The 56,043-nt window shown below is 68.2% G+C and carries 55 protein-coding genes, 4 tRNA genes and 1 pseudogene (2 of these 60 cut by a window edge); 31 read left to right on the top strand and 29 right to left on the bottom strand.

What is annotated here, in order from left to right:
- The 5 genes from ABZ848_RS13995 to ABZ848_RS13975 all read left to right on the top strand — a co-directional run.
- Positions 1-822 carry the 3' portion of an NADH-quinone oxidoreductase subunit M gene (locus ABZ848_RS13995; RefSeq protein ID WP_360830382.1) on the top strand. The gene continues 753 nt to the left of window position 1, outside the view, so only the last 822 of its 1,575 coding nucleotides appear in the window; the start codon falls outside the window, past its left edge; its stop codon occupies positions 820-822.
- Positions 819-2,336: an NADH-quinone oxidoreductase subunit N gene (locus tag ABZ848_RS13990; protein WP_360830379.1), complete on the top strand. Its 1,518-nt coding sequence runs from the start codon at positions 819-821 to the stop codon at positions 2,334-2,336. Before ABZ848_RS13995 ends, ABZ848_RS13990 begins: the two co-directional genes overlap by 4 nt.
- A 194-nt stretch (positions 2,337-2,530) precedes the next feature.
- Positions 2,531-3,394: a zinc metalloprotease HtpX gene (gene htpX, locus ABZ848_RS13985; protein ID WP_360830376.1), complete on the top strand. Its 864-nt coding sequence runs from the start codon at positions 2,531-2,533 to the stop codon at positions 3,392-3,394.
- On the top strand, positions 3,391-3,783 hold the full coding sequence (locus ABZ848_RS13980; RefSeq protein WP_360830373.1) for a YccF domain-containing protein: 393 nt from the start codon (positions 3,391-3,393) through the stop codon (positions 3,781-3,783). The genes htpX and ABZ848_RS13980 overlap by 4 nt, the downstream gene beginning before the upstream one ends.
- A 78-nt stretch (positions 3,784-3,861) precedes the next feature.
- On the top strand, positions 3,862-4,428 hold the full coding sequence (locus ABZ848_RS13975; RefSeq protein ID WP_360830370.1) for an SMI1/KNR4 family protein: 567 nt from the start codon (positions 3,862-3,864) through the stop codon (positions 4,426-4,428).
- Positions 4,429-4,600: 172 nt separating this feature from the next.
- On the opposite strand, the gene ABZ848_RS13970 is transcribed toward ABZ848_RS13975, so the two are convergent.
- Positions 4,601-5,860 carry an APC family permease gene (locus ABZ848_RS13970; RefSeq protein WP_360830367.1) on the bottom strand — a complete coding sequence of 420 codons (1,260 nt, stop codon included), beginning with the start codon at positions 5,858-5,860 and terminating at the stop codon, positions 4,601-4,603.
- Positions 5,861-6,091: 231 nt separating this feature from the next.
- On the opposite strand from ABZ848_RS13970, the gene ABZ848_RS13965 reads away from it, so the two are divergent.
- Complete coding sequence (locus ABZ848_RS13965; RefSeq protein WP_360830365.1) at positions 6,092-6,358, top strand: GlsB/YeaQ/YmgE family stress response membrane protein; 267 nt, start codon at positions 6,092-6,094, stop codon at positions 6,356-6,358.
- Between the two features lie 105 nt (positions 6,359-6,463).
- Here ABZ848_RS13965 and ABZ848_RS13960 read toward each other — a convergent pair whose 3' ends face one another.
- Positions 6,464-6,952 carry a YajQ family cyclic di-GMP-binding protein gene (locus ABZ848_RS13960; RefSeq protein WP_030945172.1) on the bottom strand — a complete coding sequence of 163 codons (489 nt, stop codon included), beginning with the start codon at positions 6,950-6,952 and terminating at the stop codon, positions 6,464-6,466.
- Between the two features lie 226 nt (positions 6,953-7,178).
- Between ABZ848_RS13960 and ABZ848_RS13955 the strand changes: the two genes are divergently transcribed.
- Positions 7,179-7,260, top strand: a tRNA-Tyr gene (locus ABZ848_RS13955).
- Between the two features lie 153 nt (positions 7,261-7,413).
- On the opposite strand, the gene ABZ848_RS13950 is transcribed toward ABZ848_RS13955, so the two are convergent.
- From ABZ848_RS13950 to ABZ848_RS13915, 8 genes are all read right to left on the bottom strand, one after another.
- The gene (locus ABZ848_RS13950; protein WP_360830361.1) at positions 7,414-8,781 is read right to left on the bottom strand and encodes a tyrosine-type recombinase/integrase; all 1,368 of its coding nucleotides are present in this window, start codon (positions 8,779-8,781) and stop codon (positions 7,414-7,416) included.
- Entirely contained in the window at positions 8,778-8,987 is a 210-nt protein-coding gene (locus ABZ848_RS13945; RefSeq protein WP_360830358.1) for a helix-turn-helix domain-containing protein, read from the bottom strand. Before ABZ848_RS13945 ends, ABZ848_RS13950 begins: the two co-directional genes overlap by 4 nt.
- Positions 8,988-9,196: 209 nt before the next feature.
- Entirely contained in the window at positions 9,197-10,450 is a 1,254-nt protein-coding gene (locus ABZ848_RS13940) for a DUF3631 domain-containing protein (RefSeq protein ID WP_360830355.1), read from the bottom strand.
- Between the two features lie 355 nt (positions 10,451-10,805).
- Positions 10,806-11,729, bottom strand: a complete 924-nt coding sequence (locus ABZ848_RS13935) for a bifunctional DNA primase/polymerase (RefSeq protein WP_360830353.1) — start codon at positions 11,727-11,729, stop codon at positions 10,806-10,808.
- An 89-nt stretch (positions 11,730-11,818) separates the two neighbouring features.
- A complete protein-coding gene (locus tag ABZ848_RS13930; RefSeq protein ID WP_360830350.1) occupies positions 11,819-13,096 on the bottom strand; it encodes a DNA cytosine methyltransferase in 1,278 nt (425 codons plus the stop codon).
- A 91-nt stretch (positions 13,097-13,187) separates the two neighbouring features.
- Entirely contained in the window at positions 13,188-13,622 is a 435-nt protein-coding gene (gene ssb / locus ABZ848_RS13925; RefSeq protein WP_360830347.1) for a single-stranded DNA-binding protein, read from the bottom strand.
- 5 nt (positions 13,623-13,627) lie between these two features.
- Positions 13,628-13,798 (bottom strand): hypothetical protein, encoded by a 171-nt coding sequence (locus ABZ848_RS13920; protein WP_360830344.1) that lies wholly within the window; start codon positions 13,796-13,798, stop codon positions 13,628-13,630.
- 14 nt (positions 13,799-13,812) lie between these two features.
- On the bottom strand, positions 13,813-14,118 hold the full coding sequence (locus ABZ848_RS13915; RefSeq protein ID WP_360830341.1) for a hypothetical protein: 306 nt from the start codon (positions 14,116-14,118) through the stop codon (positions 13,813-13,815).
- Positions 14,119-14,215: 97 nt separating this feature from the next.
- On the opposite strand from ABZ848_RS13915, the gene ABZ848_RS13910 reads away from it, so the two are divergent.
- On the top strand, positions 14,216-14,359 hold the full coding sequence (locus ABZ848_RS13910; protein WP_242772696.1) for a hypothetical protein: 144 nt from the start codon (positions 14,216-14,218) through the stop codon (positions 14,357-14,359).
- On the opposite strand, the gene ABZ848_RS13905 is transcribed toward ABZ848_RS13910, so the two are convergent.
- From ABZ848_RS13905 to ABZ848_RS13860, 10 genes are all read right to left on the bottom strand, one after another.
- Complete coding sequence (locus tag ABZ848_RS13905; RefSeq protein WP_360830337.1) at positions 14,356-15,750, bottom strand: transfer protein; 1,395 nt, start codon at positions 15,748-15,750, stop codon at positions 14,356-14,358. The genes ABZ848_RS13910 and ABZ848_RS13905 overlap by 4 nt on opposite strands.
- Positions 15,750-16,538 carry a hypothetical protein gene (locus ABZ848_RS13900; protein WP_360830334.1) on the bottom strand — a complete coding sequence of 263 codons (789 nt, stop codon included), beginning with the start codon at positions 16,536-16,538 and terminating at the stop codon, positions 15,750-15,752. The genes ABZ848_RS13905 and ABZ848_RS13900 overlap by 1 nt, the downstream gene beginning before the upstream one ends.
- A gap of 78 nt (positions 16,539-16,616) precedes the next feature.
- Positions 16,617-17,045: a hypothetical protein gene (locus tag ABZ848_RS13895; protein ID WP_360830331.1), complete on the bottom strand. Its 429-nt coding sequence runs from the start codon at positions 17,043-17,045 to the stop codon at positions 16,617-16,619.
- A gap of 5 nt (positions 17,046-17,050) precedes the next feature.
- On the bottom strand, positions 17,051-17,455 hold the full coding sequence (locus ABZ848_RS13890) for a hypothetical protein (RefSeq protein ID WP_360830328.1): 405 nt from the start codon (positions 17,453-17,455) through the stop codon (positions 17,051-17,053).
- Between the two features lie 1,588 nt (positions 17,456-19,043).
- Entirely contained in the window at positions 19,044-19,238 is a 195-nt protein-coding gene (locus ABZ848_RS13885; RefSeq protein ID WP_360830325.1) for a hypothetical protein, read from the bottom strand.
- A gap of 3 nt (positions 19,239-19,241) precedes the next feature.
- Complete coding sequence (locus ABZ848_RS13880; protein ID WP_360830322.1) at positions 19,242-19,739, bottom strand: hypothetical protein; 498 nt, start codon at positions 19,737-19,739, stop codon at positions 19,242-19,244.
- A gap of 198 nt (positions 19,740-19,937) precedes the next feature.
- Positions 19,938-20,993 carry a hypothetical protein gene (locus tag ABZ848_RS13875; protein ID WP_360830319.1) on the bottom strand — a complete coding sequence of 352 codons (1,056 nt, stop codon included), beginning with the start codon at positions 20,991-20,993 and terminating at the stop codon, positions 19,938-19,940.
- Between the two features lie 27 nt (positions 20,994-21,020).
- Positions 21,021-21,404, bottom strand: a complete 384-nt coding sequence (locus ABZ848_RS13870) for an RRQRL motif-containing zinc-binding protein (protein WP_360830316.1) — start codon at positions 21,402-21,404, stop codon at positions 21,021-21,023.
- Positions 21,404-21,733, bottom strand: a complete 330-nt coding sequence (locus ABZ848_RS13865) for a hypothetical protein (RefSeq protein ID WP_360830313.1) — start codon at positions 21,731-21,733, stop codon at positions 21,404-21,406. Before ABZ848_RS13865 ends, ABZ848_RS13870 begins: the two co-directional genes overlap by 1 nt.
- On the bottom strand, positions 21,730-22,023 hold the full coding sequence (locus ABZ848_RS13860; RefSeq protein ID WP_360830311.1) for a hypothetical protein: 294 nt from the start codon (positions 22,021-22,023) through the stop codon (positions 21,730-21,732). Before ABZ848_RS13860 ends, ABZ848_RS13865 begins: the two co-directional genes overlap by 4 nt.
- Before the next feature lie 920 nt (positions 22,024-22,943).
- Here ABZ848_RS13860 and ABZ848_RS13855 point away from each other — a divergent pair.
- Positions 22,944-23,954 carry an XRE family transcriptional regulator gene (locus tag ABZ848_RS13855; RefSeq protein ID WP_360830308.1) on the top strand — a complete coding sequence of 337 codons (1,011 nt, stop codon included), beginning with the start codon at positions 22,944-22,946 and terminating at the stop codon, positions 23,952-23,954.
- Here the strand turns inward: ABZ848_RS13855 and ABZ848_RS13850 are convergent.
- The gene (locus ABZ848_RS13850; RefSeq protein WP_360830305.1) at positions 23,938-24,726 is read right to left on the bottom strand and encodes an NUDIX domain-containing protein; all 789 of its coding nucleotides are present in this window, start codon (positions 24,724-24,726) and stop codon (positions 23,938-23,940) included. The genes ABZ848_RS13855 and ABZ848_RS13850 overlap by 17 nt on opposite strands.
- Before the next feature lie 1,238 nt (positions 24,727-25,964).
- Between ABZ848_RS13850 and ABZ848_RS13845 the strand changes: the two genes are divergently transcribed.
- Positions 25,965-29,087, top strand: a complete 3,123-nt coding sequence (locus ABZ848_RS13845) for a DEAD/DEAH box helicase (RefSeq protein WP_360830302.1) — start codon at positions 25,965-25,967, stop codon at positions 29,085-29,087.
- Positions 29,088-29,111: 24 nt separating this feature from the next.
- Here the strand turns inward: ABZ848_RS13845 and ABZ848_RS13840 are convergent, their stop codons facing one another.
- On the bottom strand, positions 29,112-29,879 hold the full coding sequence (locus tag ABZ848_RS13840) for a hypothetical protein (RefSeq protein ID WP_360830300.1): 768 nt from the start codon (positions 29,877-29,879) through the stop codon (positions 29,112-29,114).
- A gap of 596 nt (positions 29,880-30,475) precedes the next feature.
- Entirely contained in the window at positions 30,476-32,941 is a 2,466-nt protein-coding gene (locus ABZ848_RS13835; protein WP_360830297.1) for an MFS transporter, read from the bottom strand.
- A 188-nt stretch (positions 32,942-33,129) separates the two neighbouring features.
- Between ABZ848_RS13835 and ABZ848_RS13830 the strand changes: the two genes are divergently transcribed.
- Both ABZ848_RS13830 and ABZ848_RS13825 read left to right on the top strand, forming a co-directional pair.
- A complete protein-coding gene (locus tag ABZ848_RS13830; RefSeq protein ID WP_360830294.1) occupies positions 33,130-33,603 on the top strand; it encodes an NUDIX domain-containing protein in 474 nt (157 codons plus the stop codon).
- A gap of 85 nt (positions 33,604-33,688) precedes the next feature.
- A complete protein-coding gene (locus tag ABZ848_RS13825) occupies positions 33,689-33,901 on the top strand; it encodes a hypothetical protein (protein ID WP_360830291.1) in 213 nt (70 codons plus the stop codon).
- 64 nt (positions 33,902-33,965) lie between these two features.
- On the opposite strand, the gene ABZ848_RS13820 is transcribed toward ABZ848_RS13825, so the two are convergent.
- Both ABZ848_RS13820 and ABZ848_RS13815 read right to left on the bottom strand, forming a co-directional pair.
- The gene (locus ABZ848_RS13820; RefSeq protein ID WP_360830289.1) at positions 33,966-34,622 is read right to left on the bottom strand and encodes an SDR family oxidoreductase; all 657 of its coding nucleotides are present in this window, start codon (positions 34,620-34,622) and stop codon (positions 33,966-33,968) included.
- A gap of 741 nt (positions 34,623-35,363) precedes the next feature.
- Positions 35,364-36,707, bottom strand: coding sequence for a hydrolase (locus ABZ848_RS13815; RefSeq protein ID WP_360830286.1), 1,344 nt, complete (start codon positions 36,705-36,707; stop codon positions 35,364-35,366).
- Between the two features lie 306 nt (positions 36,708-37,013).
- On the opposite strand from ABZ848_RS13815, the gene ABZ848_RS13810 reads away from it, so the two are divergent.
- The 5 genes from ABZ848_RS13810 (at position 37,014) to ABZ848_RS13790 (ending at position 38,479) form a co-directional block, all read left to right on the top strand.
- Positions 37,014-37,086 (top strand) — tRNA-Thr (locus tag ABZ848_RS13810).
- 46 nt (positions 37,087-37,132) lie between these two features.
- Positions 37,133-37,205, top strand: a tRNA-Met gene (locus ABZ848_RS13805).
- Between the two features lie 89 nt (positions 37,206-37,294).
- The gene (gene rpmG, locus ABZ848_RS13800) at positions 37,295-37,459 is read left to right on the top strand and encodes a 50S ribosomal protein L33 (protein ID WP_003948671.1); all 165 of its coding nucleotides are present in this window, start codon (positions 37,295-37,297) and stop codon (positions 37,457-37,459) included.
- A gap of 130 nt (positions 37,460-37,589) precedes the next feature.
- A complete protein-coding gene (locus tag ABZ848_RS13795; protein WP_360830283.1) occupies positions 37,590-38,042 on the top strand; it encodes a MaoC family dehydratase N-terminal domain-containing protein in 453 nt (150 codons plus the stop codon).
- An 8-nt stretch (positions 38,043-38,050) separates the two neighbouring features.
- Positions 38,051-38,479 (top strand): MaoC family dehydratase, encoded by a 429-nt coding sequence (locus tag ABZ848_RS13790; protein ID WP_360830942.1) that lies wholly within the window; start codon positions 38,051-38,053, stop codon positions 38,477-38,479.
- A gap of 352 nt (positions 38,480-38,831) precedes the next feature.
- Here the strand turns inward: ABZ848_RS13790 and ABZ848_RS13785 are convergent, their stop codons facing one another.
- The gene (locus tag ABZ848_RS13785) at positions 38,832-39,047 is read right to left on the bottom strand and encodes a hypothetical protein (RefSeq protein WP_360830280.1); all 216 of its coding nucleotides are present in this window, start codon (positions 39,045-39,047) and stop codon (positions 38,832-38,834) included.
- Between the two features lie 276 nt (positions 39,048-39,323).
- On the opposite strand from ABZ848_RS13785, the gene ABZ848_RS13780 reads away from it, so the two are divergent.
- From ABZ848_RS13780 to ABZ848_RS13770, 3 genes and pseudogenes are all read left to right on the top strand, one after another.
- Positions 39,324-39,893 carry a TetR/AcrR family transcriptional regulator gene (locus ABZ848_RS13780; protein ID WP_360830277.1) on the top strand — a complete coding sequence of 190 codons (570 nt, stop codon included), beginning with the start codon at positions 39,324-39,326 and terminating at the stop codon, positions 39,891-39,893.
- 89 nt (positions 39,894-39,982) lie between these two features.
- Entirely contained in the window at positions 39,983-41,452 is a 1,470-nt protein-coding gene (locus ABZ848_RS13775) for a DHA2 family efflux MFS transporter permease subunit (protein ID WP_360830274.1), read from the top strand.
- A gap of 129 nt (positions 41,453-41,581) precedes the next feature.
- Positions 41,582-42,652: pseudogene (locus tag ABZ848_RS13770) on the top strand (UDP-N-acetylmuramate dehydrogenase); the annotation flags it as partial.
- A gap of 20 nt (positions 42,653-42,672) precedes the next feature.
- Here ABZ848_RS13770 and ABZ848_RS13765 read toward each other — a convergent pair.
- Positions 42,673-43,302, bottom strand: coding sequence for an NAD(P)-binding oxidoreductase (locus ABZ848_RS13765; RefSeq protein WP_360830271.1), 630 nt, complete (start codon positions 43,300-43,302; stop codon positions 42,673-42,675).
- A gap of 104 nt (positions 43,303-43,406) precedes the next feature.
- Here ABZ848_RS13765 and ABZ848_RS13760 point away from each other — a divergent pair, with 104 nt between their 5' ends.
- Positions 43,407-44,000 (top strand): TetR/AcrR family transcriptional regulator, encoded by a 594-nt coding sequence (locus tag ABZ848_RS13760; RefSeq protein ID WP_360830268.1) that lies wholly within the window; start codon positions 43,407-43,409, stop codon positions 43,998-44,000.
- Positions 44,001-44,017: 17 nt separating this feature from the next.
- On the opposite strand, the gene ABZ848_RS13755 is transcribed toward ABZ848_RS13760, so the two are convergent.
- Together ABZ848_RS13755 and ABZ848_RS13750 are read right to left on the bottom strand one after the other, a co-directional pair.
- Positions 44,018-45,046, bottom strand: coding sequence for an adenosine deaminase (locus ABZ848_RS13755; RefSeq protein ID WP_360830265.1), 1,029 nt, complete (start codon positions 45,044-45,046; stop codon positions 44,018-44,020).
- Between the two features lie 115 nt (positions 45,047-45,161).
- Positions 45,162-46,388, bottom strand: coding sequence for a pyridoxal phosphate-dependent aminotransferase (locus tag ABZ848_RS13750; RefSeq protein ID WP_360830262.1), 1,227 nt, complete (start codon positions 46,386-46,388; stop codon positions 45,162-45,164).
- A gap of 283 nt (positions 46,389-46,671) precedes the next feature.
- Here ABZ848_RS13750 and ABZ848_RS13745 point away from each other — a divergent pair.
- From ABZ848_RS13745 to rpoB, 10 genes are all read left to right on the top strand, one after another.
- Positions 46,672-46,744: transfer RNA gene (locus tag ABZ848_RS13745), tRNA-Trp, on the top strand.
- Between the two features lie 110 nt (positions 46,745-46,854).
- Complete coding sequence (gene secE / locus ABZ848_RS13740) at positions 46,855-47,142, top strand: preprotein translocase subunit SecE (protein WP_360830259.1); 288 nt, start codon at positions 46,855-46,857, stop codon at positions 47,140-47,142.
- A gap of 80 nt (positions 47,143-47,222) precedes the next feature.
- Positions 47,223-48,068 (top strand): transcription termination/antitermination protein NusG, encoded by an 846-nt coding sequence (gene nusG / locus ABZ848_RS13735; protein ID WP_360830256.1) that lies wholly within the window; start codon positions 47,223-47,225, stop codon positions 48,066-48,068.
- 168 nt (positions 48,069-48,236) lie between these two features.
- Positions 48,237-48,671, top strand: a complete 435-nt coding sequence (rplK, locus tag ABZ848_RS13730; protein ID WP_037858373.1) for a 50S ribosomal protein L11 — start codon at positions 48,237-48,239, stop codon at positions 48,669-48,671.
- An 82-nt stretch (positions 48,672-48,753) separates the two neighbouring features.
- Entirely contained in the window at positions 48,754-49,479 is a 726-nt protein-coding gene (gene rplA, locus ABZ848_RS13725; protein ID WP_360830253.1) for a 50S ribosomal protein L1, read from the top strand.
- A 142-nt stretch (positions 49,480-49,621) separates the two neighbouring features.
- Positions 49,622-50,521: a hypothetical protein gene (locus tag ABZ848_RS13720; protein ID WP_360830250.1), complete on the top strand. Its 900-nt coding sequence runs from the start codon at positions 49,622-49,624 to the stop codon at positions 50,519-50,521.
- 107 nt (positions 50,522-50,628) lie between these two features.
- Entirely contained in the window at positions 50,629-51,489 is an 861-nt protein-coding gene (locus ABZ848_RS13715) for a DUF1396 domain-containing protein (RefSeq protein ID WP_360830247.1), read from the top strand.
- A gap of 284 nt (positions 51,490-51,773) precedes the next feature.
- A complete protein-coding gene (gene rplJ, locus ABZ848_RS13710) occupies positions 51,774-52,304 on the top strand; it encodes a 50S ribosomal protein L10 (RefSeq protein WP_360830244.1) in 531 nt (176 codons plus the stop codon).
- Between the two features lie 122 nt (positions 52,305-52,426).
- Complete coding sequence (gene rplL, locus ABZ848_RS13705; protein ID WP_272112900.1) at positions 52,427-52,816, top strand: 50S ribosomal protein L7/L12; 390 nt, start codon at positions 52,427-52,429, stop codon at positions 52,814-52,816.
- Positions 52,817-53,365: 549 nt separating this feature from the next.
- Positions 53,366-56,043, top strand: the 5' portion of a protein-coding gene (gene rpoB, locus ABZ848_RS13700) for a DNA-directed RNA polymerase subunit beta (RefSeq protein WP_360830241.1). It continues 808 nt past the right edge of the window; the window shows 2,678 of its 3,486 coding nt (coding positions 1-2,678); the start codon lies at positions 53,366-53,368; its stop codon lies off the right edge, out of view.

Below are 56,043 nucleotides of genomic sequence, written 5' to 3'. Positions count from 1 at the left end.
GCCCACACCGCCGCGCCGACGGTCGGCTCGGTCCTGCTGGCCGGCGTCCTGCTCAAGATGGGTACGTACGGATTCGTCCGGATCCTCCTGCCCATCGCACCGGACGGCTTCCACACCTTCGCGCCGTACCTCGCCGCCTTCGCCGTCGTCGGGATCATCTACGGATCCCTCGCCTGCCTGGCCCTCGCCAAGCAGGGCGCGAAGGGCGACCTCAAGCGCCTCATCGCGTACTCCTCCGTCGGCCACATGGGCTTCGTCCTGCTCGGCATCGCCACGATGACCCCGACCGGCGTGAACGGCGCCCTGTTCGCCAACATCGCCCACGGCCTCATCACCGGCCTCCTGTTCTTCCTGGTCGGCGCGCTCAAGGACCGCACGGGCACGACCGACCTGGATACCCTGGCCGAGGAGACCGGCGCCGCCCTCTACGGCAAGGCCCCCCGCCTCGGCGGCCTCCTCGCCTTCGGCGCGGTCGCCTCGCTGGGCCTGCCGGGCCTGGCCGGGTTCTGGGGCGAGATGCTTGCGCTGTTCGGCGCGTTCAAACCGGCCGCCGACCTCAGCCGCCCAGCCTTCCTCACCTTCATGGCGATCGCGGCCTTCGGCACCCTCCTCACCGCCGCGTACATGCTCGTCGTGGTCCGCCGCGTCTGCATGGGCGCCGTACCGCAGGAGGCGCCGCAGCTCGCCGACGTGCACACGTACGAGTTCGCGGCCTGGACACCGCTCGTCGCCCTCACCGTCGTCGCCGGGCTGTGGCCCAAGGCCCTCCTCGGCCTGACCGACCCGGCCGTGCAGCAGCTCCTCGCAGGAGGCACCCGATGAGCTCCCTCGCCCAGGCGCCGGCCCTGTACCTCGTCCAGTCCGTCGACTGGCTCGCCATCGCGCCGCCCACCCTCGCCGCGGTCGTGGGGCTCGTCGTCCTCGTCGCCGACCTGTTCGTACCGGAGCCGCGCAAGCCCCTCCTCGGCTGGTTCTCCGTGGCCGGCCTGGCCGCCGCGGCGTTGCTGCTCCTGCCATTGCTGGACGGCGACCGCAGCACCTTCTGCGTGAGCACGCACGCGTGCAGCTACACCGCGGACCGCTTCACCCTGGTCATCCAGTTCCTGGTCCTCGGCGGCGCCCTCCTCGCCGCCCTCTTGTCGGTGACGGCCCTCAAGGACGAGAGCAGACAACTCCCCGAGGGGGAGTACTGGTTCCTCCTGCTCTCCTCCGCGGCCGGCGCGGCCCTCCTGCCCGCCTCCCGCGACCTCGCGACCCTGATCGTCGCCCTGGAGGTCGCCTCCCTGCCCGCCTTCGCCCTCGTCGGCCTCCGGTACGGCGACAGGAAGTCCTCCGAAGCCGCCCTGAAGTTCTTCCTGTCGTCGGTCACCGCGACCGCCGTCAGCCTCATGGGCATCAGCTTCGTGTACGCCTCCACCGGCACGCTCTACCTCACCCAGGTCGCCGACCGCATCCAGCACGTCGACGGACAACTGCACACCCTCGCCCAGACCGGTGTCGTCCTCACCCTCGTCGGCTTCGCCTTCAAGACGGCCGCTGTGCCCTTCCACTTCTGGGTGCCCGACACCTACGTGGGCGCGCCCCTCCCGATCGCCGCCTACTTGTCGGTCGTCGGCAAGGCGGTCGGATTCTCCGGCCTGATCCTCGTCACGGTCGTCGCCTTCCCCTCGTACGCCGACGTCTGGGGCCCCGCACTGGCGGCGCTGGCCGCGCTCACCATGACGGTCGGCAACGTCGGCGCCCTGCGCCAGCAGGCCACGCGCGCGTACAGCGCGGTCCGCCTGCTCGCCTGGTCCTCCGTGGGCCAGGCAGGCTACCTCCTCGTACCGATCGCCGCGGCCGCCTACTCCGACGACGCCGAGCACTCCGTCGGCTCCACGGTCGCTTACGCCCTCATGTACGGCGCCGTGAACCTCGGCGCGTTCGCGGTGGTCGCACTGGTGGGCCGTACGAAGGCCGCGAACCGCATCACCGACTACCGAGGCCTGTACGCGACGAACCCGCTCGCAGCTCTCCTGATGGCCTTCTTCCTGCTCTGCCTGGCCGGACTGCCACCGGGCATCATCGGCCTGTTCGCCAAGGTCACCGTCTTCTCGGCGGCCGTCGACGCGGGCCTCGGCTGGCTGGCCGTGGTCATGGCCGTCAATGTCGTGATCGCGCTCTTCTACTACCTCCAGTGGACCGCTCTGCTCTTCCGCGCCCCCGAGGGCGACGCCGTCCGGCACCGCCACCCGGCGCCTCTCACGGCGGCGATCACCCTCACCGGTGTCCTCGGCATCGCTCTCTCCGGAGCACCCCAGCTCGTCCTGCGCTTCGCCGACACCGGCCTCTTCTGAGCGTTCGCGCCGGTCTGTCACCCGGCCGGCCCATCCCTGTGGCCGTACGCACAAGGGAACTAGTGACCCTCGCCTGGCGTTGACCAGTACGGGAGGGTCCACTGGACGTGACACCACGGCACCGGTGGCACCGGAGAAAGCAAGCAAGATCGCAAGCAAAGGGTTCCCCTGCTGCACGATTTGGAGGGCGTACCGTGCACCGCCGGCACAACGGGCTAAGGACCGCAGTACTCCTCGGAGGACTGTCCGCCCTCATCATCGTCATCGGCAGCTTCTTCGGCCGCATGGGGCTCGTCGTAGCGGTTCTCGTCGCACTGGGCACGAACGCGTACGCGTACTGGAACAGCGACAAACTGGCGCTACGCGCGATGCGCGCGCGCCCGGTGAGCGAATTCGAGGCCCCGGCCCTCTATCGCATGGTCCGCGAGCTCTCCACCGAAGCCCGCCAGCCCATGCCCCGCCTCTACATCTCCCCGACGGAGGCCCCCAATGCCTTCGCCACGGGCCGCAATCCGCGCAACGCCGCCGTGTGCTGCACGGAAGGCATCCTGCGCATCCTGGACGAGCGCGAACTGCGCGGTGTCATCGGCCACGAGCTCAGTCACGTCTACAACCGTGACATCCTCATCTCGTCGGTGGCCGGCGCGCTCGCCTCCGTGATCATGTTCCTGGTCAACTTCGCCTGGCTGATCCCGATCGGCCGCTCCGACGACGATGACGGCCCCGGAATTCTGGGCATGCTGCTCATCATGATCCTGGGCCCGCTCGCGGCGACTCTCATCCAACTGGCCATCAGCCGCTCCAGAGAGTACGAGGCCGACGCGTCCGGCGCCCAGCTCACGGGCGACCCGCTCGCACTCGCCAGCGCGTTGCGCAAGCTCGAAGCGGGCACCAAGCAGCTTCCGTTGCCGCCCGAGCCGCGCATCGAGACGGCGAGCCACATGATGATCGCGAACCCCTTCCGTCCCGGCCAGGGACTCTCCAAGATGTTCTCGACGCACCCGCCGATGGCGGAACGCATCGCCCGGCTCGAGAAGATGGCAGGTCGCCCGCAGTGAAAACCATCCTGAACGTCATCTGGCTGATCCTGAGCGGCTTCTGGCTGTTCCTCGGGTACCTCGCCGCAGGCGTCATCCTCTGCATCACGATCATCGGTATCCCGTTCGGCATCGCGGCGTTCCGCATCGGCATCTACGCCCTGTGGCCCTTCGGATACACGACGGTCGAGCGCCGCGACGCCGGCGCCCCCTCCTGCATCGGCAACGTCCTGTGGCTTGTCCTCGCCGGCTGGTGGCTGGCCCTCGCGCACATCGTCACCGGCATCGTGCTGTGCATCACGATCATCGGTATCCCGTTCGGCATCGCCAACTTCAAGCTGATCCCGGTCTCGCTGCTGCCGCTCGGCCGCGAAATCGTGCCGACGGACCAGCCGTTCGCAACGCGCTGACCACCCCAGCGAGGGTTATCCACAGGTGGTTGTCCACAGGCTGCCCCGATTGTCAGTGGCGGCTTGCATCATGAACCCATGACCGAGAACGAGCAGTTGCTGGCACGGGTGGCCGCCAAGGCACGCAACACCCGCCCATGGGGCTGGACTTCCCTCCCCGAGCCCGTCGACGCGGCCACCCTGGCCCGCGCCGAGGCCGCCCTGGGATTCCCCCTGTCCCCGCTGCTCGCCGAGCTGTACCTGCGGATAGGCGACGGCGGATTCGGCCCGGAGTACGGCCTGTTGCCCCTGCTGGACAGCCCGCCCGCCGGCGAGCCCGCCGCAGTCGTCCAGTACCTCACCAACCGCGCCGACGCCCTCCAGGACCCCGACTGGCCCTGGCCCGAGGGAGTCCTGCCGATATCCCACTGGGGCTGCGCGATGTACGCGTGCGTGGACTGCCACGCCCCGGAAGCCCCCGTCCTGCTCTTCGAACCGAACGCGGGCGAGCCCGACCACGCCTGGTACATCGACGCCCCGAGCCTGACCGACTGGCTGAACACCTGGGTCGACGGCACGGGCTGGTACGAGGAGACGAACGAGGGCATGGACCTGCCGCCCTGGGACGACTTCCGCATACGCACGGCACGGGCCCAGGCGTCCTGACGGACACGGTCCATCTCGTACGGCTCGTACGGCTCGTACGGCTTGTACAGCGGTGCGGGCGGCGGCAGTTGTACGGCGTGGTGGCCGACCGCCCGTGCAGCCGGGCACGGCCGGACCGGCCCAGCAACTGCCAGGTCGGCCCGTGACCTACGGCGCCCCACGCCCGGGCGCCCTAAGCCCGCCGCCTTCCAGCCACCCACCGCCGCAAGCCGTACGCCGCCACACCCACCGCCAGCACCCCCGCACCCACGACAACCGAGACCCCCGGCAGCGAGAACGCCAGCACCAGGCACCCGACCAGCCCCAGCGCCGGCAGTGCTCGCGCCACCAGAGCCGAACTCAGCGTCCAGGCCGAGGCGTTGGCCACCGCGTAGTACGCCAGCACACCGAAGGAGGAGAATCCGATCGCGCCCCGGACGTCCACCGTGGCGGCCAGGGCGGCGACCACCGCACCCACGGCCAGTTCGGCCCGGTGCGGTACCTGGAAACGCGGATGCACGGCCGACAGCGCGCCGGGCAGATGCCGGTCGCGGGCCATGGCCAGCGTCGTGCGCGAGACGCCCAGGATCAGGGCGAGCAGCGAGCCCAGCGCGGCCACGGCAGCACCCACCCGCACCACCGGCACCAGCCCCGGCACCCCGGCCGCCCGCACCGCATCGGCCAGCGGAGCGCCCGCGCGCCCGAGACCGTCGGCCCCCAGCACGGAAAGGACGGCCACCGCCACACACACGTACACGGCCAACGCGATGCCCAGAGCCAGGGGGATCGCGCGAGGGATGGTGCGCGCCGGATCCCGTACCTCCTCGCCCAGGGTCGCGATACGGGCGTACCCGGCGAAGGCGAAGAACAGCAGGCCGGCCGCCTGAAGCACCCCGCCCACACCGCCCGAGGTCCCGACGTCCAGGCGCCCGGCGTCGGACGACCCGGACCCCAGACACACGACCACCACGGAAGCGAGGACAGCCAGGACCACCGCCACGATCGCCCGCGTCAGCCAGGCGGACTTCTGGATTCCGCCGTAGTTCACCGCGGTCAGCGCCACCACGGCCGCGACCGCCACGGCGTGCGCCTGCCCCGGCCAGACGTACGCGCCCACGGTGAGCGCCATCGCCGCACAGGAGGCCGTCTTCCCGACCACGAACGACCAGCCCGCGAGATACCCCCAGAACGCCCCGAGCCGTTCGCGCCCGTACACATACGTGCCGCCGGAGGCCGGATACAGCGCGGCCAGCCGGGCCGACGACGTGGCGTTGCAGTACGCGACCACGGCGGCGACCGCGAGGCCGAGCAGCAGCCCGGAGCCGGCCGCGCGCGCCGCGGGCCCCAGGGCGGCGAAGATCCCGGCCCCGATCATCGAGCCGAGCCCGATGACCACGGCGTCCCCGATCCCCAGGGTGCGGCGCAGTTCGGAGGCGGAACCGGGCTGTGTCATGGCCCGCACCCTACTGATCGCTGCAACCGAGGAGTGCCATCGTGACGTCCTGTCCATCAACAGAGCACGACAAGCGCGCGACGCACCGGCCGTACGAGCAACACAGGCACTGCGGGCCGGACGGCACGCGCTGCGCAACACGGGCGAACGTCGCGCGACGCACAGCCTGTCCGCACCGAAATCTCACCGTTCGGACAGTGCAAGCACAGCGTAGGAGGGCAGGTTCACGGCATGACGATCATCAGCTGGATCATCCTGGGGCTGTTGGCCGGGGCCATCGCCAAGTTCCTGCTGCCCGGGCGCGACCCGGGCGGTTTCATCGGCACGACGCTCATCGGTATCGCGGGCGCGTTCATCGGCGGCTGGATCTCGGCCCGCTGGCTGGACCATCCGATCACCAACAACTTCTACGACGGAGCGACGTGGGCCGCGGCGATCGGCGGCTCGCTCGTCCTCCTGGTCGCCTACCGCATCCTGTTCGGCAACTCGCGCAACTGAGCACGGCAGAGCACACCCCCGGACCGCAGCCAGCAGGCGAGAAGGGTGGGCACCGACGGGTGCCCACCCTTTCTCGTACGACCGTGCTGCCCGTCGGCAGGCGTCCTACCGGTAGTTCACGAACTGCAGCGCGAAGTCGAAGTCCTTGCCCTTCAGGAGGGCGATCACGGCCTGCAGGTCGTCCCGGCTCTTCGAGCTGACTCGCAGCTCGTCACCCTGCACCTGAGCCTTGATCCCCTTCGGCCCCTCGTCACGGATGATCTTCGCCACCTTCTTCGCGTTCTCCTGGGAGATGCCCTCCTCGATCGAAGCGAAGATCTTGTACTCCTTGCCGGACAGCTGCGGCTCACCGGCGTCGAGCGCCTTCAGCGAGATCCCACGCTTGATCAGCTTGGACTGGAAGACGTCGAGGACGGCCTTGACGCGGTCCTCGGAGTTCGCCTCCATCAGGATCTTGTCACCGGACCACGAGATCGAGGCACCCACGCCCTTGAAGTCGTAGCGCTGCGAGATCTCCTTGGCGGCCTGGTTGAGGGCGTTGTCGACCTCCTGCCGCTCGACCTTCGAGACGATGTCGAAACTGGAGTCGGCCATGTCCTGTGGCTCCTTGTATCGGGGTGCGTGTGGGGTGCGTATCGGCGGGCGTGGGGGTGGCCGCCGAGCCCGGCGTGGAACCCGGGCCGCATCCGGACAAGCCTAGCCACCCGTGGTCCCCCGAGCGCAGATCAATCGGGTGGCGAAGCACCCCTCGGCATCGGGTATTGTTTACGTCGTTGCCACGGAGCACCGCCGGAAAGCGGTTCGAACGGCAGCAAACCCCGGCGGTGTGCCCGAGCGGCCAAAGGGAGCAGACTGTAAATCTGCCGGCTCAGCCTTCCCAGGTTCGAATCCTGGCGCCGCCACACGGAAAACAAAGGCCCCCCGACCTGCTGTTTAAGCAGGTCGGGGGGCCTTTGTCGTGCGCCTTGACGGTCAAGGCACTGTCTCGTGCTGTCTCGCGTTCGAACGCCTCATCTCGAACTGTGTGGACCAGACGTGGACCAGATCTTGGCCCGTCAGCTCTGCTGTCCGAGACGAGCCGAGATTTTGGCGTTCGCGGCCTCGTCTCCGTCGCTGAGGAACTTGGCGTAGACCCGGAACAGGACGGCCACGCTGTGGCCGGCGCGCTCAGCCACGAGCTGAGGTTCGACTCCCGAACTGAGCCAGGTGGACACCGCCGCGTGGCGAAGGTCATACGGCCGCTTGGCCAACACCGACTCGAACTCCGCCGGGGTGAGAGCCCGCGAGCGAGCTTCAGCCCAGACTTCGCCGTACCCGGTGTCTTGGATCAGCCCGCCGCGCATCGTCTGGAAGACCCGCCCGTCGGTCGCCGCACCGTACGCGGTGAGGTGCCATCGGAGCAGCGCGACCAGCTCTGGGGGGATCGGCACGCGGCGCACTGCCTTGCGTGGGCGATGCTTCAGCCCTCTCTTCTCGTGTGCCTCCCCGCTGTCCGTCCAGGCAGTGCCGGAGCGTGGGCGGGTCTCACGGAGCCGGAGCAGGCCCCACCCGCGGCGGGGCAGGTCGCAGTCCCCGACTCGCAACCCGATAACTTCAGCCGGCCGTGCAGCCGCGTAGTACATGCAGCCGAAGAACGCCACGAGTCGGCGGCCACGCTTGCTCTGATCGTGCACAGCGGCCAAGAGCCTGGCCGCTTGGGCGGGGTTCGGCACGCACTCCGGGTCCACTTCCTCTACGACTTGCTCGGGTGCCGTCCATTTGATCCGGTCCAACGGGTTGTCGCTGATCAGTTCGGCGTCGACCGCGAATTCAAGGGAGTTGTAGAAGATCGCACGCTTTCGGCTGATCGTCCCCGCTGCTGCGGTCGTGCCGTCCAGCTTCTTCGAGAGGGCGCTCAGAGCAGCGCGTACGACAAGGCGGTCGGAGAGCGCGGACATGGGGAGCGACTTGCGCTTGAACCAATCCAGCGTCTTGACCACGTCGGCGGGGATCTCCTCATCCCACCGGTTCTTGTTGAACGCCCAGCTGTAGAGAGCGCGTCGGACGGCTCTCGTGTCCGGCATCCCGTTGGTGTCTTTCACGAACGCGGGCGTCACCGTTGCCATGGCCTCAGCCAGCGTTCGCCGCGTATTGCCGGGCGAGTCACCCCACTTCATCTCGATGTAGTTCCGGGCGTGCTCGTACCACGAGATGTCCCGGTCCTTGTCAACCATGGACTTCGGTAGACCGCTGTCCACGTCGAACGGCTCGCCCGCGCGCTGGGCTGTGATCAGCTGGGCTCGGCGGCTGTCTGCCAGGCCCGATGTCTGGTACGACTCCGAATGCGGACGGAAGCCCACCTTCCAACGGAGTTGATAGGGCTTCCGCCGGCCTTCACGCTTGCGGATGGTCCAGATCTTGACGTCGTAGGTCCACTCGGTCACGCGGCTTCCAATTCGTCCTTGAAGGCGTCCAGGGCACTTCGGCGCACACAGATGCGGCCGGACGGCGTGCGCTGCGCCTCCGGCCCGAAGCCACGGTTGCGCCACCGGTACCAGGTGGCGCGGGTGATGCCGATCTCTTCCAGTACGTCACTCAGCGGCAGGAGTTCGTCCTTGGGCGCGCGCCGGCGACGGGAAGGGCTGGCCATGTCGAGATCTCCTAAGACAGAAGGAGGAGCAGACAGCGGAGGGGCCGCGCCGCCCCTCCAGGGGCCGTCTGCGGCCCCTTCTGTGGATCCGCCACGTCCGCCACACCGCCACACCGCACGTCAGCGGCTTGTAATCGTGGCGGTGGGCGGTGATGTGGCGGATGGGTGCCGCCGCACGGTCGCGCGGCGGCACTGGACATCTGTGCTGGTCAGCCCACGCTCTTCAATCGGCGCGTGTCGGCTTCCGAGAGCGTGTGGCGGATGTCGGAAGGCGGATCCGCCACGCTCTCACCGCCGTTGACCTGCGGTGTGGCGGCCGTGGCGGATGTGGCGGACTCTCCGGGGGGAGGCGGGCAGTACCGCTCCCATGCGTCGTGCAGGTCTTCGGCGTAGTAGCCCTTGGGGAAGGTGCCGGACGTCGTACGGATGCCACGGGGCTTGATCGGTTTGTTCGCCGAAGTGACGTACTGGCCCAACAGCTTGGCCAGCGTGCGCGAGCTGATGGGCTTGTCGTCCAGATCGCCCCAGGGCGCGTCGTCCATGTTCAGCAGGCATTCCAGGATGACCGCGGTCGGCATGCGGTCCGCACCGCAGAACACCTTGTCGCGCAGGTCGGTCAGGAGCCGGATCCCGAGTGAGGCTTCTTCGCCTCCTCGCGTGGCGTGGACCAGTTCGAGGCAGGCGGCGCGGGCCCGTTCGGGCCAGTGCCCGCCTGCCGCATCGGCGACGGCCAGGAGAGGTTCCCATACGTCCGCCGGGCGGTCGGAGACTCCATCCGGCATCTCCGGCCACGCCTCGGCGACGGATTCGCGGACAGTGTCGGCCCACTCGGCGAGCCGGTCTCGTAGCGCGTGGCCCTGCTTCTCGTGGGTGCGGCGCCGGTATCCCTCGACCTTCTCGTTGGGGGCACGCTTGCGCATGCGGATGATGACCGAGCGGGTCAGGATCGTGTCGGGCAGGGAACCGAGTCCGGCCATGGCCACGGCGCAGAAGGACGAGAACCATCCCGCGGTCTGGTTGGCGCCGTCGCCGACGCAGCGGAGTGCCTGCCCGCCGCGCCGGTAGCCAGAGTTCAGGAATCCGCGTACCGGTTCGTTGTCGCCGGCCTTGGGGCCGAAGACGGTGTCGATCTCGTCGAAGAGCAGGGTGGGCGTGCCCTCTGTGGCGTCCACCAGCCGGAACAGCGCGTTGGCGGAGGCGTTGACCGTCATTGCGGCGTTCGGGGTGAGCGTCTCCACGATCTCCAGCGCTCGGGATTTGCCGGATCCGGGTTCGGGGGAGAGGAACGCGAGGCGGGCGGTGCCGTCAAACGCGTCGATCAGGTGCGCGTGGGCATCCCAGAGGGCTACGGCGACGTACGCGGCTTCGGTGGGGAAGACGTTGAAGCGGCGGTGGAACGCTTCGACCTCATCGAGCAGAGCCGCGCCGTCGATGGGCGGCGGAGGCGTGGTGGTGCTGGTCATGCGGCGTTCCTCCTTTCCTGGGTGGTGCGGAGCGGGCATTCACCGCGGTGGGCTTGGTGGTCAGCGATCAGGGCCAACACCTTGCGGTGGCCGACGGCGCTGCGGTCGCGGCCGCAAAGGCACGTCGACGTGGCCGTCGGGGTGGCGCCGTAGGGTGCGCAGATGTGCAGCCAGGCCACGAAGTAGCGGCCGTCACTGGCAGGCGGGCCGCTGGAGTTCTGGCCGGGGGGAAGGGCTGAAAGGACGGCCTGTCGGCCGTCGCTCTTCGTGCCACGGCCGCCGTCCGGGGCAGCCGGAGACAGGCGCGGACGCCCCGACTTGGGGTAGGGAGGCTTTTCAGGCCCCCGCTGGGGGCTCATACGGCCTCCCGTGGGCGGGCGGTGCGCAGGGACCAGTCCAGGGCGCTGCGGATGGTGGCCCGGCACTCGGCCGATGGCAGTCCGGCCGTCTCGCCGGCCGCCTGAAAAGCCTCCTCGACCGCGTCCCGGGTGATCTCGCCCCAAGCGACGAACCGTCCCAACGAGCGGGCGCCCGCCAAGAGCCGGTTGTTCCGGCCGCCCTCCGAAGTGCCGCGGACGGCGGCCGTCTCGCGTTCCAGGGCCGCCGTGGCGCGGCGGGTGGCCTGGCCCGGGATGAGGAGCGGGGCGGCTGTCGCGGTGGGTGCGGTCGGGGTCAGGAGGTGGTGCAGCAGCCAGGCGGGCACAACGGCCGCCGGTACGTCGCCGGTCACCGTGTAGGCGCCCTGCGGAGTGCTGCTGCCCGCGGCGACGACGTTGCCGCCCCACGCGCGGGTGTCCACGTTGGTGGCCACGGTGCGGGCAGTGCTGTGCAGGCGGACGTCGGACGGGGTGGCGAAGTACAGGTGCATGCCGCCGGAGGGCGTCCGCACCGTGTAGGTCGTCGGCCACGGCACTCCGGCGCGCTCACAGAGCGCCGCAAAGGACGTCGCGCCGTCAGGCGCGTCCGAACTGCCCTTTCCCTTCTCTGCTTTGGGCACGTCCAGGTCGATGACGACCAGGCCGGAGGGGCCCGGGGCGATGCCGACGTTGAACGCGCCCGCCATCCACGCGGCGCGGATGCGGTCAGGGTCGGTGGTGGCGCGCTGTTCCCACTTCACGTGGCCGGCGGCGCACTCGCCGGTGCGGGGGCAGGCGCGTTCCCCATGGAGGGCTGAGCCTTTGCCGCCGGGGCGGAGCGGGTGGATGCGCCAGCCGCGTGCGGCGGCTTCCAGGGCGGCGGCGAGCATGTGTGCTCGCCGCATGCCGGGGTGATGGGTCATGCTGGATGCCTCCAACAGGTCTGTTGTGGACTGGTTGGCCGGGGCGACCGCGTGTCTTTGGCGAGATCGGGCGGTCGCCCCGGGCGTTTTCAGGCGATGTCCAGGGCGAGTTGAGCCGGGACCGGGTCCGCGACGTGGGGCGCGTCGGCGGCGAGCAGGGCGCGGTAAGCGTGGATGGCCTGGTGGATGACGACGCCGTTGCCGAGGATCTTGAGCTGATCGGAGCGGGACAGGCCCAGCTCCGGCGAGGTGACCCAGCCGGGATCGGCGCCCATCATCCATTCCACGAATGCCGGGGATAGCCGCCGGTTGCCCCTGGTGCCCGCCTCGGTCGGTTCCGGCGCCTGGCGCCCGAGGACGGTCTCCCAACGCCGGATGGCGGGTCCGTAGTCGGTGCCGTTGGTGGCCACCCACCGCCCATCCAGGCGCACGGCCTGGCCGGGCAGGTAGTAGTTGCCGGCGCTGTCGCGCTGGTTGGGTCCGCCGTGCGGCCCGTCCGAGGCCTTGGGGGTGGGCAGGAGGTTGACGACCACCTCGTTCAGCGGGCGGGAGTTGGTGCCGATGAGGTTGGAGGCGCCGGACTTCCAGTCGCGGGCGGCGGGGGTGGGCAGCAGGGTGACGGCGGTGCGCAGGTTCATGCCGCCCTGGCGTTTGGGGGAGGTGCCGGGGCCTCCAGTGCCGTCGGCGGCGGCCGGGGTCGGCAGCAGCCTCAACGCTCGGTCGGGGGCAGCAAGAAGACCACTTCGTCCTCCAGCGTGGGCCCGTGCCCGCCCGCCTTGCGCTTGTCCGGGTGCTGGGGTCCGCCGTTGCGGCCGAGCTGTGAGGTGGGGGTCTTCAGCAGCGGGATACGCGACGGCGAACCAGCGGTCGCGGCGGTGGCAGGCTCCGACCTCGGGATCTCCAGCGCGTAGGCACATCCACCGCGCGTCGTACCCGATCGCGGCCAGGTCGGCGGCGACGACATCGAGTCCCCGGCTTCGGAGGGCGGCGACGTTTTCCAGGAAGACGAGTCGGGGTCGAAGTACGCGAATGGCTTGGGCGATGGTTTTCCAGAGTCCGGAGCGGTCACCGGCGATTCCTCCCCGAGGTCCGGCGTTGGAGATGTCCTGGCAAGGGAAGCCGGCGGTCAGCGACGTCGGACGTGGCGAGGCGGACAACAGGTCCACCCAGTCGACGGCGGTGATGTCCCCGATGTTGCGGGCGAGCGGCAGACGGGCGGCCAGGAGCCGGGAGGCGGCCGGGTCCTTCTCGCCGACCAGGACCGTGGGCAGGCCGGTAACGGCTTCCACGGCCAGATCCAGCGCGGCGGAGCCGGTGCACAGGCTGATGTTGCCGCCCTCCGACGGCACGGCGGGATGTGAGGGCATGCGGGATGTGCCTCCAACGGGTCTGTTGTGGACTGGTTGGCCGGGGCGACCGCGTGTCTTTGGCGAGATCGGGCGGTCGCCCCGGGCGGGTCTAGAAGGGCGGCTTGGGTGCGTTGCTGTCGGTCGACCACGGGTCATCCGAGGAAGCACCGCCGTTGTCGCGCTTGCCGTTGATCGTGACCGTGGTGAAGCGCAGGGAGGCGCCGATCTCGTCGACCTCGACGGCGAGCATCGAGCGGTTGTCGCCCTCCGGGGTCTTCCAGTCGTGCTGCCGGATCCGTCCGGACAGCACCACGCGCGAGCCCTTCGTCAGCGAGTCGGCGACGTGCTCGGCGAGCGCGCGCCAGGCGGCGCAGCGGAAGAACGTGGATGAGCCGTCCTTCCACTGGTTCGACTCGCGGTCGAACATGCGCGGGGTGGACGCGACGGTGAAGCGGGCCAGGGCCTGGCCGGACTCGGTCACCTTGACCTCGGGGTCGGCGGTGAGGTTGCCGATGATGGTGATCGGGGTCTCTCCGAACGACATGGTGATCACTCGCTTTCGGGGTTGGTGGATCGGTGAGCGGCGGTGAAGTACAGGCGGATGCGCCTGTCGTCGCGGGTGGGGTACTGGCGGGCCGGGCCGGTATCGAACGCGGCGGCCACGGTCTGGCCGATGCGGTCGACGTCGTCCGGCTCGCAGATCACGCGGATCTCGAACACAGGTCTCCTTGGGGCTACTTGGAGCGGGCGAGCTTGAGGGTGATCCCGCCGGCGCCGACGGGTCCGGCGGCGCCGGCGATGACGGTCGCGGTGTGTGAGGCCACGTCCATGAGCCAGCAGAGCGCGGCCACCACGCCCCACGCGCCGAGCGCGGCGGCGCCTGCGATGGCGAACGGGACAAGGAGTCGCACCCACGGGACGGCCGTGCGCTCCGTGCTGTGGACGACGATGACGACCGGCGTTCCGGTGGCTTCGGCGCGGCGGTAGGCGTCGGCGGGTATGTGCGGGGCGAGGATCCCGGGCGGGTCCGTCGGATGCATGACGCACTCCCATCTGGCTTGGCGGGAAAGGGCTGTTGGGGCTGCCTGCCGCTGGTCAGCGGTGGTTTAGTGGATGACTGGTCGGAAGGGGGAACCGGTGGCGCACCTGCACTTCGACTGCTGGCACTGCGGCGAAGAGAACGTCGTCCACGGCGACGGCTGCGACTGCTGCGATCTCGTTGAAGTGCCGGCGGAGTGGGACTGCTGGAACTGCGGTGCGACGAACGCGACCCCCGATTAGTCGGCGAGCGTGTGCATGCCGCCGACGGAGGTGATCCGGCCGTCTGCCTTCAGGTCTCCGAGCGCGTTGCGGACGGATCCGGGCTTGACGGCCTTACCGCCGTCGGTCTTTACGGCTTCCAGCACGCCGTATGTGTCCAGCGGGCCGTTTCGCAGCGCGCTGACGATCCGGTCGGGCAGGCGCAGCGCGTGGCCCGGTGCGGTGGCCCCGGAGGGCGTCGGTGTCGACGTCCCGTCGCCGTTCTCGTCGTCGTAGAGCGGCAGGATGACGCCCGTGCCGCGTACGGCGTACTGCTCGCCGGCCGGATCCACGGAAGCCGCTTCCAGGGCGGGTACGGGGCCGTCGCCGTACAGCTCCACGATCTCCGGGTCCAGGCCCGGGGTGGGGGCGATGGAGCCGACGCGGGAGAAACGCAGCATGGCCGTGGGGTGTTCGCCCGTGAGGTGGTAGGCCATGCCCTGCGTGCCGGGGCGGTCGTCATCGGCGTCCGCGTCCAGCCGCGAGCGCAGGGTGCGCACTCCGAGGTACTTCGGGATCGGCTGAAGCTGTTCGCCGGTCGGCAGCAGGCCGTCGGAGACGAGTTGCCGCATCATGCCCGACGACCAGCGCAGCAGGATCACTTCGCCTTCCTTGAGCATGCCGCGCAGGGTGTCGCTGCCGCCCATCTCTTCCAGGTGGGAGGCTTGCGCGGCCAGGCCGACGCCGACGCCGACCGAGCGGCCCGTACGCCCCAACTCCTTGACCAGGGCGGTGGCTTCTTCGCGGTACGGGGCGCCCTTCTCCAGCAAGCGGTTCGCTTCGTCGATCCAGACGAACAGCAGCGGGTCGGGGTCGTCCTTGAGGAACGCAGTGCGTCCCAGGGCGGCATAGCGGCGCATCCGCTCTTCGGCGACCGCGACGGCCGCCCGGAGCATGTGGATGGCCTCGTCCTGCGTGGTGGCGTGCCAGTCGACTTGCCCCTTGGCCTCCGGCACGGACTGACCGGACTTGAGGTCGGCGAGCCACGTGACGGCGCCGTTGCGCTTCAGCGCCGCGAGGATGAGCTGAAGGCTTCGGCTCTTGCCGGCGCCGGTCGTGCCGAACAGGGCGATGCGCTGGGCGCTGCCTGTGAGGATGTCGTACAGCCGCAGGTGGACCGGGCGGCCGTTGTGGTACCGGCCGATGATGATCCGGCCCTTGCGGTCCATCGTGAGGTCGTGGTCGGTCGGCGCGGGCGTGGCGGCGAGCGGGTTGGAGGGGTAGACGGTGACCAGGGCGCGACTCATGCCGTCCTGCTCGACGACGACCCGCGCGGGGTCGTCCACCCGTAGGGCCGCGCACAATGCCATGTGGTCGTAGCGGCCCAACCCGCCGTAGGGAGTGGCGATTTCGATCTCGTACAACTGGCCCATCAGGTCAGTTCCTTGTCCACGTCTATCGCGGTGACCTTGAGCAACTCCGTGCCGGGCAGCACCTGAGCGGCGATGTGTTCGGCCCATGCCGCATGCGGGTCGCTGGATGTCGGCGCCTGGCCGACGGTGAGCCGCTTGAGACCCGCCCCGCGGCCCGGCACGGTCGTGATGGAGATCAGCTCTTCGGGGACGTCCATGAGAGCGGACAGGTGCGCGAGCGAGATCGGCGGTACCGGCTGACCCTCCGGAGCGGCGATGACCGCTTGCAGCGAGTCGGGGCCGGTCTGCTTGGGGTCGATCAGGCGAGTTCCGGGGGCGATGCCGCCCTCGACGCCGACGCGCTCGGCCCACCACCGCGACAACGGGTGCGCCTCGACGACCACGGCGGGCGCCGTCGCCGCGACGGCCGGGGCGGGTTCCCTGCCGAGCAGGGAGCGGGCCAGGCGCGCGGGCCGGGTGAACCACACGCCGGCCGTCCACGCGGCCACCGCCAGGGCCTCGGCCCAATGGGTGCCGGGAACGATGCGTTCGGCCGCGAGGATGGCCAGCAGACCGGCGCCGGGAGTCACGTACAGGGTTCGCGCCGTGATCGTCACGAACCGGTGGGCGAGGCTGAAGGCGGTGGCGAAGAGCAGACCGGCGCCGGTCGCCGCGATGGTGGCGAGCGCGGTCGGTGCGGCAAAGTCGTCGGTGAACAGGCCGCAGGTCAGGGCCGCCGATCCGGCCAGGGTGGCGGCGCGGCCCGTGTAGTTGCGGGCGACGGCGATGTACGTGCGCAGGGGCAGCATGGCGGTCCTTCCGCGGGAGGGAAACAAGCGGAGGACGGCCCGATTGCTTCCGGGCCGTCCTCGTGCGCGCTGGTTGATCTAGCGGTTGCTGTAGTACTCGCGGTCGGCCACCTGGCCGTCCTTGGAGTTCATGGCGTCGGCCACCGGGCCGTAGTCGGCGCGGTGCGCGTCGGCCGTCTGCTGGAACATCACCGACAGGTCGGAGGCGGCTTCCGCCATCGCGTCGGCCTCTTCCAGAACCGAGCGCATGACGCTGGCCGCGTCGTAGTGAGCGGCCACCACGTCACCGTCCACATGCAGGGAGGCGGCTTTGTCGGCGAGCCGGTCGACGGAGGCGGCGCATCCCTCCACGTATCGGTAGGCCGATCGGACGGCCTCCGAGAGGAGACCCAACGCGGCGCCTGCGGCGGCGAGTTGGGTCAGTAGGACGGTGTAACGCACGGCCTCGCCGATGTATTCCGTGGTCGTGGCCAGGACGCCCCGTGGGCGGGGGACGAGTTCGGACATGGGCCCTACTCCTCGTGGTATTCGCGCTCGGCGGGGGCGACGTGCCCGGCGTCCTTCACGGCGTCGGCCACGTGCTTGTCCTCGGCCGCCGCCTTCTGCCCCGCGGCGGCGATGGCTTCGGAGGCGCGCGGCAGGGTCTCGGCGACGGCCTCGGCGCGGTTCTTGACCGTCTCGGCCTTCTCTATGAGCCGTACGACCATGCCCGCCAGGAGGCCGGGAACCTTCAGGTCCAGGATCTTGGAGTAGAGGGCTTCCAGGCGGTCCGACATCGCTTCGCACTTCTCGGCGGCGAGACGCGCGTGGTCGGCGCCGGCCAGGATCTCCTGTGCCATGTCGGCGTCGGATTCGATGACGTCATAGACCGTCAGGTCACTGTCGGTGTACTGCGTGCGCTTGACCGGTGCGGTCATGAGACCTCCCGTCGGTGCTGGACGCGGTGCCGGCGCCGTGGTGCCGGGCCGCCGGGTGTAGGGGGTGGGCGCCGCTGGAAGTGCCCGCTGGCCGGTCGTCACTGCGGCCGGAGTGCGCCCCGGCGTCGGCCGGTCGGCCCGCTCGACAGTGACCGTGTAGTCCACGACCCACCCCGGCGGCGGCTTCAGCCACTCGCCACCCGAGCGGGGTGCGCCGGAAGGGCCCGCGGTCGGCTGCTGCCGCGGGCGCCGGGTCCTCGTGCGCCGCGTCCTGGTCCGGGTTCCGGGCCGCTTGCGGCCTCCCCTGCGCTTGCGCCGGCGCTTGGAGCCGGTGGCCGTCGGGCCGGTCGTGGGGGCGCCGCGGCCCCGCCAGGGACGCGAGCCAGGAGCTCCGCCCGGCGTACGGACAGACGACGCGCCGCCCGCTCCCGGCTTGCCGGGCCGCTTGGCCGAACTGACCGCCGCAGGCCCCCGTTTGGCCGGTACCGCCGCGCCCGCTCCGGTCTTCGCCGTGGGCGTCTTGGCGGTGCTGATGACCGGCGGATCCAGGTTCCGGCGCCGTTTCCTGAGCCTGCGCCGGGCCTCCTTCGCGATGGCCTGTGGCAGCGTGCGACGGCCGGAGCCGGGCCGGGAGCCGCCCGAACCCGCAGGAGTCCGGCCCGCTGAATCGGCCCGGTGTGCGAGGCCGTTGCGGATCCGGTCGGCCGCGCGGTCGCGGACGGCTGCACGGATGCCGGGCCCCCGACGGTGCGCCGGGGCGAGCGCGTCCGGGCGGTGCCCTGCGCTGCGGAGGGCGTCCCTGCGGGCGTCCCGGGCCCGGCGGTGGTCCGCAGGGCTCGCGACGCCCTTACGGCTGCCAGCGGGAGCGTCCGCGGGCCGCCGGGCCGGTGTGCTGGACGACCGCAGGGCCGCCGGCACGCCCCGGGATGCGGGCGCCGCTCCCCTCGGAGCGGCAGCGGCCCGCGGCAACGCAGGCGGACGCCCGCTGTTCCCTCTCACCGACCGGCCGAATTCGGGGCCGGACAGTATCCGGGCCCGCCGGTTTTCCTTTCGGTCGTCCGGTCGCGCCTGTGCGGCGATTGCCTTGTGGTGGTCCGCGCGAGCCTTCAGGTATTCGGCGATGTGGAAGGCGCCCCGCAGAGCGGCCACAGCAATACCGGCGGCCATCACCATCGTCATGGCAGCCACATTCCGTACCGGACGATCCGACGGATCGACGACGGAATGCACCATCGCGGCGTGATCCACTTCCGAATCGTCCCCGTCGCCGTCCTCCCCGCCCGGAACTACCGGATCGGGCAGGGAGAGATGCGACGGCGGTACGGCGTCCGGTGTGGACGGAAGGACCGGGAAGGATCCCGCGCCCTGCGGGGTGCTGTGGCCGGGGTCCGGCGGGGTCGGCGACGGGGGATCGGCCAGGCGCACCAGTGGGAGGTCAATGACCCTCCCAGGGCCGTCTTCGTCGGCCATGTCCCCTCCTCTCTACGACTACTTGACGTGATGGGAGGTGATGCCTTACGCGCGCGTGACGCGCGCCTGTGGCCCCCGGACGGACCCGGAGGGCGGTGAGGATGATGAGCGCGGAGCGTTACCCCAGGACCGACGACAGCCGCTCGTGCAGCAGGCGGACCAAGTCGGCCCACAGCGGGTCATCGTCGCCGGCGTAGGCGCGGGCCATGTCCACCAGGACGATGGCCCGCTGACGGTTCGTCGTCGCCGCTTCCTGCCGCTGCTTCCAGCGCTCCGCCTTCAGTTGGCGACTGCGCAGCGAGCCCTCTGCCACCGCTCAGGCCTCCCTCGACAGGTAGTCCATGAACGACGGTCCGTCGGCTCCATCGCGGAGCGCCGGAGCCGAATTCGGCGCCATTCCCGGAGCCAAGTGGCGGACGTTGTCAGCCGAATTCACGGCCGCCTTACCACCCTGCGCCTTCAACTCCTTCGCACGCTTCTTCTCCAGGGCCTTTGCCTCGCGCTTCGCGGGCAGGGCCTCGTAGTTCTTCTCGTACCGCTTGTTGACGGTCACCAGGGACGTCAGCGCACTTTCCAGGCTGTCAACCGCCTGGAAAATGGGCCGAACCGTCGACCACGCCCGGATTCGGTCCTGATACGGCATGTCACCGAACAGGCGCCCGTCCTCCGCTAGGTCCGCCTGAAGCTCGCGGGCCAGGCGACGCAGGTCGTCGACGACCGGCTGAATCTGCTGCCGTCGCTGCTGAAGGTGGATCCGGCGCCCCTCGGAAGTACGGAGCATCTCCGGCGTCCACGCGTTGTTGTTGGTCCCCACGGGGGAGCCTCCTTGATTCTTGCCAGGCCAGGGCACCAGGGCCAGCTCACCGGGTCTGCACGCCGGGTCTGCGAGGGGGCCGCTCACCGGGGCTCACCGGGTCTGCTTCACTGGTGCGGTCGACTGCTTCCGGCAGTCGCGACGAAGGCCAGCCCAATTGCCCTGGGCTGGCCTTCATTGCGTCGTGCCGGACGACGGTCAGGCTTCGGATTCCTCGTGGGACATCAGCGAGCCCCACGCCTTGCGCACGCGCTGTTCCCCGCCCACGAACCCCGCCTCGCGGAACGCGGCGACGGCCTGGCGGTAGGAGAGCGGCGGGTCGTCGGTGTAGCGCAGGTGTCGGAGCACGACCACGAGTTGGACGTCGTCCAGCGGCTCCCCAGGCTGCGGGGTGGGCACGCCGGCCACGCCCGCGATCTCGGCCAGCGTCACGGGCGGCTTGGCCGGAGGCGTCACGGGCGTGACGGCCTGCGGCGGAACGGTTTCGAATTCGGCCGTGACCTGCGTTTCTTCGTCCGTCACGGGGGGTGTGACGCCCTCCTCGCCGGAGGCCTCGACGGCGGGTCGTTCGGGAGCGGCCGTCACGCTCGGAGCGGGGGCCGTGACGGGCAGGGCGAACATGCCCGCGAGCGCCGCGTCGGCGCCGTCGCTCATGCGCTCGCGCTGGACGTCGACCAGGCGCGCCCCGAGCAGGGCATCGCCGGTACCGACCTTCTTGGCCAACTTCCACGACGCGCGCTCGGAGTCCTCGCGGGCGCCCTGGTCGGGATGGTTGGCGGCGCGGGCCCGGTGGTAGGCGAGGCGCTGCACGACCGCGGCGTTGCGGCGCTGGGCCTCGACGTCCACGCCGGTGCGGTAGACCACGATGCGCCGTGCGAGCAGGCCCATGCCCTCCGCAGACACGCACATGGCCAGCGGGGTGACGGCGAACACCACGGCCTCCGTCACGGTGTTGGCGATGGCGGCGCCGGTCAGGGAGGCCACCGCGGGCAGCGTCCACAGCCCGAGCCGGACGGCCGCCGGGGCGGACTGCCCGAGCATGGTCAGGCCCACCAGGACCAGCGCGAGCACCAGGGTGGCGCCCTCCCCGGCGGCGACCACCCCGAGCGCGGTGGCGGAGCGGTGGAAGACGGAGGTGATGTTGCTGTAGGTACCGACCGCGCCCAAGCCGCCGAAGGCGACCATGGGCACCGCGGCGGCTCCCAACACGATGATCTGGCCCCAGCTCAGGGCCCGTTCTCGGGTGTCGTACATCGGAACTTCCTGTCGTCGAAGGGGAGTTCAGGCGGTGCGCTGTTCCTCGGCGGTGATGCACATGCCGCAGATGCCGTGCGAGCGCGGGATGCAGTAGCCGACATCGAGCAGGCAGCGGGGGCAGGTGCGCCGGGCGAGCATGGCCAGCGCGAGCGCACCCCACTTGCGCGACGTCATCGGGCGGACCGGCTTGGCGCGGTCGATGCGGTAGAGGTAGCCCACCCGCACCCCGCCGGCGCGCCGGTTGACCCGCATCACCTGTGCGGCGATCGGCTGCCCGCCGGGCCGTAAGCCCCGGGTGCGGAGCTGTCGGCGGGTGGCCAGGCCGTCGGGGGCCAGGCGCCAGGGGTAGGTAGGGATGCCGTGGCGGGCGCCGGTCGGGTCGAAGCACTTGCCGAACGCGCCCGACATCAGGCAGCCGCTCCGGCCACCGCCGGGGCGGGGATGTGGCCGTAGCCGACCAGTTCCAGCGTGGCGCCCGCGTACTCCGTCACCGTGCGCAGCACGCGCGTGCGGCCTCCGCTCTGGGTGCCGTAGGTCACCGCGTTCGGGGCGATGCCCAACGCGCCACGCCAGGCCTCGAAGCCGGCCAAGTCGTCGTGGAAGTCCAACTCCAGCCGGTCGGGCCAGATGGTGGTCACCCGCACCGCGGGGGCCGGCAAGTGCCCGAAGTCGACGGCGAGCAGGCGCAGCGCCCGCAGCGGCACGGACAAGTCGTCCAGCGTCAGACCGTCGCTCATGCCGCAACTCCCTTGCGCGCCGCGCGGCGGCGGGCGGGACGGGCCAGCGGAACCACGTCGAAAAGGTCCGGGCGATCGTCGACGACGCGCGTGGCCAGACGAATCAGCTCGTCGGGCAGGTTGCGGTACTCGGGATGAGCGAGGATGTCGCGCGCCGCGTCCAGCCGCGCCGCCCGTTCATCATCGGTCTCGCCCTCCACCCCGAGCCACAACTCAACAGGGGTGCCGAGCGCGAGTTCCGCGAACTCCGTCGCGGTGACGGCCTGATGACCGGCAACGATGCACTTCATGGAGGTCACTCCTCACAGTGAACGGCCCGTCAACGCCCCGGAGTTGCCTCGACGGAGCGCGTGCCTTGGGGAAGATCCGCACCGGATGCGGTGCGGGTAGGACCCTCGAAGTCCTCATCAAACGGGCAGGCCACCGACGTGACGCCAGCGCCCTGCCCGCATGACGAGCGGCAGCCCGGGTCATCACTCCCGTCTGCACTCGCAGGTGCGGCATTCCGACGAACCCCCTCCAGGTGTCCGTGTGCCGCCCTTGTTGCCACGTGGCGAGTTCGCCTCGGTCGTCGCGCCCGTCTGCCCTTACGGGTACGGGGATGAACCGCTCGCTTGGCCAGCCGCTCCGGTGTCACCCAGAAGCGGCCACCAGCCACGTTTTCGGGGATGTTCTGGCCTCCCCGAGCGCCGTTCCGATCTGCCCTGCTCGCCCCGGACCCGACCTAGCGGGTCCGCCGGCTCAGCCGCTGTCACCTTCCGCATCGTCTGCGGAGTCGTCACCAGCGGGACACAGCAGATCTTCGGTTGTCAAAGATCGAATTGCGCCTTGCACACACCACGCCCCGATGTGACTCGGAAATCTGGTGCGCACCAGTAGAGTGCAACTGGTGCGCACCAGAGTCAAGGGCTCTCGCCGATTCGAGAGGGCGATCACCCCTCGCGGTGCACTTCAAGGAGACCGTTCGAGACGGGGGATTCGGTAGCCAACAGGACTTAACTCCCGTCCTGTTAACCCCTGTTGACCTGCGGCAATGTGAGGCATCCTGAGGGAGTCAGTGGGTGGACCTATCGCCGGACGGTGGTCTGTGAGCACAGGACTTCGGAGTGCGCGAACGGCGCGCGGCTGGTCTCAGGAGCGACTGGTTCGCGAGATCGAGCAGTACGCCCGACGACATGTCACTGACGTGGCCTCAACGGCGAGTTTGCGGGTGTACGTGTCCGAGTGGGAGAACGGCAAGCGCACCATCTCGGATCGCTACGCGGAGATCCTGCGCCGACTCCTTGGCGTCACCGATGCCGAGTTGAGGGGCAGCGCGGACGCTGTCGCCCTGCCCGTGGCGGACGGGTACGACGAACTCTTGAGCAGGATCGATTCAGCCAGCAGCGTAGGCGAGTCCATGGTGCAGGCGTTCAACGCCCAGACCGAGCTACTGCGCACCATGGACCGGCAGTTGGGCGCGGCGGGCCTGGTAGACCAGATGACGGGCCACCTGGCCGCACTTGAGGACGCGCTGAACTTCGCGGTGCTGCCGAGCACACGTCGCCCCGTGGCCCTGGCGCTCGCGGGAGCGTCGACCCTGGCCGCGTGGCAGGCGATCGACTCGGGAGCCGTCGAACGAGCGTGGCGACACTACGAGTTGGCGAAGCGTGCGGCGCACGACGCTGAGGCTCCGATGTACCTGGCGCACGCCATGGCAGAGCAGGCGTACGTACTCTGCGAGGCTGGTCGGCCGGCACTCGGTGTGGAGCTGGTTCGCGATGCCCAACGCTCCCTTGGCCAGGACGGATCGCCCCGCCTCCGGGCATGGCTGTACGCCGCTGAAGCTGAGCTGTGCGCTCACGTCCCGGGAATGGCAGACGACTGCCGACGAGCGCTCGACATGGCCATGGCCACCATCCCGCCTGGTTCCGAGGACCGAGACCCGGACATGTTGAGCATCTTCCTGAACGGCGCTCACTTGACGCGGTGGCAGGGCAACGTCCTGGCCCTATTGGGGGACGACGACGCGGTGACCAGCCTCTACAGCGCTCTGGAAGTCGCCGATCCGACGTTCGTACGGGCAAAAGCCGGTCTGCACACCGATCTCGCACAAGCCCACGTGGCAAGAGCTGAGTACGACGACGCGCACACCCACTTGAGGCAGGCTCGCCTCTTGGCGAGCCGCACGGGTTCGGTACGGCAGCGCCGTCGCGTCGACTTGCTCAGCGCTCGGCTGTGACGCCTGGTTTGCCGCGGCTCGCCAAGAGGTGAAGCAGGCCAACCAGGGTCCCAGAGCCCATCAGTTCACCGCGCGCCATGAGCCCCGGAACGTCGGCCAACGGAACCCACTCGATGTGCGCGGCCTCTTCGAGATCCGTCGGTGACCCCACCTGCTCAGCCCCGTGGCCCACGAAGATTTCGTGAGGCGAGTCGACCATCCCGACCATGGGCTGATAGGTGACGACGTGCTCAAGCGACTTCGGCCGCCAGCCGGTCTCTTCCACGACTTCCCGCAGCGCCGTGTCCGCGGCATCCTCTCCCTCATCCACGATGCCGCCGGGGAGCTCCCAACCGAACTGCTGCGGGACGAAGCGGTATCGCCACATCATGAGCACGCGGTCTTGGTCATCCAACACCGCCGTGACGGCGACGTGATGCAGCTTCACGACATGGTGCTCGAAGCGCTCGACACCGGGCGGTTCCACGTCCCAGAGCTGGAGCTTGACCCACTGGTTGTCGTAGAGGTCGCGTTCGCCGTGGATCTGCCACGGCTCAAGACCCTCGGGAGCCTTCACACTGACGGCGCCCGGCACCCGATACGAGCTTCGCCCGCGAACCTCCAAGGCACCTTCAGCCACGAGCCGCGTCAGCACTTGCCGGAGAGCCGTCCGACCGATGCCGAGTTCGTCGACCAGCGTGCGTTCCGAGGGGAACTTGTCGCCGGGGGCATACTCGCCGGCGGCGAGCCGTGCACGTAGTGCCTCGTAGACCTTGGTCGTCTTCGGTCCCATTCGCGGAGCACTCTCCGTTCCTGCCGTGGTGCGTACCAGCCTAGCCGCCATGAGTCACGCTGCTGCCGGACGATCTTGGGTGAAGCGCGCGGCTTTTTCGAGTCAGGACGAGACGCGACTCCACTCGATGGGTACACAAAAACCCAGGTCAAGCCAATGTGACCGAGTGGTGTCTTCAAGTCGGGGCCCCACTAGATGCCATCCCACCCAGCGGGTGCACGGTGAGCTTGTGAGCCCCTATGAACGAGAGGGCTGTTACGGCTCTCCCTCATCCGGGAGGAGAAAGCACATTGGCGGTGTTGACGCGATCTAGCCAGTGGTTGCCATCTCTCGGTAACCTCCGAGTGATGGCGCAGGCGGAGGGGGCTCTCGACTGCGGTCGAACGCGCGCAGAGGGGGCTGTGCACGCCAATGAGATATGAAATCGTCAGCGAAGTAACAGTGAACGGTCACACGTATGAGTGCTACGACGTTCACGCTGATGACGATCTAGTAGACGAGGTCGCACGCTTAGTCTGTGAGTTGTATGTGGATCCAGAGGACCTTATTGAGTCCCTTCGTAGGGCATCCGCAGACCTAGGTTTGGTTGCATCGGAAAATGAGCTGACAACTCTGATTGACGAGGTCGCCGCATCTGTAATTCCTCAGATGAATATGGAGGCCAAGGCGATACATTTGCAGACGCCTCGAAATGAAGTCGCGGAAATTCTCGCCTACGATGCGCTGCAGACATTGCACAAGGTAGTTATCCCTGCCTCTCGAATACGTGAAAAAGAAGTGCCAGGGCAACCAACGCGCGGTATTGATATATTTGCGCTTATCATGCACCCAAAAGTGCGTGCGGTAGTCTCTGAGGTCAAAGCGTCCTCAGATTTGGCTAGCCCTCCCGGCGTTGTGGGAGTCGGGGATGATAGTATGCATGCACAAACAAAAAAGCGCCTAAAGGATCGCAATACGCTGCTCGCGGAACTAACGTGGGCCCATAAACACACAAGCGACGAAATGAAAAGTAACGTCGCAAGAGCATTGCTTTCGTTGACGCGCAATGACGCGGAACCACCCGTAGCAGCGCCTGTTCTAGTGAGACCCATGGAGAGGTACAGAGACACAGACTTCGGATGCTTCAAAGAAGCGCCCGAAGAGTACGCTCCTGCCCAAGTGCGTTTCTTGGTACTACGTATCCCTGGCTCGCTAGAAGACTTCGCTAACCGCGTTTACGCCCGCGCTAGGGAAGTCGCATGAATGAATCCGAGATCAATGATCTTTTGCAGGACACGGGAGCTAAAGAAGCATCTCGTGCCTCACAGGTCGCCTATTTGCTGGAGGCCCTCACAACCTCCGTTTCGACAGGACATGTTACCGAGGATTCTTCTTTCGATCCTGGAACGCTTGCCACGACTCTAGAGACCATCGCTGTATCTACAGAAGATAGTCGCGGGCAAGAGATACTGTTTGAGCACGCCTTTTTGTGTCGTCGCCCGTTGGCACCGGAAGAGCCCAGAGAAAAGCTGAGGCACCTCGTTCTGCTTTCGGCAGATGGGATTCTAGCAAACAGGCGACCTGAGGTTATGTTGGCACTTCAGAAGTCTGGTATTCCGGAGCGTGGCGAGTTGGTTGATGATCAAACTCCGTTCGACCGTGTTGTGGAGTTTGATGTCTTTCGCGCGTTCGTTCTGCTCGCTAGGCGCGGCCAGGGATGGCAAGATCTTGATGCTTCTCGCTCAGCGATCCTGCAACTTCGAGAGCATCACCAAAGGAACCAAGAGGAGTTCCTTCGGAGCGCAGAGGATACGGCGTCTGCAGGCGTAAGGCTCATCGCTAGGTTCAATCTAGCTAAAATTGTTGAGATCGCGTCGAGCTACGCAATGGCCGGACAACCTGTTGACGCTGAAGTGCAGATCGACCGCCATGAGCGAAATCTCGACGACCTTTTTAAAATCCACCCCGATTTCTCATTTGAAGAAACAGCCTATTTGACTATCAAGGCATGTAGAGAAATCATCGCCTCTAGCATCTGGAAGAACACCAGGCTGTTGGGTCAAGATTTTCGGAATTTTGTATCCGCGCTGGCCTCGCGAGACAGAACACCAACTCTTGAACTCTGGCCTAGTCAGAGAAGCGCAATCGAGCAACACCTCTTGGACCCTGCGCGGCGTGCAATCGTTGTAGAGATGCCGACCTCCGCTGGAAAAACGCTGGTAGCAGAATTTAGTATTGTGCAGGCGCACGCTCTCAATCGTGAGTCAACGGTGGCTTACATTGTTCCCACCCGGGCCCTTGTCAATCAAATAACGCAACGGTTGCGGCGCGACTTTCGCCCCCTCGGATTTGTGGTCGAGGCTGCGGCTCCAGTTTTTGAGCTGGATCCCACTGAAGACCAGCTTCTCCAGCAGAAGATTGACATCCTTGTCTGCACTCCAGAGAAGCTTGATTTGCTTGTTAAGTCGAACCATGAGGCCGTGCGAAACCTATCCCTAGTCGTAGTTGATGAGGCTCATAACCTTGCTGATGGGGATCGTGGCGTAAGAATGGAGTTGCTCCTCGGTACTCTAAAAAGGGAACGGCCTGAGACGCGCTTTCTGCTGCTAACTCCGTTTGTTCCTAACGCTGACGACTTGGGTAGCTGGCTCGGTGACAGTCCTGATTCGACCATCGCAGTGAACTGGCGTCCAAGCGAAAGGGTAGTTACTACTGCTCATTGGCATAAAATTCGACGTGGCCCACATGTCCTAACTCTTACGACGATGGACAGTGCAGATAACGTCGACGTGCCGGCTGGTCACAGCGTGGAGCTTCTTCAGACAGACGACGAGGTAAGCCACCAATCCAAGGCCGTGACCACCTCCTATGCTGCAGCTGAGCTAGCCACCAGAGGCTCTGTCCTGGTGCTTGCGCGCGGTCGCGGGACGTCGGAAACCAGGGCGGCTGGTATCGCTGCACTCCGAGAGCCCCGTCCGCTATCTGAGTTCGCTCAAGCCGTTGTCAACTATGTTGATCTGGAATATGGCACTGGAAATGCGCTTTCACGGCAGATTGAGCGGGGAGTCGCGTACCATCATGCTGGAGTCTCTCATGATCTTAGATTCCTGCTAGAGGTCCTGATCGATCGTGGAGACGTTGATGTAGTGTGTGGCACCACAACGCTGGCTCAAGGACTTAACTTCCCTATAAGTAGTGTCATCCTCGAAACGATTAACCGGTCTCAAGGTTTCGGTCAACCCACGCGACCACTTAGTTATTCCGAGTTTTGGAATATTGCGGGTCGAGCAGGCAGGGCGCTACAAGACGCGCTTGGACTGGTCGTCTTTCCTGCACAGTCTAATGACGAGAGGGAAGAAGTCCGGAGCTTCCTGCAGAATCAAGCGGTCGATATTTGTAGCCATCTTATGGAAGCGACTGCTGACCTCTCTAGCATTGTGGACCGTTTTGACTTGAGTTTCGTGAGGCAGAACTCGGCTTTGGCGGTGTTCCTACAGTATCTGGCTCATGCCGCCCGTGTGGCCGGAGCGGAGGAGTCCAGCCGAGACATCGAAGAATTGTTGAGATCGTCTCTGGTTTACCACCAGACGAGGGAGACTGACCGCGCACTAGCCGATCAGCTTATCTCTATCGCTCGAAATTTCATGGCGAGCCTTGAGGGCGTGGACCGCGGGTTCCTGGCCTTGGCTGACGGGACTGGATTTAGTCTTCCGTCGGCCAGGTTCGCCTTTGCTCAGTCGATTGATCACCCAGAGTTTAGGTCGGATAGCTTCTGGGATGCCGATAATCTCTTTGGTCCCAATATCGCTCCCCTGAGAGGGGTGATTGAGGTGATCTCGGAAATCCCGGAATTGTCCCTGGGGCTGACTGATGAGTCCGCAGCTCCATTCAATGCGGGAACTGTCGCCAATATTACGAGGGACTGGGTTACCGGAAAGTCGATTTCTGAGATCGCGGAAAGCTGGTTTCGATCACCACAGAATGACACGCAGCTTAAACGCCTTCGGGCTGCCAGCGTTTATGTACACAGTAAACTCGTTTCGCAAGTGCCCTGGGGTATGAGTGCTTTGCAAAAGCTTTCCTCCAGGGGTGGGAATGAGCGCGAAGCGGTGACTACCCACGCTGGGCCCATGGTCTTTTATGGCGTCCCAACCACTGACGCTGTAGTAATGCGAATGGGTGGCGTTCCTCGTACCGCAGCAACTACATTGGGTTCGCGATGGAGGGCAGAGGGAGGTACTCGGGAGAGCTTCTCCGAACTCAGGGAATGGATTTCTTCCCAGTCGACGAGCGACTGGGCTCAAGCTCTGCCTTCGAACTCACGTCTCAGTGGCGGCGAATGCAGGTTGCTTTGGAGTGCTTTGGCAGGCGTAGAAGATTGAGCTCTATTCAAGAAGCAGTTTCTGTTACATGTAACCGTCTTGCCCTCGGCTCCGCTTTTCTTGACGGGCCTCATTCTTCGACCTCACAAAGCTAATCAATGGGGTTCGGAAGGCGAAGAGTGCCGCTAATGCCATCGCGACGCCGCCCCACGCAATGAGTCCATTCCTCATTGAACTCACCCTGTGGCTGAATGTGTTGTGCACTGAGAGGTGAATTGTAATGGGCGGTGTTAGCGTAGCGAGCGCCCGCTCAGAGTCCCCCTGATAGGTGGTAAGTTCCAGCACTAGGTCATAGTTACCTGGCTCATTCGCGGCCACAGTCCACTGCCATCGAATGATATCTCCTGGCTGAGCAATAACTTGCTTTGTCTTTGTATCGGCGAGCGGCTTGACTTCGACGCCGCTACTATCCGGCGTGAGGCTAGCCCCTTCGATGCCGCCGACTTGAAACTTACGGGTCTCGGTTCCTACTGGGTGGGCTTGTGACGATCGACTATCTTGCTCTCCTAATGCTAGGAGGGTGATCGCATACGTGACCGTGTCGTCCACGTCGGTTGAGGCGTGTGAACGAAAAGTAAGGATGCCTGCGAAGAGCTGTTTTCGATCGTCCACGATACGAGCTTGAAAAAATGCTTGATCGGCAGGAACAGGAGTCGATGACGCCGTGGATCCTGGTGGATTCGGATCCGATGGTTCCTCCGAAAAACCGAAGAGGAAGGGGATCGTGGCGGCGATTGCTACGCCGAGGGTCCCAATAAGAAAGATGATGAGGTAGTAGCGGCGATAACTCACAGATGCTCCCCCGAACGCACGCGCGACCTAGATGGTCGGTCCGCTACGCAGCCAGCCGTATGGAAGTCTCCTCTCCGGAAGCTTCGTGCGACAGCTGTTTCCGCAAGCCGGCTGTGCTGAAGTTGGGATCCCCATCACGCAACTGAGCAGGTGTGCTGCCCTCGCTGATGTTGCCGAAGACGTGTCCATCGCCGGTCGCAACCTCACGCGAGAGTGCTCGTCGCTCGTCGGTGCGCAGGATCGCTGAACACGGGCTTGCGCGTTCAAGATCAGGACGATACGTGGACGAGAACTGAGTCACCCGCCCCTGCGAGATATAAAGTGCCTGGTCAGGCTAGGTAAGACTGCGGAGTCTTGAGGGGACTGTAAATCTGCCGGCTCAGCCTTCCCAGGTTCGAATCCTGGCGCCGCCACTTCGGGGAAGACCCCCTCCACCTCGCGGAGACGCGGAATGGAGGGGGTCTCTTCGTATGTCCGCCCCGATGACCACAGGCATGGGCCCGCACGGGCACCCTCCGCTCAGGGTGTCCGTGCGGGCCCGGTCTCGGATGGCGCAGGCCCTTTGCCTGGTGCCGCGAACCGCATCGCGCCGCGAACTACTCCCCGCTGTGCGCCAGTTCGATGTCGTGCTCGTCCACGTCGCCGCCCGATACCGACACCGTCGCCGCCTGCGGCGGGTAGCCCGTCGCTATGACCGTGTACGCGCCGCTGTCCAGGTCGGAGAAGGCGTACGCGCCGTCCAGGCCGGTGCGGGTCGTGGCGACCACGTTGCCCGCCGCGTCCACCAGGGTCACCCGGGCGTCGGAGAGCGGGGTGCCCGAGCCGCGTACCGTGCCTCGGACATGGGCGCCGGGGCGCAGCTCGACCTCGATACGCGTCGTGCCGGTGCCGCCGATCTCGACGGGCAGGGCCAGCGGGCGGTGCTTGGGGGAGTTGACGGCCAGCGTCACGGTTCCCGGCACCAGGTCGGTGACATGGAACTCGCCCAGGACGTCGGTCCGCGCCGTGGCCAGCACCTCGCCCCGCACATCGGTCACGATGACCACCGCGTCGGCGACCGGCGCCCCGCTGTCCGCGCCCCGCACCAGCCCCGCGAGCCCGCTCGTGCCGCTCAGCAGGACGTCGTACGACATCGGCGTGTCCGCGACGACGAGTGTGGAGGCCTGCGGCTGGTAGCCGTCGGCGGAGGCGATCAGGACGTACGAACCCGGGCCGGGCGCGTCCACGCCGTACGTACCGTCGGGCCGCGAGACCGACCGGCTCAGCTGGCTTCCGCCGAGCGAGATCAGGGTGATCGCGGAGCCGGCCACCGGGACGCGTTCCGCCCCGAAGACCCGCCCGCTCACCGGGATTCCGGCGCCCGCGCCGGTCCCATCGGAGGACGCGCCCGACGCGATGCCCGCGAGGTTCGACGCCTGCGCCGGGCCGTCGGACGCCTCGGCAGCCCCGTCGGCACCGGTCCCAGTGCCAGCGTCGGCAGCCGACTGCGCCGTAGCCCCGTCAAGTCCCTTCGTGCCGGCCGTCGCCTCCGCCGTAACCCCGACAAGGCCCTTCGCGCCGCCCGCCGCAGCAACCCCCTCCGAGGCCGGTCCCTCCGCGACCGACCCCTCATCGCGACCATCCCCGGCGGTCGCCCGCGCCGCCCCCCGATGCCGCGGAATGAACGACGCCACAGCGAACGCCAACAGGGCCGCGCCGCCGCCCACCGCCAGGACCGTGCGGAAGCCGTTCTCCGAGGGGAGGGCGACCGAGCCGAGGTTCGTCGTCATCTGGGAGAGGATCACGCCGGCCACGGCGCTCGCCGTCGACGTGCCGATGGAACGCATCAGCGTGTTCAGGCTGTTCGCCGCGCCCGACTGCGACGGCGGTACCGCGCCCATGATCAGCGCGGGCATGGCGCCGTACGTGAAGCCGATGCCCGAGCCGATGACGCAGGAGACGAGGACGAACTGCCAGACCTCCGACATGAACAGGATCTGCAGGGCGTAGCCCGCGGCCACGATCAGGGAGCCCAGCATCAGGCTGGTCTTCGGGCCCTTCGCCCTGGACAGGGCCGCGGAGACCGGCGCGATCGCCATCATCACCAGGCCGGACGGGGCCATGACCAGACCGGCGGTGAGGAGTGACTTGCCCAGACCGTAGCCGGTCGCCTCAGGCAACTGCAGGAGCTGCGGAAGCACCAGGGACATCGCGAACATGCCGAAGCCGAGCGCGATCGAGGCGAGGTTGGTGACCAGGACCTGCCGGCGCGCGGTGGTGCGCAGGTCGACCAGCGGCTGCGTAGTGCGCAGTTCGTACCAGCCCCACAGCAGCAGGACCACCACCGACGCCCCGAACAGACCGAGCGTCGTCCCGCTGCCCCAGCCCCAGTCGGCGCCCTTGGAGATGGCGAGGAGCAGGCAGACCAGGCCCGCCGCCATCCCGATCGCGCCGACGACGTCGAACCGGCCGCCCGTCCGCACCTTGGACTCGGGCACCGCGAACAGAACGAGCAGCAGCGCTACGACGCCCATCCCGGCCGAGCTCCAGAACAGCACGTGCCAGTCGAAGTTGTCCGCGATCAGCGCGGCCGCGGGCAGACCGAGCGCCGCGCCGACGCCGAGCGAGGCGCTCATCATGGCGGTGGCCGAACCGAGCCGTTCGGCGGGCAGTTCGTCCCGCATGATGCTGATGCCGAGCGGGATCACGCCACCGGCCATGCCCTGCAGCACCCGGCCGACGATCATCGGGGCGAGCGAGTCGCTGAGCGCGGCCGTCACCGAACCGGCGATCAGCAGGACCAGGCTGGTCAGAAGCATGCGGCGCTTGCCGTACATGTCGCCGAGCCGCCCCATCATCGGGACGGCCACGGCCGCGGCGAGCAGCGTGGCGGTGACGGCCCAGGCGGTGTCGGACGCCGGAGCGTTCAGGAGCTTCGGCAGCTCCGGGACGATCGGGATCACCAGGGTCTGCATCAGCGAGACCACGATCCCGCCGAAGGCCAGGACCGCTACGACGGCATTGGCCCGCGGCGCCGCGGACACCACCCCGTCGTCGGCGGGTCGGGGGAGTGCGTGGGACATGGTCGGCCCTCCGTAGGCGTGGGGCATCGGGTGTGCACGACAGACTTACGCTAAGTCAGTTGATTGACTTAAGCAAGGAGGGTCGGATTCGATGGGCGATCGGTGAAGACTTCGGGGTGGGTGACCGGCCGGGTGAGCCGGGCCGCCGCCGCGGGTCCTCGCGGGCGCCCCGGGGTACGTACGACGGCATGGGACGCATCGACTACCTGCACGACCCCGACGCCCCGCCCGCCAACTCGGTCGTGCCCTCGGTCGTGGCCCTCGTGCGCGACGACACGGGGCGCGTCCTGATGATCCGCCGCTCCGACAACGGCCGCTGGGCCCTGCCCGGCGGCGGGCACGACGTGGGGGAGTCCATCAGCGACACCGTGGTGCGCGAGGTGGGGGAGGAGACCGGCATCGAGGTCGAGGTCACCGGCCTGTCCGGGATCTACACCGACCCCGGCCATGTCATGCGTTACGACGACGGTGAGGTCCGCCAGCAGTTCAGTCTCTGCTTCCGGGCGCGCCCCACGGGCGGCGAACTCCGCACGAGTGCCGAAACGCCACAGGTCGCCTGGACCGCCCCGGCCGACCTGCCCGCCCTGGACATCCATCCGACGATGCGCCTGCGGATCGACCATGCCCTGGACCCGGCCCGGACGACGCCCTACATCGGCTGACCACCGCGGAGACCACCCGCCCGCCCGCGCGAAACCCCGCCCTCCACTCCGCTCAACACACCTCCTCCCGGGGCACACTGACCCCATGTCCACTCGTCGCATAAGCTGCCCCGAATGCCGTCGCGAGATCGCCGTCGTCGCCGGCCGCTTCGCCCGGCACGACCCGCCGGGCGCGCGCGAGAACGGCGAACTCGTCTCCTGCCCGGGCTCCCGCCGCCAAGCCCAACTCGGCGCGGCCCAGCCCTCCTTGGACGGCTACGTCGTCCCCGAAATCCCCGGCCAGATGCCCCTGTTCTGACCCACTGCTCTAACGAACGATCCGCACCGGCAGCTCAGTTCCCGGCAGCTCGGTTCCCAGCAACTCAGTTCCCGGCCACCGACTTCACCGCCACCGACACCGGCGTCGACCCACCGATCAGCTCCAGGGTCAGGCCGGCCGTCGCGGGAGTCTCAAGAAGCTCCGCCAGTACGGCGGCCACGTCGTCGCGCGTGACCGGGCCGCGGCCCGTGTGCGCCTCCAGCCGGACGAGCCCGGTGCCGGGGTCGTTCGTCAGCATTCCGGGGCGCAGGATCGTCCAGTCCAGTGCGTCCAGATTCTGGACGTACGCGTCGGCCGCGCCCTTCGCCCGCTGGTACACGTCGAACACGTCGTCCCCCTGGTGCGCGGGATCCGCGCCCATCGACGAAACGACCACGTGTCGTCGTACCCCCGCCCGGACCGCCGCGTCCGCGAACAGGATCGCCGCCCCCTTGTCGACCGTGTCCTTGCGGGCCGCCCCGCTGCCCGGGCCCGCGCCCGCCGCGAAGACGGCCGCGTCCGCGCCCTGCAGGTGCGCCGCGACCTCCTCGGGCGAGGCTGACTCCAGATCCAGCAGGATCGGTTCGGCACCGGCCTCCCGCAGGTCGTCGCCCTGTTCGGCGTGGCGGATGATGCCCGCTACCTCTTCCCCGCGCGCGGCGAGCAGCCGCTCCAGCCGCAGCGCGATCTGACCATGACCACCAGCGATGACAATGCGCATGTCTTCGACCGTACGCCCGGACGGCCGCATCCGCCGCACGACTTGAGCGGTGCCTCAGGGGTGTGCCTCGGGGGCGGGTCTCGGGGCGTGTGCAGGGCGCGCGGCATGGGCGCACGCGCCGAGCGCGCAAGCGGGGGTCGTGCGTGCCCAGCGCGCAGGCTGACGTCACGCGCTCCCGGCGCGCGAGCTGGTAGTGCGCGCCCTCGTAGTGCGAGCCGGGCGCGCATGTCCAAGGCGCGCGCAACCTGCGCGAGCGCCCCTCGGCGCACCGCTTCCGGCGCACATCCCTGGGCGCATCCCTGGCACCCACCGCCAGCGTGAAGGCTCTCGTCCGCTCCCAGCGCGCAAGCCCCGGACCGCTCCCAGCGCGCACCGCCGCGCAGGTCCTCAGCCCTCCCGGCGTGCACCAAACCACCAGCGCACGCGGCCCTCAGCTCACTCCCGGCGCGCACAACCACCGCTCAACCCCCGCCCGCGCGCTCACTACCGGCGCACGCCCGGCCCTCCCGCCCCCACCAGCAAGCGGCGTGCGCCACCAGCGTGCGCGCCCAGCGCGCGCTCCCCCTCAATGCGCCCCCACTGCAAGCGCACGCGCCGGCTCACGCCAACACGCGCCCACCTACCCGCAACCCCAGCCCAGCCCGGCTCAACCCAGCCCCACCGAGCCCCACCCACCACCCAACCCAGCCCAACCCAGCCCAACCCAGCCCAACCCAGCTCAACCCAGCCCCCCACCAGCCTTCAGCTCAACGCCCCCCGCCCCTGCCGAGGCAGCCCCAACTCCGCTGCTGCCGCCGAGTTGCAGTACTCCCGTACCGCGCTCGTCCGCGCCACCACGCGCCCCCGGTGGATCACGATCCGGCTGTACGCCAACGACAGCGCGCCCGCCAGCCGATCCCCGCGTACCGCGAGCAATTCGGCGGGGAAGCCTGCCTCGACGCGTACCTCGGGGAGGCCGAGGGCCGCGCGGGCCGAGGTGCTCACGGCGTCGTAGGCGTCCTCCGGGCGCAAGCCGTAACGGGACGCCAATAGATAGGCGGCCTCCAGAGGATCTCCGCGGCCCACGGGGTTGGACACGTCCCGGAGTGCGCCGCTGCCCGCTGCCACCCGTACCCCGGCCGCTCGCAGCAGCCGTACCGGAGCCGTGCCGCGTCGGTCCGTGCCGCCGCAGCCGCCCTGCGGCAGGCACACCACCGTCACGCCGGCCGCGGCCAGTTGGTCGGCGGTGCGGGCGGCGGCCTCGGCGGGCAGCCGGCCCAGGCCGCCGCACGGGCCGAGCGTCACCCCGGGGCGCAGCCCGCCGGCCATCGCGGCGAGGCGGGCCAGGCGGGCCGGATCGGCGGCGTCCGTGTGCAGGTCGACCGGGCAGCCGTGCTCGGAGGCGACCTCCAGGACCGCCTCCACGTACCCCGTCGGATCGGGATCGAGATCAGGACAGCCGCCCACCACCGACGCCCCCATCTTCACCGCGTCCCGCAGCATCGCGAGCCCGTCCGCCCCGGCGACCCCGGTCAGCACGCGCGGCATGGCGACAGCCGTCAGTTCGGTCAGCCCGCGCAGCGAACGCCGTGTCTGCAGTACGGCGGCCAGCGCGCCCAGCCCCTGGACGTCGCCCACGCGCACGTGTGCGCGCAACGCGGTCGCCCCGTGCCCGAGTTGCAGCAACGCCGCTTCCGTCGCCCGCCGTTGTACGTCCTGCGGGTCGTGCGAGGCGGGGCCGTCGCCGTCGGCGGACAGTGCGGTGTCGCCGTGGGCGTGCGGTTCGGCCGGGGCCGGCAACAGCAGATAGCCGCTGAGGTCCACGCGCGCGCCGTACGCGCGCGTGCCGCCCGCCGCCAGGCTGCCCGCCGTACCGACCGCCTCGATACGCCCGCCGCCCAGCCGTACGTCCACGGTCCGCCCGTCGGTCAGCCGAGCCCCGCACAGCAGCAGCGCGGCCGGATCGCCCGCCGAAGAGGAGGCGGAAGCCCCCGAAGCGGTCGGCGACCCCGACGAGGAAGACCCGGACGACGACGAAGAAGAGGACGAGGAAGAGGACGAGGACGAGGATGACGAGTGGGGCGGCTGCGGCTGGCTGTCGGGCATCGCGCTCCAGGAAGGCTCGGGGCTCAGGGACCGGGACTGCGCAGGGGGACGCAAGATCACGCAGAGTGAGTCGAGCCTAGGGTGGCGATACGCGTGCGGCGGGGAGGAGCGCAATAGTCGTACCGGTGTGGTCCGTCGTACTGGAAGAGGCTTCCGTGGCACGTGGGAGAGCCGGGAGAGGGGCCTCGGCAGGGGCCGTGGCGGGGCCCCTGGTCGGGTCGTCACGGTCCGTGGGACAGGCCGGGACGGGGGCCGCGAAACGGATTTGGGTGAACGGCGGCGGACCGTGTAATGTCTTCATCGCTCGCCCCAATAGCTCAGTCGGCAGAGCGTCTCCATGGTAAGGAGAAGGTCTACGGTTCGATTCCGTATTGGGGCTCTGGTGTGTGAGGTTCCCGTCGCGAGGCGGGAACGGATCGCATCACAGCGGTGTAGCTCAGTCGGTAGAGCAAGCGGCTCATAATCGCTGTGTCACCGGTTCAAGTCCGGTCACCGCTACTGACAGTAGCCGATTGTGGGGTCGGTCCTTCGATCGGCTACTCTTCTATGCGTTAAACCATCCTATCCGTTCGTCAAGGAGCACTCACGTGGCTGCCACCGACGTCCGCCCGAAGATCACGCTGGCCTGCGTGGAGTGCAAGGAGCGGAACTACATCACCAAGAAGAACCGGCGTAACAACCCGGACCGTCTTGAGATGAAGAAGCACTGCCCGCGTTGCAACGCGCACACCGCGCACCGCGAGACGCGATAAATCAGGCTCGTACGCGAGGCCGTTCCCGAGAGATCGGGGGCGGCCTCGCGTCGTTTCGCCGACCGGTACCGGTCAGTAGAGCAACCAGGTAGATCCAGCAGAGCCAGCAGAGCCAGGAGGTGCCGAGCCCATGGCGCTCGACCAGTCCTTCGTGGGGCGGACCTACCCGCCCACCGATCCCTACGAGGTCGGCCGGGAGAAGATCCGCGAGTTCGCGGAGGCCGTGGGGGACAGCAACCCGGTGTACACCGACCCGGATGCCGCCAAGGCGCTCGGGTACGCCGATGTGATCGCCCCGCCGACCTTTGTGTTCTCGATCACCTTCAAGGCGGCGGGACAGGTCGTCGAGGACCCCCAGCTGGGCCTGGACTACAGCCGGGTCGTCCACGGCGACCAGAAGTTCTCGTACGTCCGCCCCGTGCGGGCCGGCGACCGCCTCACCGTCACCTCCACCATCGAGGCGATCAAGTCCCTCGCGGGCAACGACATCCTGGACATCCGTGGTGAGGTCCACGACGAGGCGGGCGAGCACGTCGTGACCGCCTGGACGAAGCTCGTCGCGCGCGCGGCAGAGGAGGCGTGAGGAAGAAGATGACGGCGAAGATCGCATACGACGCCATCGAGGTCGGCACCGAACTGCCCGCGCAGACCTTCCCCGTGACGCGCGCCACGCTCGTCAAGTACGCCGGCGCCTCCGGGGACTTCAACCCGATCCACTGGAACGAGAAGTTCGCCAAGGAGGTCGGGCTGCCGGACGTCATCGCGCACGGCATGTTCACCATGGCCGAGGCGATCCGGGTCGTCACCGACTGGATCGGCGACCCGGGCGCGGTCGTCGAGTACGGCGTCCGCTTCACCAAGCCCGTCGTCGTCCCGAACGACGACCAGGGCGCCCTGATCGAGGTCAGCGCCAAGGTCGCGGCCAAGCTCGACGACAACACGGTCCGCGTGGACCTCACCGCGACGAGCGCCGGCCAGAAGGTGCTGGGGATGTCCCGGGCGGTCGTACGACTGGCCTGACGCCAGGACCGTAAGGGGCGCCTGCCATTGCAGGCGCCCCTTACGCGATCTGGTACTCCGGCAGCGGCAGCGGCAGCGGCAGCGGTAGTGGCTGTGGCGCGGGCGGGACGGGCGACGGCCCAGCGGTGTACCTGGCGCTCGTCCAGTCCCGCCAAGTGCCTATCGAGCTCTGGATGGTCTCCTCCCCGCATCCCGTCCGGCGCAGCGTCCCCGGTGTGCTCGGCGATCGTTCAGCAGCTCCTGCACGGCGGGTCTGCCGGCAGCCCCAGGACCGGCTGACCGCCTCAGGCGGCCGCCCGTGTCCCCCGCGTGCCTGATCGGGCGGCAGCGAGCGGGCAAAGCCGGGGTGCCGTCACGGCGACGGAGTCGGCCTCCCGCGCCGGGTGAATCGACGCCCGGCCACCCCGAGGTTGATCAGCAACAGCACCGATCCGGCTATGGGCCAGCCCACCGATCCACCGTCGCGGTATGCCTCGATGCCCACCACCAGCAGCATCGAGCCGACCGCCACGCCCATCAGGTCGACGAGGACGCCCGCCTGCCTCACGATCTTCGAAAAGTTGACCACGGCTTGATGCTGACAGGTGACCCAATGGCCGCCAAGAGCGAGTCTCTGCCGCGACCCGCATGGTCGCCGCGCGGTCGCCGGAGCGACTGTGACCGGCAGCTGCCGACACACCGCCGAACTCTCCTGGCAAACGGCCAAGACCTCAGTCGGAGGCCAAGCGGGATCACGATCCGCGGCTGGAGTGCCAGGCGCTTTGCGAGGCCCAACGGGCGGGGGTTGGAAGGTGTTCCCGTGAACCCCTTGACGTAGTTAGTGATTGAGTACTAACTTACTTACATGGCCAGGATGAGTGCAGAAGAGAGGCGCGAGAGCGTCATTCGGGCGGCGACCGCGGAGTTCGCGCGAGGTGGGTACTACGGCACCTCGACCGAGGCGATCGCCAAGCGGGTGGGTGTCTCGCAGCCGTATCTCTTCCGGCTCTTCCCGGGCAAGAAGGCGATCTTCCTCGCGACCGCGCAGCGGTGCGTGGAGGACACCATCCGCACGTTCGAGGAGGCCGCCAAGGGCCTGGAGGGCGAAGAGGCCCTGAGTGCCATGGCGAACGCGTACACCAGGGTCATCGTGGAGCGGCCCGAGCGGCTGCTGATGCAGATGCAGATGTACGTCACCGTGGCCGCCGCCGAGCAGGCCGGCGACCACGAGCTCGGCGAGGAGGTGCGGGCGGGCTGGATGCGGCTGTGGGACGCGGTGCATCTGCCGCTCGGTGCCGAGATCGAGGAGACGACGACCTTCATGGCGTACGGGATGCTCATCAACTGCCTGGTGGCCATGGGATTTCCGCCCGAGCACAGAGTCTGGGAAGGGCTGTATCCGGAGGCGCGGCTCAAGGGCCGTCTGGGGAAGTAGCCCGCAGGAGGGTCGAGAGAGGTGCCACAACCGCCTTTTCATGCCCTCGAAAGTTAGTAATCAATAACTAATCGCCCTTTGGGGGAGCGATGTCACAGCAGACCGCAACCGCTTCGGAGAACGCATCCGCGATACGCCGCGGGGGAACCGTCTGGGCCCTCGTCATCACCAGCGTCGCCGGTTTCATGGCGGCCCTCGACAACCTCGTCGTCACCACCGCCCTGCCCTCCATCCGCAAGGACCTCGGCGGCGCGCTGGGCGACCTCGAATGGACGGTCAGCGCCTACACGCTCACCTTCGCCGTCCTCCTGATGTTCGGCGCGGCCCTGGGCGACCGCTTCGGCCGCCGCCGTATGTTCCTGGTCGGCCTCACCGTCTTCACCGGGGCGTCCGCCGCCGCGGCCATGGCCACCGGCATCGACACCCTCATCGCGGCCCGCGCCGTCCAGGGCGTGGGCGCGGCGATCATGATGCCCCTGACGCTCACCCTGCTCACCGCGGCCGTCCCCGCCGCCAAGCGCGGCATGGCGTACGGCATCTGGGGAGCCGTCAACGGCCTGGCGGTCGCCTCCGGCCCCCTCATCGGCGGCAGCCTCACCGAACACGTCTCCTGGCACTGGATCTTCTGGCTGAACGTCCCCCTGGGCATCGCCCTGCTGCCCCTGGCCCGCCTGCGCCTCGCGGAGTCGTTCGGCACCGGCGCGCCGCTCGACATCCCCGGCACGCTGCTCGCCAGCGGCGGTCTGTTCGGCATCGTCTACGGCCTGGTCCGCGGCCCCGCCGACGGCTGGACGGCACCCCTGGTCCTCACCGGCCTGTTCGCCGGCGCCGCCCTCCTCGTCGCGTTCGTCCTCTACAGCACGCGGGCCAAGAACCCCATGCTCCCGATGCGTCTGTTCCGCTCCCGGGCCTTCTCCGGCATCAACGCGGCCAGCCTGCTGATGTTCCTGGGCATGTTCGGCTCGATCTTCCTGCTGAGCCAGTTCATGCAGGGTGTCCTCGGCTACTCGCCCACCGAGGCGGGCCTCAGGATGCTCCCCTGGACCGGCATGCCGATGCTCGTCGCGCCCATCGCCGGCATCCTCTCCGACCGCATCGGAGGCCGGCCCGTGGTCGCCACCGGCCTCTTCTTCCAGGCGGCCGGCCTCGCGTGGATGGCCACGGTCGTCGCCCCCGGCGTCTCGTACGCCGCCCAGCTGCCCGGCCTGATCATCAGCGGCATCGGCATGGCCCTCTACTTCGCCCCCGCCGCCAACCTGGTCATGTCCAGCGTCCTCCCCAAGGAACAGGGCATCGCCTCCGGCGCGAACAACGCGCTGCGCGAGGTGGGCGGCGCACTCGGCATCGCGATCATGTCGTCGATCTTCTCCTCGCAGGGCGGCTACGAGTCCGCGCAGCGCTTCGTCGACGGCCTCCAGCCCGCGCTGGTCACCGGCTCGGCAGTGGTCGCGCTGGCCGCGGTGGCGGCACTGGTGATCCCGAGGCGCCGCTCCGCGACGGCGACGACCACGCCGGCCGAGGCGGAAGCGACCCCGGCACTGGAGCCGATCGCCGGCTGACCGACCACGGGAAACGGCTCCGTCCGGGAGGGCGGGGCCGTTTCGCACGTACGAATTCGCGCGTACGAAGCCGAAGCCCACGCCGATACCGGCACCGAAGCCGAGGCTGAAGCCGAAGCCGAAACGCCCCGTACTCTTGAGCCCGTGCAGGAACGACACGACGCCCCCCTCGCCCCCCTGACCACCTTCCGGCTGGGCGGACCCGCCGCCCGCCTGGTCACCGCCACCACCGACGCCGAGGTCATCGCGGCTGTGCAGGAGGCCGACGCCGCCGGTACCCCGCTTCTCCTCATCGGCGGCGGCTCCAACCTGGTCATCGGCGACAAGGGCTTCCCCGGTACCGCACTCGTCATCGCCACCAAGGGCTTCGCCCTCACCGGCACCCGGCTCGAACTCGCCGCCGGCGAGGTGTGGACCGACGCCGTCGCCCGCACCGTGACGGCCGGCCTGGCCGGCATCGAATGCCTCGCCGGCATCCCCGGCTCGGCGGGCGCCACCCCCATCCAGAACGTCGGTGCGTACGGCCAGGAGGTCTCCTCCACCATCACCGAGGTCATCGCCTACGACCGCCGCACCCACGAGACGGTCACCATCCCGAACGCCGACTGCGCCTTCTCGTACCGTCACAGCCGCTTCAAGGCCGACCCCGACCGCTATGTCGTCCTGCGCGTCCGCTTCGAGCTGGAGGACGCCGGCGGCCTCTCGGCGCCCGTCAAGTACGCCGAGACTGCCCGCGCCCTCGGCGTCGAGCCCGGCGACCGCGTGCCCCTGGCCACCGCCCGCGAGACCGTCCTCAAGCTGCGTTCGGGGAAGGGCATGGTCCTGGACCCCGAGGACCACGACACCTGGTCGGCGGGCTCCTTCTTCACCAACCCGATCCTCACGGACGCGGAGTTCGCCGCCTTCCACGCGCGCGTGCGCGAGCGGCTGGGCGACGACATCGAGCCGCCCGCCTACCCGGCGGGGGACGGGCACACGAAGACCTCGGCGGCCTGGCTGATCGACAAGGCGGGGTTCGGCAAGGGGTACGGCACCGGCGCCGCCCGTATCTCCGGCAAGCACACGCTGGCGCTCACCAACCGGGGCGGGGCCACGACCGAGGACCTGCTGGAGCTGGCACGGGAGGTCGTCGCCGGGGTGCGCGAGGCGTTCGGCGTGACGCTCGTGAACGAGCCGGTGACCGTTGGCGTGAGTCTGTAGCTCGCAGGCAGCACTTCGGCTCAATAAGCCACACCCACTCCCTGCTTCACCGTTCCCTCGTCCGGGATCATCGTCAGCATCGCGTGCGCCACGTCCGCCCGGGCGATGAGGCGGCCCTTGGGCGGGAAGCCGCCGACGACCCTGCGGTACGTGCCGGTCAGCGGCTTGTCCTGGAGGCGGGGCGGCCGTACCGACGTCCAGTCGGTGCCGCTGCGCGCCAGCTCCGCCTCCATCTCGCGCAGGTCGTCGTAGACGCTCTTCAGCACCCTCGACACCAGCGCCCGCGCGGCCCGGTCGACCATCCCGTCCACCGGCTCGGGGCCGACCGGACCGGCGCTGACCACCAGGACCCGTCGTACCCCTTCGGCCTCCATGGCCCGCAGGACCGTACGGGTCAACCGCGCCGCCACCCCCGCGTCCTTGCGGGTCCGCGCGCCCAGCCCCGACAGCACCGCGTCCCGTCCCGTCACCGCGGGCCGTACCGCCTCCGGGTCGGTCAGGTCCGCGCGGAACACCTCCAGGCGGTCGCCGGTCACGGTCAGCCGCGCGGGGTCCCGTACCACCGCGGTGACCTCGTGGCCCGCGGACAGGGCCTGGCGGACGAGCTCCCCGCCGATTCCCCCGGTGGCGCCGAAAACGGTGAGTTTCATGGTTACTCCCGTGCTCGCAGTTGGTGGGTGAGTACTCACTCACCCCTCCTCACCACTAGAGTGGGTAAACACTCACCCACCCGTCAAGCCCGATTGGACGCCCCATGGAGACGAAGCCGGCCCGTGTCCGCATCCTCGATGCCGCTCACGAGCTGATGCTCACCCTCGGGCTGGCGAAGACCACCACGAAGGAGATCGCGCGGGCGGCCGGCTGCTCGGAGGCCGCGCTGTACAAGTACTTCGCGAACAAGGAGGAGCTGTTCATCAGCGTCCTGTCGGAACGCCTGCCGAGGCTCACCCCGCTGCTCGGCAGCCTCGCCGCGGAACCCGGCCGGGCCACTCTTGAACAGAACCTCACCGAGATCGCCCGGCAGGCCGCGCTGTTCTACGAGCAGAGCTTCCCGATCGCCGCGTCCCTGTATGCCGAGACCCAGCTCAAGCGACGGCACGACGACGTGATGCGCGAAATGGGCACGGGCCCGCACAAGCCCATCGAGGGCCTGGACGCCTACCTCCGCGCCGAGCAGGCCGCCGGCCGGGTCCGCCCCGACGCCGACACCTTCGCCGCCGCCTCACTCCTCCTCGGCGCCTGCGCCCAGCGGGCGTTCGCGTACGAGGCGCACGAGGAGACCCGCCCGCCGGCCGACGACTTCGCGGCCCGGCTGGCCCGGACGCTGCTCACGGGACTCACCGGCTGACCCCGAGGCTCACCCACCTACGCCAGCCAGTCGTCCACCCCGGCCAGCAGCTTCGCCTTCATGTCCTCCGGTGCCGCCGAGGCCCGTACCGACTGCCGAGCCAGCTCCGCCAACTCCGCGTCCGTGAAGCCGTGATGACGGCGCGCGATCTCGTACTGCGCGGCCAGCCGCGACCCGAACAGCAGCGGGTCGTCGGCGCCGAGCGCCATCGGCACACCGGCCTCGAACAAGGTCCGCAGCGGTACGTCCTCGGCCTTCTCGTACACGCCCAGCGCCACGTTCGACGCCGGACACACCTCGCACGTCACCTGCCGGTCGGCGAGGCGCTTGAGCAGCCTCGGGTCCTCGGCCGCCCGCACGCCGTGCCCGATCCGGTTCGCGTACAGGTCGTCCAGGCAGTCCCGCACCGAGGCCGGGCCGGTGAGCTCGCCGCCATGCGGTGCCGACAGCAGTCCGCCTTCGCGTGCGATGTGGAAGGCGCGGTCGAAGTCCCGTGCCATGCCCCGGCGTTCGTCGTTCGACAGCCCGAAACCGACGACACCCCGGTCCGCGTACCGCACCGCCAGCCGGGCCAGCGTGCGCGCGTCCAGGGGATGCTTCATCCGGTTCGCGGCGACCAGCACCCGCATCCCGAGCCCGGTCTCCCGCGAGGTCGTCTCCACGGCGTCCAGGATGATCTCCAGCGCCGGGATCAGCCCGCCGAGACGGGGCGCGTACGACGTCGGGTCGACCTGGATCTCCAGCCAGCCCGAGCCGTCCCGGACGTCCTCCTCCGCCGCCTCCCGCACCAGCCGCCGGATGTCCTCCGGCTCCCTGAGGCACGAGCGCGCGGCGTCGTACAGCCGCTGGAAGCGGAACCAGCCCCGCTCGTCGGTCGCCCGCAGCTTCGGCGGTTCGCCGCTGGTCAGCGCATCGACCAGCGCCTCGGGCAGTCGTACGCCGTACTTGTCGGCCAGTTCCAGAACCGTCCCCGGGCGCATCGAGCCGGTGAAGTGCAGGTGCAGATGGGCTTTCGGCAGCTCAGAGACATCACGTACACGCTCCATTCCAGGATCCTGCCGTACGTCCATGGCCTCCCGGTAGCGGATTCCCCATTAGTGGTCTTGCTCGCACAAAAAAGCGCCCCCTCAAGTCGAGGGGGCGCTTCCGGTTGCGGCGGCCTCAGTCCCGGGCCTCCGCGAGCAGCTTCTGGATCCGGCTGACGCCCTCGACGAGATCCTCGTCACCCAGGGCGTACGACAGCCGGAGGTAACCCGGCGTACCGAAGGCCTCGCCCGGGACGACCGCGACCTCGGCCTCCTCCAGGATCAGCGCGGCCAGCTCGACCGTGTCCTGCGGGCGCTTGCCGCGGATCTCCTTGCCGAGCAGGGCCTTGACCGACGGGTACGCGTAGAAGGCGCCCTCGGGCTCGGGGCAGAGCACGCCGTCGATCTCGTTCAGCATCCGCACGATCGTCTTGCGGCGCCGGTCGAAGGCCTCACGCATCTCGGCGACGGCCGTCAGGTCGCCGGAGACGGCGGCCAGAGCGGCGACCTGAGCGACGTTCGACACGTTCGACGTGGCGTGCGACTGCAGGTTGGTCGCGGCCTTGACCACGTCCTTCGGGCCGATGACCCAGCCCACGCGCCAGCCGGTCATCGCGTACGTCTTGGCGACACCGTTGACCACGATGCACTTGTCGCGCAGCTCGGGCAGCAGGGCCGGCAGGGAGACGGAGACCGCGTCGCCGTACACCAGGTGCTCGTAGATCTCGTCGGTCAGCACCCACAGGCCGTGCTCGACGGCCCAACGGCCGATCGCCTCGGTGTCGGCCTCGGAGTACACCGCGCCGGTCGGGTTCGAGGGGGAGACGAAGAGGACGACCTTGGTCTTCTCCGTGCGGGCCGCCTCCAGCTGCTCGACCGAGACCCGGTAGCCGGTGGTCTCGTCGGCCACGACCTCCACCGGGACACCGCCGGCCAGCCGGATCGACTCCGGGTACGTCGTCCAGTAGGGCGCCGGGACGATGACCTCGTCGCCCGGGTCGAGGATCGCGGCGAAGGCCTCGTAGATGGCCTGCTTGCCGCCGTTGGTGACCAGGATCTGCGAGACGTCGGGCTCCCAGCCGGAGTCGCGCAGCGTCTTCGCGGCGATCGCGGCCTTCAGCTCGGGCAGACCACCGGCCGGCGTGTAGCGGTGGTACTTCGGGTTCGAGCAGGCCTCGACGGCCGCCTGGACGATGTAGTCCGGGGTCGGGAAGTCCGGCTCACCGGCGCCGAAGCCGATCACCGGACGCCCGGCGGCCTTGAGGGCCTTGGCCTTGGCGTCCACGGCGAGGGTGGCGGACTCGGAGATCGCGCCGACTCGGGCGGAGACCCGGCGCTCGGTGGGAGGGGTTGCAGCGCTCATGGGGCCCATCGTTCCAGACCCGAAACGTGCCGGGCACGCGGGTTTCACAGACTGAACATGCGGGGGCCGGCCACTGAACACCTGTCCGGAATCCGGCCATGGCCTGGGTGATCTTCCTTGGGTTCTCCGGCGATCCTCCTCCGCCAAGCCCCCTACGCGGGCTTTCTGTTCGACGAGGGGCTCCGGACCACGTACACTCTCACCTCGTTGGCCATCAGCTGCCGCGCCGCAAGTGGTGCACACCGAGCACCCGGTCGGATGCGGTACGTTGGGGACACACCAAAGGGTCGTAGCTCAATTGGTAGAGCACCGGTCTCCAAAACCGGCGGTTGGGGGTTCAAGTCCCTCCGGCCCTGCAACACACACACCTTCGCCAGGATGTGTGCGCATGTACGTACTGCAATGCACCGCCGTGCGGCTCAGACCGGGCGCGGCACGGCCACGACCCGGGAACAGGTGAGGACGAATGGCGGACGCCGTGGGCTCCATCGACACGCCTGATGCCCAGGACGAGGCGCAGGAGACGAAGAAGAAGGCCCGGAAGGGCGGCAAGCGGGCCAAGCGGGGTCCGTTCAAGAGGCTTGCCCTTTTCTACCGCCAGGTCATCGCCGAGCTCCGCAAGGTCGTCTGGCCGACGCGCAACCAGCTGACGACGTACACCACCGTCGTGATTGTCTTCGTCATCATCATGATCGGTCTGGTCACCGTGATTGACTATGGACTCAGCCACGCCGCCAAGTACGTCTTCGGCTGAGCCGACTGCGAAGGGCGCCGTGGTTACCGGCGCCCCTTTCGCGTGTTCCACCCCTATGTATCCAGGAAGAAGCAGCCACCGTGTCTGACCCGAACCTGAACGACGCCATCGAGCCCGACGAGTCGCTGGATGACGAGCTCGACATCGTCGAGGGCGCGGACGAGGAGGACGAGTTCGAGGCTGCCGACGCCGAGGCGGGCGAGCCGGCCGAGGAAGCCGCACTGCACATCGAGGACGACTCCGAGGAAGACGGCGCGGACTCCGAGGAAGCCGACGCCGAGGCCGAGGTCGAGGAGGAGGCCGAGCCGGTCGACCCCGTCGAGGCCCTCCGCGAGGAGCTGCGCACCCTGCCCGGCGAGTGGTACGTGATCCACACCTACGCCGGCTACGAGAACCGCGTGAAGACCAACCTGGAGCAGCGCGCCGTCTCGCTGAACGTCGAGGACTACATCTTCCAGGCCGAGGTGCCGCAGGAAGAGGTCGTCCAGATCAAGAACGGCGACCGCAAGACGATCAAGCAGAACAAGCTCCCGGGTTACGTCCTCGTCCGCATGGACCTGACGAACGAGTCCTGGGGCGTCGTCCGCAACACCCCCGGCGTCACCGGCTTCGTGGGCAACGCCTACGACCCGTACCCGCTGACCCTGGACGAGATCGTGAAGATGCTCGCCCCGGAGGCCGAGGAGAAGGCCGCCCGCGAGGCCGCCGAGGCCGAGGGCAAGCCCGCTCCGCAGCGCAAGGTCGAGGTCCAGGTGCTGGACTTCGAGGTGGGCGACTCGGTCACCGTCACCGACGGCCCGTTCGCCACGCTGCAGGCGACGATCAACGAGATCAATCCCGACTCGAAGAAGGTCAAGGGTCTCGTCGAGATCTTCGGCCGCGAGACGCCGGTCGAGCTCTCGTTCGACCAGATCCAGAAGAACTAGCTTCTTCCGGAAAGAGCTTCCGACCAGGTCAGGCGGGCTGTTCGCAGCTTGCCTGACCTGCTCGGTTTTTGGCCGCGCATCTATACCCGCTATCGTTGTGCGGTATGCCTTCTCCCGGGACGCGACCCGGGGCGAGGGCACACTCGAATCGAAAGGACCCGGAGAGTAATGCCTCCCAAGAAGAAGAAGGTCACGGGGCTCATCAAGCTCCAGATCAACGCCGGTGCGGCCAACCCGGCCCCGCCGGTCGGCCCCGCGCTGGGTCAGCACGGCGTCAACATCATGGAGTTCTGCAAGGCCTACAACGCCGCGACCGAGTCGCAGCGTGGCTGGGTCATCCCGGTGGAGATCACGGTCTACGAGGACCGCTCCTTCACCTTCGTGACCAAGACGCCGCCGGCCGCGAAGATGATCCTCAAGGCCGCGGGTGTCGAGAAGGGCTCCGGCGAGCCGCACAAGACCAAGGTCGCCAAGATCACCGAGGCGCAGGTCCGCGAGATCGCCCAGACCAAGCTCCCCGACCTCAACGCCAACGACCTGGACGCCGCGTCGAAGATCATCGCCGGCACCGCCCGCTCCATGGGCATCACGGTCGAGGGCTGAGTCCCACCTTCGTAGAACCACCGTGGTAGGGCCTGCTCGGCCCGTACACCACGACTCCTTTTCTGAACACACAGGAGCAGTAGTGAGCAAGCGCAGCAAGTCTCTCCGCGCTGCGGACGCCAAGGTCGACCGGGAGAAGCTCTACGCCCCGCTCGAGGCCGTCCGTCTCGCCAAGGAGACCTCCACGACCAAGTTCGACGGCACCGTCGAGGTCGCCTTCCGTCTGGGTGTCGACCCGCGCAAGGCCGACCAGATGGTCCGTGGCACCGTGAACCTTCCGCACGGCACCGGTAAGACCGCCCGGGTCCTGGTCTTCGCGACCGGCGACCGTGCCGAGGCCGCGCGTGCCGCGGGCGCCGACATCGTCGGCGCCGACGAGCTCATCGACGAGGTCTCGAAGGGCCGCCTGGACTTCGACGCCGTCGTCGCCACCCCGGACCTCATGGGCAAGGTCGGCCGCCTCGGCCGCGTGCTCGGTCCCCGTGGTCTCATGCCGAACCCCAAGACCGGCACCGTGACCCCGGACGTGGCGAAGGCCGTCAACGACATCAAGGGCGGCAAGATCGAGTTCCGCGTCGACAAGCACTCGAACCTGCACTTCATCATCGGCAAGACGTCCTTCGAGGACGACAAGCTGGTGGAGAACTACGGCGCCGCGCTGGAGGAGATCCTCCGTCTGAAGCCGTCCGCCGCCAAGGGCCGCTACATCAAGAAGGCCGCGGTCTCCACCACCATGGGCCCCGGCATCCCGGTCGACCCGAACCGCACCCGCAACCTCCTCGTCGAGGAGGACCCGGCCGCCGTCTGACACCGACGGCAGTCGCGCGTACGCGTTCATGGCGCGGGCCCCGCAACCTTTCGAGGTGCGGGGCCCGTCCTCTTTCCCGGTACGAGTGTCAGTGCCCTGCGTTAGCGTTCAGGCACAGCAGTCACAAAGGGGTGGGGGACGGATGAAGAGCACGACCGTACGCCGGATCGGTCTCTGCGCGGCAGTGATGACCGCGCTGTCGGGGGTGGCCGCCTGCAGTTCCTCGGACTCCGGGGGCTCCGGCAAGGACGACAAGGCGTCCGGCAAGGGCGTGACGCACGTGAGCCCCATAGCGGCCCTGCGCAGCGCCGAGAAGACCACCGACGGCGCGGACTCCGCCAAGGTCGAGTCGACGACCACCATGGGCAACCTCATGTCCATGACGGCCGACGGCGCGCTCGGCTGGTCCGACGGCCTCACCGGCAACCTCGTCATCGAGTACACCGGCGGCACCATGGCCGACACCATGCGCCAGCTCGGCACCACCTCCATGGAGGCCCGCTACCTCCCCGACGCCTACTACGCGAAGATGGGCGCCAAGTTCGCCGAGCAGGCGGGCGGCAAGCACTGGATCCGGTACGGCTACGAGGACCTCGCCGAGCTCGGCGGCAGCTCCGGCGCCTACCTCAAGGACCAGATGCAGAACACCACCCCGAACCAGTCGGTGAAGCTCCTGCTGGCCTCCGGGGACGTCAAGAAGGTCGGCACCGAGAAGGTCCGCGGGGTGGACACCACGCACTACTCGGGCACGGTGGACGTCGCCGACCTGGCCCGCAAGAACTCCAACCTCACCGCGAGCCAGCTGGCCGGCCTCAAGAAGCAGCTCACCCAGGCCGGGGTGAGCACGGAGACGGTCGACATCTGGGTCGACGGCAAGGACCTCCTGGTCAAGAAGGTCGAGAAGGGCCGGATGACGGCTGGCGAGTACACCCAGACCGCGTACTACAGCGACTACGGCGTGAAGGTCTCCGCGACCAAGCCCCCGGCGAGCGACACCGAGGACTTCCGGGAGCTGCTGAAGCAGCAGGGCAGCAGCTCCTGAGACGGACGGGTCTCCCGGTGCAGGTGGGAAACCAGGAGACCTTTGCTCTCTCTTGGGGTTAGGATCGCTCATCTGTGTATCTGCCATGCGTTCCTTGGGGGGAATCGATGGGCTCTTCTGTACGTGGTTCGGTGCGCCGTGGGGCGACGGGTGCCGGTCTCGCCGCTCTGCTGCTCGCCGCCGGAGCGGTCGGCTGTCAGAAGGGCGACTCCGACTCGTCGCCCGAGATGACGCCCGCGGCCGCCGTCGCCAAGGCCGCCAAGAACAGCGCGGACATCACGTCCCTGCGCTACAAGATGGCCGGCACGGTCCCGGGTGAGGGCAAGGTCACCGGCGAGGCCTCGATGAGCATGAAGCCGCTGGCCATGAGCATGAAGATGACGGCCGCGGAGGCGGGGGCCGACGGCCCGGTGGAGATCCGCCTCATCGACAAGGCCATGTACATCGGCGGCAACGCCGCCATGACCAAGGAGATGGACGGCAAGAGCTGGATCAAGTTCGACATGTCCGCGGCCGGCGCCGACTCGGGGCTGGACACCGACAAGCTGGGCGCCGGCACGGCCGACCAGAACCCGGCCGCCGACTCCGCCTTCCTGACCGGCTCCAAGGACGTCAAGAAGGTCGGCACCGAGACCGTCGACGGGGTCAAGACCACCCACTACCAGGGCACGGTCACCGTCGCCGACCTCAAGGCCTCCCTCAAGGACGAGAAGAAGGCCGTCCGCGAGCAGCGCGAGAAGGCCCTCGACCAGTACACGAAGATGGGCATCGACAAGATGACCATGGACATGTGGGTCGACGGCGACGACCACACCAAGCAGTTCCGGCTCAAGGGCCAGGCCGACAAGGGCCCGCTCGACCTGACCATCACCTTCCTCGACATCAACAAGCCGGTGAAGGTCACCGCGCCGCCGGCCAAGGACACCGCCGACCTCGCCGAGATGATGAAGGAACTCCAGAGCAGCTGAGCCGTACGGGCGGATTTGCCTCACCGCGATCCGGTCCCGTACTCTTCTTCAGAAGCCAAAGACCGCTGGTCGTTGCCGTGTGCTCGCAAGAGGGCACGGTGGCCGAAGGATCCGCTGAACCGCGGACGACCCGCGCAGGTGACTGTGGAAGTGCTCCCGGAATCCGCTGCTTTACAGCATGCGAGTCCCGGTCGAGCTACGCCCCGTGCGCCTGCGCCGGGGCGTTTCGTTTTCCCCAGCCCCTTCCGAGCGGTCGTCATCACCCGGAAGGAGGCCGACGCTCTATGGCAAGGCCCGACAAGGCTGCCGCGGTAGCCGAGCTGACGGAGCAGTTCCGCAGCTCGAACGCCGCCGTGCTGACCGAGTACCGGGGTCTCACCGTGGCGCAGCTCAAGACGCTGCGCCGTTCGCTCGGTGACGACGCCCAGTACGCCGTGGTGAAGAACACGCTGACCAAGATCGCGGCCAACGAGGCCGGGATCTCGACGCTCGACGACCTGTTCAACGGTCCGACGGCGGTCGCCTTCATCACCGGTGACCCGGTGACGTCGGCGAAGGGTCTTCGTGACTTCGCCAAGGACAACCCGAACCTCGTCATCAAGGGCGGTGTCCTTGACGGCAAGGCTCTGTCCGCCGACGAGATCAAGAAGCTTGCGGACCTCGAGTCCCGCGAGGTTCTGCTCTCCAAGCTGGCCGGTGCCTTCAAGGCGAAGCAGTCCCAGGCTGCCTCCGTCTTCCAGGCGCTGCCGTCGAAGCTCGTCCGCACCGTGGACGCCCTTCGCGCCAAGCAGGACGAGCAGGGCGGTGCCGAGTAACTCGGCTCGCATCATGACCGCCGCCTGAGGCTTCCCGCCCCGAGGCAACGGTCGTAGCGGGCCGAACGTACGCCCGCCAGACATGTACATCCGGCACCAGCCGAATTAGTGGAAGGAAAGCCATCGTGGCTCTCACCCAGGACGAGCTCCTCGCCGAGTTCGAGAACATGACCCTGATCCAGCTCTCCGAGTTCGTGAAGGCGTTCGAGGAGAAGTTCGACGTCACCGCCGCCGCGGCCGCCCCGGTCGTCGTCGCCGGTGGTGCCGCCGGTGGCGCTGCCGCCGAGGCCGTCGAGGAGAAGGACGAGTTCGACGTCATCCTCACGGGTGCCGGCGACAAGAAGATCCAGGTCATCAAGGTCGTGCGTGAGCTGACCTCCCTGGGTCTCAAGGAGGCCAAGGACCTCGTGGACGGCGCCCCGAAGCCCGTTCTCGAGAAGGTCGCCAAGGACGCCGCCGAGAAGGCCGCCGAGTCCCTCAAGGGCGCCGGCGCCTCCGTCGAGGTCAAGTAACACCTCTCACAGCCTCTGGCTGTGAATCGCGGCCCCAGGGCTGTAACGCGCAAGCACCGAAGAGCGATCATCCATCCGGGTGGTCGCTCTTCGGCGTTCCTGGAGGCGTGGCCACGGTTGCCTTGCGGCCTCGGACACGAGGGGTATGGTGATCTTCGTCGTGTCTCCCGAAAGCCCTGGTTCGGGCTGGGGGGCCTTGACGAACCGCACGCAGCGCGCAATTCTCAGGACGCGTCGCCAGAACGGTCCGAATCCGAGGCATGGATCGGCGACGAAGAGGGCAGTATCAACGTGCGTTGAATGGGCAGGCATGCCAAGGGCGTTGAGGACAACGAGGGTCACAGAAAATCGGGGCTGGACATCAGTGCGCCAAGTGGCTACACTGACCCTTTGCGCTGCCTGTTAGCTGTCCCCTGCCCGTCACCAGGGGTCTGCCCTCGCCTCAGCACTGTCGATCACATCATCTCTGACCTGGGATTTTGTGGACTGTGTGGTGGGTGAGGGGCCGGGGAGCGCGTAGTGAGTCCGAGCCCTCGGAAGGACCCCCTCTTGGCCGCCTCGCGCACTGCCTCGAACGCGAATATGAACAACGGCGCCAGCACTGCCCCGCTGCGCATCTCTTTTGCAAAGATCAAGGAGCCTCTCGAGGTTCCCAACCTGCTCGCGCTGCAGACCGAGAGCTTTGACTGGCTGCTCGGCAACACCGCTTGGCAGAGTCGGGTCGAGGAGGCTCTGGAGTCCGGTCAGGACGTCCCCACCAAGTCCGGTCTGGAGGAGATCTTCGAGGAGATCTCCCCGATCGAGGACTTCTCCGGGTCGATGTCGCTGACGTTCCGCGACCACCGTTTCGAGCCTCCGAAGAACAGCATCGACGAGTGCAAGGAGCGCGACTTCACGTACGCCGCCCCGCTCTTCGTGACGGCTGAGTTCACCAACAACGAGACCGGCGAGATCAAGTCCCAGACGGTCTTCATGGGCGACTTCCCGCTCATGACCAACAAGGGCACCTTCGTCATCAACGGCACCGAGCGTGTCGTGGTGTCGCAGCTCGTCCGCTCGCCCGGCGTCTACTTCGACTCCTCCATCGACAAGACGTCCGACAAGGACATCTTCTCCGCCAAGATCATCCCGTCCCGGGGTGCCTGGCTGGAGATGGAGATCGACAAGCGCGACATGGTCGGTGTCCGCATCGACCGCAAGCGCAAGCAGTCGGTCACCGTGCTGCTCAAGGCTCTCGGCTGGACGACCGAGCAGATCCTGGAGGAGTTCGGCGAGTACGAGTCGATGCGCGCCACCCTGGAGAAGGACCACACCCAGGGCCAGGACGACGCACTGCTCGACATCTACCGCAAGCTGCGTCCGGGCGAGCCCCCGACCCGCGAGGCCGCGCAGACGCTGCTCGAGAACCTCTACTTCAACCCGAAGCGCTACGACCTCGCCAAGGTCGGCCGCTACAAGGTCAACAAGAAGCTGGCCGCGGATGCTCCGCTGGACGCCGGTGTGCTGACCGTCGAGGACATCATCTCGACGATCAAGTACCTGGTGAAGCTGCACGCGGGCGAGACCGAGACGGTCGGGGACAACGGCACGTCGATCGTCGTCGAGACCGACGACATCGACCACTTCGGCAACCGCCGTCTGCGCAGCGTCGGCGAGCTCATCCAGAACCAGGTCCGCACGGGTCTGGCTCGTATGGAGCGCGTCGTCCGTGAGCGCATGACGACCCAGGACGTCGAGGCGATCACGCCGCAGACCCTGATCAACATCCGGCCGGTCGTCGCCTCCATCAAGGAGTTCTTCGGCACCAGCCAGCTGTCGCAGTTCATGGACCAGAACAACCCGCTGTCGGGTCTCACCCACAAGCGCCGTCTGTCGGCTCTTGGCCCGGGTGGTCTCTCCCGTGAGCGGGCCGGCTTCGAGGTCCGTGACGTGCACCCGTCCCACTACGGCCGTATGTGCCCGATCGAGACGCCCGAAGGCCCGAACATCGGTCTGATCGGTTCGCTCGCCTCCTACGGCCGCGTCAACGCGTTCGGCTTCGTGGAGACGCCGTACCGCAAGGTCGTCGACGGTGTCGTCTCCGACGAGGTCGACTACCTGACGGCCGACGAAGAGGACCGATTCGTCATCGCGCAGGCCAACGCCACCCTCGACGAGGGCATGCGCTTCACCGAGAACCGCGTCCTGGTCCGCCGCCGTGGCGGCGAGGTCGACTACGTCCCCGGTGACGACGTGGACTACATGGACGTCTCGCCGCGCCAGATGGTGTCGGTCGCGACCGCCATGATCCCGTTCCTCGAGCACGACGACGCCAACCGTGCCCTCATGGGCGCGAACATGATGCGTCAGGCCGTGCCGCTGATCAAGAGCGAGTCCCCGCTCGTCGGCACCGGCATGGAGTACCGCTCCGCCGTCGACGCCGGCGACGTGGTCAAGGCCGAGAAGGCGGGTGTCGTCCAGGAGGTCTCCGCGGACTACATCACCACCGCCAACGACGACGGCACGTACATCACGTACCGCCTGGCCAAGTTCGCCCGCTCCAACCAGGGCACCTCGGTCAACCAGAAGGTCATCGTCAACGAGGGCGACCGGATCGTCGAGGGCCAGGTCCTCGCCGACGGCCCGGCCACCCAGAACGGCGAGATGGCGCTGGGCAAGAACCTGCTCGTGGCGTTCATGCCGTGGGAGGGTCACAACTACGAGGACGCGATCATCCTGTCGCAGCGCCTCGTGCAGGACGACGTCCTCTCCTCGATCCACATCGAGGAGCACGAGGTCGACGCCCGTGACACCAAGCTCGGCCCCGAGGAGATCACCCGGGACATCCCGAACGTCTCCGAGGAGGTCCTCGCCGACCTCGACGAGCGCGGCATCATCCGCATCGGTGCCGAGGTCATCGCCGGCGACATCCTGGTCGGCAAGGTCACGCCCAAGGGTGAGACCGAGCTGACCCCGGAGGAGCGCCTGCTCCGCGCGATCTTCGGTGAGAAGGCCCGTGAGGTCCGTGACACCTCGCTGAAGGTGCCGCACGGCGAGACCGGCAAGGTCATCGGCGTCCGCGTCTTCGACCGCGAGGAGGGCGACGAGCTTCCCCCCGGTGTGAACCAGCTGGTGCGCGTCTACGTCGCGCAGAAGCGCAAGATCACCGACGGTGACAAGCTCGCCGGCCGCCACGGCAACAAGGGCGTCATCTCCAAGATCCTGCCGATCGAGGACATGCCGTTCCT

It is taken from the genome of Streptomyces sp. NPDC047081 (assembly GCF_040643775.1).
GTDB lineage: Bacteria > Actinomycetota > Actinomycetes > Streptomycetales > Streptomycetaceae > Streptomyces.
Note: the sequence above shows the minus strand (reverse complement) of the source record. Positions and strands in the feature narration are given on the sequence as shown.

Bases quoted from the DNA above. Each gene is read 5' to 3' on its own strand.
- ABZ848_RS13990 (WP_360830379.1), top strand. From the start codon at position 819: ATGAGCTCCCTCGCCCAGGCGCCGGCCCTGTACCTCGTCCAGTCCGTC.
- ABZ848_RS13975 (WP_360830370.1), top strand. From the start codon at position 3,862: ATGACCGAGAACGAGCAGTTGCTGGCACGGGTGGCCGCCAAGGCACGC.
- ABZ848_RS13970 (WP_360830367.1), bottom strand. From the start codon at position 5,860: ATGACACAGCCCGGTTCCGCCTCCGAACTGCGCCGCACCCTGGGGATC.
- ABZ848_RS13965 (WP_360830365.1), top strand. From the start codon at position 6,092: ATGACGATCATCAGCTGGATCATCCTGGGGCTGTTGGCCGGGGCCATC.
- ABZ848_RS13960 (WP_030945172.1), bottom strand. From the start codon at position 6,952: ATGGCCGACTCCAGTTTCGACATCGTCTCGAAGGTCGAGCGGCAGGAG.
- ABZ848_RS13945 (WP_360830358.1), bottom strand. From the start codon at position 8,987: ATGGCCAGCCCTTCCCGTCGCCGGCGCGCGCCCAAGGACGAACTCCTG.
- ABZ848_RS13940 (WP_360830355.1), bottom strand. From the start codon at position 10,450: ATGACCAGCACCACCACGCCTCCGCCGCCCATCGACGGCGCGGCTCTG.
- ABZ848_RS13935 (WP_360830353.1), bottom strand. From the start codon at position 11,729: ATGACCCATCACCCCGGCATGCGGCGAGCACACATGCTCGCCGCCGCC.
- ABZ848_RS13930 (WP_360830350.1), bottom strand. From the start codon at position 13,096: ATGCCCTCACATCCCGCCGTGCCGTCGGAGGGCGGCAACATCAGCCTG.
- ssb (WP_360830347.1), bottom strand. From the start codon at position 13,622: ATGTCGTTCGGAGAGACCCCGATCACCATCATCGGCAACCTCACCGCC.
- ABZ848_RS13915 (WP_360830341.1), bottom strand. From the start codon at position 14,118: ATGCATCCGACGGACCCGCCCGGGATCCTCGCCCCGCACATACCCGCC.
- ABZ848_RS13905 (WP_360830337.1), bottom strand. From the start codon at position 15,750: ATGGGCCAGTTGTACGAGATCGAAATCGCCACTCCCTACGGCGGGTTG.
- ABZ848_RS13900 (WP_360830334.1), bottom strand. From the start codon at position 16,538: ATGCTGCCCCTGCGCACGTACATCGCCGTCGCCCGCAACTACACGGGC.
- ABZ848_RS13895 (WP_360830331.1), bottom strand. From the start codon at position 17,045: ATGTCCGAACTCGTCCCCCGCCCACGGGGCGTCCTGGCCACGACCACG.
- ABZ848_RS13890 (WP_360830328.1), bottom strand. From the start codon at position 17,455: ATGACCGCACCGGTCAAGCGCACGCAGTACACCGACAGTGACCTGACG.
- ABZ848_RS13875 (WP_360830319.1), bottom strand. From the start codon at position 20,993: ATGTACGACACCCGAGAACGGGCCCTGAGCTGGGGCCAGATCATCGTG.
- ABZ848_RS13870 (WP_360830316.1), bottom strand. From the start codon at position 21,404: ATGTCGGGCGCGTTCGGCAAGTGCTTCGACCCGACCGGCGCCCGCCAC.
- ABZ848_RS13865 (WP_360830313.1), bottom strand. From the start codon at position 21,733: ATGAGCGACGGTCTGACGCTGGACGACTTGTCCGTGCCGCTGCGGGCG.
- ABZ848_RS13860 (WP_360830311.1), bottom strand. From the start codon at position 22,023: ATGAAGTGCATCGTTGCCGGTCATCAGGCCGTCACCGCGACGGAGTTC.
- ABZ848_RS13850 (WP_360830305.1), bottom strand. From the start codon at position 24,726: ATGGGACCGAAGACGACCAAGGTCTACGAGGCACTACGTGCACGGCTC.
- ABZ848_RS13845 (WP_360830302.1), top strand. From the start codon at position 25,965: ATGAATGAATCCGAGATCAATGATCTTTTGCAGGACACGGGAGCTAAA.
- ABZ848_RS13835 (WP_360830297.1), bottom strand. From the start codon at position 32,941: ATGTCCCACGCACTCCCCCGACCCGCCGACGACGGGGTGGTGTCCGCG.
- ABZ848_RS13830 (WP_360830294.1), top strand. From the start codon at position 33,130: ATGGGACGCATCGACTACCTGCACGACCCCGACGCCCCGCCCGCCAAC.
- ABZ848_RS13825 (WP_360830291.1), top strand. From the start codon at position 33,689: ATGTCCACTCGTCGCATAAGCTGCCCCGAATGCCGTCGCGAGATCGCC.
- ABZ848_RS13820 (WP_360830289.1), bottom strand. From the start codon at position 34,622: ATGCGCATTGTCATCGCTGGTGGTCATGGTCAGATCGCGCTGCGGCTG.
- ABZ848_RS13815 (WP_360830286.1), bottom strand. From the start codon at position 36,707: ATGCCCGACAGCCAGCCGCAGCCGCCCCACTCGTCATCCTCGTCCTCG.
- ABZ848_RS13795 (WP_360830283.1), top strand. From the start codon at position 37,590: ATGGCGCTCGACCAGTCCTTCGTGGGGCGGACCTACCCGCCCACCGAT.
- ABZ848_RS13790 (WP_360830942.1), top strand. From the start codon at position 38,051: ATGACGGCGAAGATCGCATACGACGCCATCGAGGTCGGCACCGAACTG.
- ABZ848_RS13780 (WP_360830277.1), top strand. From the start codon at position 39,324: ATGGCCAGGATGAGTGCAGAAGAGAGGCGCGAGAGCGTCATTCGGGCG.
- ABZ848_RS13775 (WP_360830274.1), top strand. From the start codon at position 39,983: ATGTCACAGCAGACCGCAACCGCTTCGGAGAACGCATCCGCGATACGC.
- ABZ848_RS13765 (WP_360830271.1), bottom strand. From the start codon at position 43,302: ATGAAACTCACCGTTTTCGGCGCCACCGGGGGAATCGGCGGGGAGCTC.
- ABZ848_RS13760 (WP_360830268.1), top strand. From the start codon at position 43,407: ATGGAGACGAAGCCGGCCCGTGTCCGCATCCTCGATGCCGCTCACGAG.
- ABZ848_RS13755 (WP_360830265.1), bottom strand. From the start codon at position 45,046: ATGGAGCGTGTACGTGATGTCTCTGAGCTGCCGAAAGCCCATCTGCAC.
- ABZ848_RS13750 (WP_360830262.1), bottom strand. From the start codon at position 46,388: ATGAGCGCTGCAACCCCTCCCACCGAGCGCCGGGTCTCCGCCCGAGTC.
- secE (WP_360830259.1), top strand. From the start codon at position 46,855: ATGGCGGACGCCGTGGGCTCCATCGACACGCCTGATGCCCAGGACGAG.
- rplK (WP_037858373.1), top strand. From the start codon at position 48,237: ATGCCTCCCAAGAAGAAGAAGGTCACGGGGCTCATCAAGCTCCAGATC.
- ABZ848_RS13720 (WP_360830250.1), top strand. From the start codon at position 49,622: ATGAAGAGCACGACCGTACGCCGGATCGGTCTCTGCGCGGCAGTGATG.
- ABZ848_RS13715 (WP_360830247.1), top strand. From the start codon at position 50,629: ATGGGCTCTTCTGTACGTGGTTCGGTGCGCCGTGGGGCGACGGGTGCC.
- rplJ (WP_360830244.1), top strand. From the start codon at position 51,774: ATGGCAAGGCCCGACAAGGCTGCCGCGGTAGCCGAGCTGACGGAGCAG.